The sequence below is a fragment of the Frankia sp. AgPm24 genome (genome assembly GCF_023243055.1).
Classification (GTDB): Bacteria; Actinomycetota; Actinomycetes; order Frankiales; family Frankiaceae; genus Frankia; species Frankia umida.
Genome location: NZ_JALKFW010000208.1, coordinates 1 through 57671 on the forward strand (window position 1 = coordinate 1; position 57671 = coordinate 57671).

Here is a 57671-nt window from a genome sequence, read left to right on the forward strand (position 1 = left end):
CCGGCGGCGGGGGGGGGCGCGGGGGGGGGGGGGGGGGGGGGGGGGGGGGGGGGGGGGGGGGGGGGGGGGGCGGGGTGCCAAGTGGTCCCGTGCCGCCGGAACGTGGCCAGATCGCTTCCGTGATCATGGCGTGCCGAGGGTTGTTCGGGATTTCACCCCTCCCAGGCCTAACAACCCTCGGCAGGCGGCCTCATAACCCTCGGCATCGGCCTCGGCATAACCCCCGACATCGACATAGCCCTCGGCATCGGCCTCGACGTACCCCTCGACCTCGACCTCGACATCGACGTACCCCTCGACATCGGCATCTGCTTCGGCGCCCGGCCCCGCGCCGACTCTGCTGACTTCGCCGATTCTGCTGACTTCGCCGACGCGTCGGGGAGGGGGTGGGGACGTCCACGGGGTGAACCGTGGGAGCTCGCGGGGTGGTGGGCGGTCGGGAACGATCGGCGGGCCCGTAGGATCGTTGTCGTGGTTGCAGCAGACGGATCGGACCGATCGACCCGCGGGGTGCCCGCGAAGCCCGCCCTCGACGGCATCGAGGCACGCTGGTCGGCCGTATGGCAGGACGAGGGCACCTACGCCTTCGACCGCACGGCCGAGCGTGCCCGGGTGTACTCCATTGACACCCCGCCGCCGACCGTCTCCGGGTCGCTGCACGTAGGCCATGTCTTCTCCTACACGCATACCGATGTCATCGCCCGTTTCCAGCGGATGCGGGGCCGTGAGGTCTTCTACCCGATGGGGTTCGACGACAACGGTCTGCCCACCGAGCGTCGGGTGCAGAACTACTTCGGGGTGCGCTGTGACCCGTCGCTGCCGTACGACCCGGAGTTCACCCCGCCGGCGAAGCCGGGCAAGGACCAGCTGCCGATCTCCCGGCGCAACTTCGTCGAACTGTGCGAGCGCCTCACCCTCGAGGACGAGAAGGGCTTCGAGGAACTGTGGCGTCGCCTCGGGCTCTCGGTCGACTGGTCGCGCACCTACGCGACCATCGACACGCGTTCGAGGGCCGTCGCCCAGCGGGCGTTCCTGCGTAACCTCGCCCGCGAGGAGGCCTACCTCGCCGAGGCGCCGACGCTGTGGGATGTCACGTTCCGTACCGCCGTCGCCCAGGCCGAACTGGAGGACCGGGAGCGGCCCGGCGCCTACCACACCCTCGCCTTCGCCCGGACGACCCCGCCTTCCGGCACGGCCACCCCAGCCGGCGGCAACGGCGACAGCGGCGGCGACGCGGTGATCATCGAGACGACGCGGCCGGAGCTGTTGGCGGCGTGCGTGGCGCTGGTGGCACATCCGGACGACCCGCGCTACCAGCCGCTGTTCGGCTCCACGGTGCGCACGCCCCTGTTCGAGGTCGAGGTGCCGGTGGTCGCCCACCGGCTCGCCGACCCGGAGAAGGGCTCCGGCATCGCGATGATCTGTACGTTCGGTGACCTCACCGACGTCATCTGGTGGCGTGAGCTGCGCCTGCCGACCCGGGCCGTCGTCGGCCGGGACGGGCGGCTCGTCCCCGACGCGCCCCAGGCCATCACCTCGTCCGCCGGGCAGGCGCACTACGCCGAGCTCGCCGGTAAAACGGTGCACAGCGCCCGCACCCGGATCGTCGAGCTGCTCACCGAGTCCGGCGCGCTGCGCGGCGAACCGCGGCCGATCAGCCATCCGGTGAAGTTCTACGAGAAGGGCGACCGTCCCCTCGAGATCGTCACCACCCGCCAGTGGTACATCCGCAACGGTGGACGGGACGAGTCCCTGCGCGCCCAGCTGCGCGGCCGGGGCCAGGAGCTGTCCTGGCATCCGGAGTACATGCGGGTCCGGTACGAGAACTGGGTGGACGGTCTCAACGGTGACTGGCTGATCAGCCGCCAGCGCTTCTTCGGCGTCCCGTTCCCCGTCTGGTACCCGTTGGACGAGGACGGCACCCCGCGTTACGACGCGCCGATCGCCGCCGACGAGGCGGTGCTGCCGATCGACCCGTCCAGCGACGTCCCCCCCGGTTACACCGAGGCGCAGCGGGGCGTGCCCGGCGGGTTCGCCGCCGACCCCGACGTCATGGACACCTGGGCGACGTCCTCGCTGACCCCGCTGATCGCCAGCGGTTGGGGTAGCGACCCGGACCTGTTCGCCCGGGTCTTCCCGATGGACCTGCGCCCCCAGGCCCACGAGATCATCCGGACCTGGCTGTTCTCCACCGTGGTGCGCGCGGAAGCCGAGTTCGGCGTGCTTCCCTGGTCGAACGCGGCGATCTCCGGCTGGATCCTCGACCCGGACCGCAAGAAGATGTCCAAGTCCAAGGGCAACGTGGTCACCCCGATGGCCACCTTGCAGGAACTCGGTTCGGACGCGGTCCGCTACTGGGCCGCCTCCGGGCGCCCCGGCACCGACACCGCCTACGACGTCGGCCAGATGAAGACCGGTCGCCGCCTGGCCATCAAGATCCTCAACGCCAGCCGTTTCGCCCTGGGTCTCACCACCGACCCCGCTGAGGCCGCCGTCACCGGTGCTGATGTCGCCGGTGCCGCCGTTGCGGATGCCGCTGCCGATGCCGCGACGGGTGGTGCTGCGACGGGTGGTGCCGCGACGGGTGGTGCCGCGGCCGCGGAGGTCGACGCGACCGCACCGGGGACGCAGGAGGCTCGGCTGGCGGCCGCGGTGATCGAGCCGCTGGACCGGGCGCTGCTCGCCGCACTCGCCGACGTCGTGGACGCGGCGACCGGCGCGCTCGACGGCTACGACTACGCCCGGGCGCTCGAGCTCACCGAATCGTTCTTCTGGCGCTTCTGCGACGACTACGTGGAGCTGGTCAAGGGCCGCGCCTACGGCTCGTTCGGTGCCGAAGGCGCCGCGTCCGCGCAGGCCACGCTGACGGTGGCCCTCTCGGCGCTGCTGCGGCTGTTCGCCCCGGTGCTGCCGTTCGTCACCGAGGAGGTCTGGTCCTGGTGGCAGACCGGCTCGGTGCACCGCGCCCCCTGGCCGGACGCGGCCGAGATCCGCAAGCTCGCCGACTCCGGCCGTCCCGACCTGTTGGACGCGGTCGGCACGGCCCTCGCCGGTGTCCGCAAGGCCAAGTCCACGGCGAAGGTGTCGATGAAGGCCGAGGTCGCGCAGGCCACCCTCGCCGGTGACACCGACATCATCGCCCTGGTCCAGTCCGCCGCCGCCGACCTGCGCAGTGCCGGCGGCATCCGCGAGCTCATCCTCGCCCCCACCACCGGCGACCTCACCGTCGACGTGACTCTGGCCTGATCCGGCCCCGCCCCGCGGCGGACAGCGGACCCCGTCCGGGATTCGCCTGACGCGATCGCGCGGGGCCGCGTCGGCGGGCATGTCACGTTCGCGCGGGCCCGGTCGTCCTGGGAAGGAGACTGCCAGAGCTCCGGAGGTCCCCATGGCATCGACCGACCCGCCGCCCCGCGTCCCACCCGTGCCAACCGTCCCGCCTGGGTCGGACGTGCGGTCTGGGGTGGATGTGCGGTCCATCTTGTTGGCGGAGGCGTTCGAGGGGGAGCGGGGGCATCTGCGGGCGGTGGCCTACCGGCTGCTCGGGTCGTTGGCGGACGCCGAGGATGTCGTGCAGGACGCCTGGCTGCGACTGCGACGGGTCGACGCGGACGAGATCGATGATCTGCGTGCCTGGCTGACGGTCGTGGTCTCGCGGTTGTGTCTGGACCAGTTGCGTTCGGCCCGGGTCCGGCGGGAGGGATACGTCGGGCCGTGGCTGCCGGAGCCGCTGGTCAGCTGGCCCGGCGGTGACACGGCCGGTGCCGGTGGTGGTGTCGAGGGGCCGCGGGCGGCGTCAGGCGGGTTCGGCGCGGCGGCCGCGATGGCGGGGGCCGAGCGGTTCGCGGGCAGCGGCGGCGGAGCACACGGGCAGGTCGATCCGGCGGATCGGGTGACGCTCGCCGAGTCGGTGAGCATGGCGATGATGGTGGTGCTCGAGGCGCTGAGCCCCGCCGAGCGCACGGCGTTCGTCCTGCATGACGTGTTCGGCTACGACTTCGCCGAGATCGCCGAGGCCACCGGACGCACCCCGGCGGCGGCCCGCCAGCTCGCCAGCCGGGCGCGTCGCCACGTCCGGGACAGGTCGGTGCGTTTCGAACCCGACCCGGGGCTGCGCCGGCGGGTCGCCGATGCCTTTCTCGCGGCCGCGGCCGGCGGTGACCTCGGCGGGCTCACCGCCCTGCTCGACCCGGACGTCATCGTCCGCTCCGATGGGGGTGGTCTCGCCCGGGCGGCCCGTCGTCCGATCACCGGCGCCGACCGGGCGGCCCGGTTCATCGTCGGCATCATCGAGAAGAGCCTGGCCGACGCCGGCCCGCGGGCCTGGACCCGCCCCGTCGAGGTCAACGGCGAACCCGGCTTCGCCTACCACGACGGCACCGCCCTGCGCACCGTCGCGAGCCTGCACATCGTGGACGGCCGGATCACCGAGATCAACATCGTGGTGAACCCCGACAAGCTGCGCCACCTCGCCCCCGACCCCTCCCACCGGGGGGCGGGTGGAGGTGGTGGGGCGGGTCAGTCGATGCGGCCGGGTCAGTCGATGCGGCCGGGTCAGTCGATGCGACGGAGTTCCCTGCGGTAGCGCTGGCCGTTGGCGGCGTAGATCGAGGCGCCGAGGAGCTGGGTCGACGGGTCGTGGCCGGGCACGACCTTGGCCGGGATGCCCAGCGCCCGCGACCGCTCCGGGACCTGGGTGCCGCCGACGACGACGGCACCCGCCCCGACCAGGGCGCCCCGGCCGATCCGCACCTTGTGCAGCACGATGGAACCGGAACCGATCAGGGCGCCGTCCTCGACGACGCACCCCTCCAGATGGGCCAGGTGCCCGACCGTGCAGTCGTCCCCGACAACCGTCGGATACTCGTCGGTGGCGTGGATGACCGTGCCGTCCTGGATGGAGGACCGGGCGCCGATGATGATGCGTCCGTAGTCGCCGCGCAGCACCGCCGACGGCCATACCGTCGACCCGGGTCCGATCGTCACCGAGCCGATCACGGTCGCGTCCGGATGGACGTAGGCCGACGGGTCGATGACGGGGACGGCATCCCCCAGGGCGTACACGGCCATCCGAGCTCCCGGAAACTGTAGGTATCGACCAGCCCATCCTGCCCCCGGCGCCGCCCCGGTGGTGCCGGGACGGTGCCGGGGTGGTGGGTCTGGTGCGGTCAGTCGGTGTCCAGCTCGGGACGGAGCATGCCGGGGGGCGCCGAGCCGGTGGCCCGGGCCCAGCCGCGGGCCGCGGCGCGCTCGGCCGCGAGGCGTCCAAGGCCGATGGCCAGGCCCGAGATCGCCGCCCACAGGATGGCTTCGGCCAGTGCGGTGTCCGGGTCGGCCGGGTTGACCGGTGGGTCCGACCGGCGGACCTTCTTGTACGCGAGGGTCACCCCGCGGCTGGCCGCCGTCCCGGCGAGCGCGGTCGCAGCGCCGCCCACGACCTTCCAGCCCAGTTTCGATGCCGCCTTCGCCACCCGAACATCCTTCCTCTTGCACAGCGGCCCAGATGGGCCCGTGTTGTCCATGTCCACGAATGGTGCCGGTCATGCCAGCCCCACGACCCGGGATGGCACCGAGACGGCGTCGATCCGGTGCCGGGGTGGCGCCGTACGGTCGCCGCGTCCGTGGCCGGTGCCGTACGGGACATCATCCATCCGCGGGTGGCACCGGTGGCACGGCGGGCCGAGGGACCCGCGGCGCGACATGCCGGGCGGCGGTGCAGGGGCGGGCGTGAGCGTGGGCCGAGGGTGGGCGGAGGATGGCCTAAGGTGCTGAACCGTAGTACGTCCGGCTATCCCGTACGAGGCAGGAGATCCATGACCGCCACCGAGCCGACCACTGCCGCCCCACCGGGGTGGCACCAGGGCGCGGCCCATCCGGGGCAGGTGTCACCGGATCCGGTGGACGAGCGACCGGGCTGGCAGCCGGGGCGGCCGGAGTCGCTGGGAGGGCTGCCGGGGCAGGTGGAGGTGCTGGTGCGGCGGCTGGACCCGGGGCTTGCCGGGCCGGTGTACGCGCAGCCCTGCGATGCGGGGGCGGACCTGGTCAGCGCGTCGGAGGTGACGCTGGCGCCGGGGGAGCGGGCGGTGGTGGGGACCGGGACGGCGATCGCGCTGCCCGAGGGGTACGCGGCGTTCGTGCATCCGCGCAGTGGGCTGGCCGCCCGGCACGGAGTGACAGTGGTCAACGCGCCGGGAACGGTGGACGCCGGCTACCGTGGTGAAATAAAGGTTGTTCTGATCAACACCGATCCGTCCGAACCGGTGACGTTGCGCCGCGGCGACCGGATAGCGCAGCTTGTCGTCCAGAAGGTCGAACGCGCGCTGTTCCGGGAGGTCGACGAGTTGCCCGGTTCGGTGCGGGGCGCCGGCGGCTTCGGCTCGACTGGCGGGTTCGGGGAGACAGGAAGGGAGACCGCGGGTGTTCGGCCGCCGGCGTAGAGAAGAAGAGTCAGACGACGCGCCGGAGGGTACGCCGAGGTCCGCGACGGGGGCGGCGCACGCCACCAACGGTGCGGATGGGCTCGGCCAGGCCATCCCGGACGTGCCGGACGGCCCGTACGACATCACCGAGTCGCCGCAGGACGGCGTGCACCGACTTGATCTCGGTGCGCTGCGGCTGCCGGCGTTGCCGGGCGTCCAGGTGCAGTTCCAGGTGGAGGAGGCGTCGGGGCAGCCACTGACCGTCGTCGTCACCGACGGGCGTAGTGCGATGGAACTGTCCGTGTTCGCCGCGCCGAAGAGCCGCGGGCTCTGGGACGAGGTGCGCGCCGAGATCCTCGCGGGTGTCGAGGCGTCCGGGGGGAAGGAGGCGGGCGGTTCGTTCGGGCGGGAGCTGCGGATCGCGCTGCCCACCGGGCGGCCGCAGGAGTCCGTGCCCGCCCGGATGATCGGGGTGGACGGGCCGCGCTGGTTCCTGCGGGCCGTGGTGACCGGTGCCGCGGGCAGCGATCCCGGTGCGGCGCCGCTGCTCGAGGAGACGCTGCGCCGGATCGTGGTGGCCCGTGGGGAGGAGGCGATGCCGGTGCGCGATCCGCTGCCGCTGACGTTGCCCCGTGAGGTCGCCGACCATCCGGACGGTCCCGGCGCGCCGGCCACCGCGGCCACCACCGGACGCCCGGCACTGCCCACCCCCGGCGTGCGCACCGCCGAGATCCGCTGAAGTAACCGGCTGCACGGTGGGTCACTGCCCGGCGGCGGCTCGTGGTGGTGCTGTTCGTTCGTCGGGTTTCGTCGTCGGATCACTCGATTGGGCGGCTGTGCGGGGGCACACTGTGCTTCGGTCGTTCGTTGCAACAGACGTGTCCGGGCAGACCTGCTGGCGCGGGATCGGAGGAGCGGTGGGCGAGCCACGGGGTTGGTGGGGGCGCAAGCTCCACAGGCTGACAGCGGGGGTCAACGAGCTCGACGCCGAGGATCTGCAGGCCGCCGCCGCGGCGGCCGGCGCCGCCCCGGTGAGTCGCTGTCGTGACCGGGACGAGATCTGCGTCGCGGGTACCATCCAGGCGGTGACGGTCCGGGCCGGTTCCGGGGCGCCGAACCTCGAGGTCGACCTGTATGACGGCAGTGGCACCGTGACCCTGGTGTTCCTTGGCCGGCGCAACATCCCGGGCCTGCGGGCCGGTGCGCCGGTGAAGGCATCCGGGCGGGTGACGCTCTCCGATGACCGGCCGACCATCTTCAACCCGCGGTACGAACTGCTACCGGTGTCCTCCGCCAGCGCCTGACCGCGCCGGGCGGTAGGCGTCCGACCGACCGACAGGAATCTCCACCGACGATGCCAGGACTGCCTGCTCCCGAGACCCCGCCGACGACGCTGTCCGAGGCCATCGGCGGGCCACGGGGAATCATCGACAGCTCCCTGCCCACCGTCGCGTTCGTGGCGGTCAACGCGCAGGCCGGGCTGACCGCCGGGATCGTGGTCGCCGTCGTGACCGCCGCCGCGCTGCTGGTGTTGCGGATCGTGCGGCGTGAGCCGGTGCAGCAGGCCTTCTCCGGGCTGTTCGCGGTCGGGTTCGCGGCGTTCGTCGCGTCCCGCACCGGGGACGCGAAGGGCTTCTTCCTCCCCGGCATCGCCAAGAACGCCGCGGGTGTGGTGGTGGCGCTGGCCTCGGTGGCGTTGCGCCGACCGGTCCTGGGCTACCTGATGGCCGGGCTCGACCGGCGCTACACCGGCTGGCGTGACGATCCGCGTCAGCGGCGGGCCGCTGCCCTCGCCACGCTGGTGTGGGCCGCCGTGTTCGGGGTCCGGTTCGTCGTGCAGGGCGTGCTCTACCTCGCCGATCAGGATGGCTGGCTCGCCGCGGCGAACATCGCGCTCGGCCTGCCGCTGTTCGGCGTCGCCCTGCTCGCGAGCTTCGCCATCGTGCGCCGCCTCGCACCCCTGCCACCCCAGCCGCCGTCCCCCTCCGACACGTCCGTCGTCGAAGGTGAGGTCATCGCCAGCGACCGGCTGGCCGGCGAGCCGTCCGGGCCGGTCGAGCCGGGGCACTTCAGGCGCTGATCAGCCGTTGGTGCGCGGGGGCGGGCCGAGCAGAACGGCGAGCTGGTCCTCGGCCTCGGTGCTGGTGACCACGGCCAGCACCTCGTCGCCGGCCTCGAGGGTGGCGTCGGGGGAGGGGATGACGGGGCGTCCGTCGCGCAGGATCACCACGAGGGCGCTGTCGGCGGGCAGTTCGATCTCACCGACGGCCCGTCCGGCGACGGGGGCGTCCGCGGCGAGGGTGAGCTCGACCAGCGAGGCGTCGCTCTGGCGGAACCGCATCAGCCGCACCAGGTCGCCGACGCTCACCGCCTCCTCGACCAGCGCGGTGAGCAGTCGCGGCGCCGACACCGCGACATCAACCCCCCAGGACTCGGTGAACAGCCACTCGTTCTTGGGATGGTTCACCCGCGCCACCACCCGGGGCATCCCGAACTCGGTCTTGGCCAGCAGCGACACCACCAGGTTCACCTTGTCGTCCCCGGTCGCGGCGACCAGCACGGCGTAGTCGTCCAACCCGGCGGCGTCCAGCTGCGCCAGCTCGCAGGCGTCGGCCAGCAGCCACCGGGCGCCGGGCAGCGAGTCCAGGCGGACCTTCGCCGGGTCCCGCTCGATCACGAGGACCTCGGAGCCGTTCTCCAACAGTTCGGCGGCGATCGAGCGGCCCACCTTGCCGGCCCCCGCGATCACCACCCGCCGCCCGGACGGCCGACTCGTCGGCGCCACGGCCGTCGTCGTCGCCGGCGCACCATCGGTGACCGATGGGACGGTGCTCGCCGGTGGGACGGTGCTAGCCGGTGGGACGGTGTTCGCTGATGGGACGGTGTTCGCTGATGGGACGGTGTTCGCCACAGGTCAGCCCTCCTCGGGGCCGCGGCGCGCGATCGCGTCGGCCTCGGCTGCGCGTGCCTTGACGACGGCCACGTGCAGCACGTCGCCATCCTGGACGAGGGTGCGGCCGTCGGGCAGGATGCCGTCGCCGAACCTGGTCACGCACACCACCCGCACACCGGCGGCCTCCTCGAGCTCACGCACCCGCCGCCCGACCCAGCCGGGGGCGGGGTTGACCGTGGTGAGCAGCACCGAACCGGACGGGTCCGACCAGACCGGGGTGACCGCCTCGGGCAGCAGCCGACCGAGGATCTGGTCGCGGGTCCAGCGCACGGTCGCGACGGTGGGGATACCCAGACGCTCGTACACCTCGGCGCGGCGCGGATCGTAGATGCGGGCGACGACCCGCTCGACGCCGAACATCTCCCGGGCGACCCGGGCGGCGATGATGTTCGAGTTGTCGCCGCTGGACACCGCGGCGAACGCCGCCGAGCGTTCGATGCCCGCCTCGATCAGGGTGTCCCGGTCGAACCCCATGCCGGTCACCCGCTGACCGGTGAAGTCCGCGGGGAGCCGGCCGAACGCCGCCACGTTCTGGTCGATGACGGCCACCGAATGGCCAAGACGCTCGACCCCACGGGCGAGAGCGGAGCCGACCCGGCCACAGCCGAGGATCACCACATGCACGAGGCATGACAGTAGCCGCATCCGATCCGCGTGGCGCGAATCCTCCCAGGAACGCTCCGTATGCGGAGCCGGGACGGGCGTGCGGCGGGTCCGACAGCGGGGTTCGCTCCGGCGATGTGGCTGAGCTGGAGGGCTGCCGGGGTGGTCGGTGGTGATGTGTCCCACGTCACAGTTGTGATCGGTCGCGCGTCGTGTCGGTAGCATCCCCCGCGTGGCGCTCACGGACCGGCTGAAGCGCAGCTTCGTCGGTCGACCGATTGGCAGCGACCGACTCGGCGAGACGCTGCTGCCCAAACGAGTCGCGCTGCCGGTGTTCGCCAGCGACGCGCTGTCCTCCGTCTCGTACGCGACGGAGGAGATCCTGCTGGTCCTGTCGCTGGGCGGGCTTGCCTTCTACCACATCTCGCCGTGGCTGGCGGGCGGCGTCATCATCCTCATGCTGACGGTGGTCGCGTCGTACCGGCAGAACGTGCACGCCTACCCCAGTGGCGGCGGGGACTACGAGGTCGCCTCGGTCAACCTCGGCCCGCGCGCCGGTCTGCTGGTGGCCAGCGCACTGCTGGTGGACTACGTGCTGACGGTCGCAGTGTCGGTGTCCGCGGGTGTGGCGAACCTGATCTCCGCCGTCACCGGGCTCGCCCCGTACCGCGTGGTCATCGCTGTGATCATCGTCGTGGTGCTGACGCTGATCAACCTGCGTGGGGTCCGCGAGTCCGGCACGGCCTTCGCCATCCCGACCTACGGTTTCGTCGCCGGCGTCTTCATCATGATCGTCACCGGGCTGATCCAGGCAGCCACCGGGCACACCCCGCGGGCCGAAAGCGCCGGGTACAAGGTCGTCGCCGAACACGACTACGCCGGGTTCGCGCTGGCGTTCCTTGTGCTGCGGGCGTTCGCGTCCGGCTGTACGGCGCTGACCGGCGTCGAGGCGATCAGCAACGGCGTGCCGGCGTTTCGCAAGCCCAAGAGCCGCAACGCCGCGACGACGCTGCTGATGATGGGCCTCATCGCCGTCACCATGTTCGCCGGTGTCACGGCGCTCGCCCTCATCGCGGACGTCCACGTCGCCGAGCACACCAGCGACCTCATCGGTGCCCACGGCGAGCAGCCCACCGTTATCACCCAGGTCGCCGCCGCCGTGTTCGGCGACGGCTCGGTCGGGTTCGTCTACATCGCCACGGTGACGACGCTGATCCTGATGCTCGCCGCCAACACCGCGTTCAACGGCTTCCCGGTGCTCGGCTCGATCCTCGCCCGGGACGGCTACCTGCCCCGCCAGCTGCACACCCGCGGCGACCGGCTGGCGTACTCCAACGGCATCGTGCTGCTGGCGGGCTTCGCGATCCTGCTCATCATCGTCTTCCACGCCGAGGTCACCCAGCTCATCCAGCTCTACATCCTCGGGGTGTTCATCTCGTTCACCCTGAGTCAGACCGGGATGGTCCGGCACTGGGCCCGCATCCTGCGCGCGGACTCGGGTGACCCACGGGCCGGCGACCCGCTGGCCCGGCGGCGCATCCGCCGTTCGCAGGCGATCAACTTCATCGGCGCCTGCCTGACCGGGACGGTCCTCGTCCTGGTGCTCATCACCAAGTTCACCCACGGCGCGTGGATCGTGTGCCTCGCGATCCCGATCATCTTCGTGGGGATGCGGGGCATCCGCGGCCACTACGACCGGGTGGCGATCGAGCTCACCCCCGAACCGGGCCCGCCGACCCTGCCGTCGCGGGTGCGGGGCGTCGTGCTGGTCAGCAAGATCCACGCGCCGACGCTGCGGGCCCTCGCCTACGCCAAGGCGACCCGTCCGCACAGCCTCGTCGCCCTCACCGTCGCCGTCGACCAGGCCGATGCCGACCGGCTTCGCGCCGCCTGGCAGGAGCGTGGCATCAGCATCGACCTCGTCGTGCTCGCCTCCCCGTACCGGGAGGTCACCCGCCCGGTACTGGACTACGTCGCCCGGATCCGCCGGGAGAGCCCCCGTGATGTCGTCGCGGTGTACGTGCCCGAGTACGTCGTCGGTCACTGGTGGGAGCATCTGCTGCACAACCAGAGCGCGCTGCGGCTCAAGGCCCGGCTGCTGTTCCAACCCGGAGTGATGGTCACCAGCGTGCCGTGGCAGCTCGCCTCGTCCAGCCGGGTCGAGGGTCGGGTCGAGCGCATCGGCGCCGGTGCCGTCCGCCGCGGCCAGTCCGCGCCGCAGGCACCCGCGTCCGCCACACCTGCCGCATCCGCCACACCTGCCGCGGCTGCTTCGGTGCCCGCCGCCGCGCCGCCGGCTCCTCCCGCGTCGTCCGGGGAGGGAAAGTGAGTCCCGCCCGGGGGGCGTCGGCCTCGGGGGCGCCCGCGTCCGCGTCGGCGCCGTCGTCGACCGCGCGGGCGGCACGTCCGTCCGAGGTCGGGACGCGGCGGGAGCTGACCGTGGGCCAGATCGCCCACGGTGGGTTCTGCGTCGCGCGCGACGAGGGACGGGTGGTGTTCGTCCGGCACGCGCTGCCGGGGGAGCGGGTACTCGCCAGGATCACCGACGACTCCCATGACCGTTACTGGCGGGCGGACGCGGTGGAGATCCTCGAACCGTCCCCGGACCGGGTCCCAGCGCCCTGCCCGCATGCCGGACCGGGCGCCTGCGGCGGCTGCGACTGGCAGCACGCGACACCCGCGGCGCAACGGCGCGGCAAGGCCGAGGTCGTGATCGAGGCCCTGCGCCGTTTCGGCGGTGTGGACGTGGGACCGCTCGTGGTCGAGGCCGTCGCGCCCGATCCCTCCGGTGTCGAGCCGTCCGGCGGGCCGGATGGGGTGGACGGGCTGGACTGGCGCACCCGGATGCGGTTCGCCGTCACGGCGGACGGGCAGGTCGGGCTGCGGGCCAGCCGTTCGCACGAGGTGCTGGCCACCCCGGACTGCCGCATCGCCCATCCGCTGGTCCGCGCCGCGCTCGCCGATCGCCGCTTTCCCGCGGCGGCCGTGGTGGAGGTGGCGGTGAGTCCCGCCTCCGACGCGGTGGCCGTGGAGGTACACACCGGCGGGGCGCCCGGCGGCGGGGCGCGGGTCGGGACGGCGCACGCCGGCGCGGTGCGCGGCTCAGCGGCGGGGCGCGACGGGGGCGGGGGTACCGCCTCGGGGGTGCCGGACGCGCCGGACGCGCCCATCGGTGCTGGTCGGATCGTGGAGGTTGTGGGACAGCGGAGCTTCGCGGTCGGGCCTGGGGTGTTCTGGCAGGTGCACGCGGCTGCCCCGAAGGTGCTGGTCGACGCGGTACGGACGGCGTTGCGGCCACAGCCGGGAGAGATCGCGCTTGATCTCTACGCCGGTGCGGGGCTGTTCGCGGCGTTCCTCGCCGAGGATGTCGGGCCGTCCGGGCGGGTCGTGGCGATGGAGTCGGAGGCGGCCGCCGTCGCCGCCGCCGCGGACAACCTCGCGGACCTGCCACAGGTGTCGCTACGTGCGGTGCGAGTGACGCCGGCGACCGTGCGCGGCGTGCTTGGCACCGGGCCGTCCGCCGGCAGGGTCGGGTGCGCGGTGCTCGACCCGCCGCGGGCCGGAGCGGGGGCGGAGGTGGTCGCGGCGCTGCTGGGGCACCACCCACGTGCCGTCGCCTACGTGGCCTGTGACCCGGTGGCACTCGGCCGAGACCTGGCCACGTTCAGAGCTCGTGGTTACACGATGACCGCACTGCGCGCCTTCGATCTGTTCCCGATGACGCATCATGTCGAATGCGTCGCCCTTTTTGAACCCACCGTAAGGTAACTCGGGGTATCTGATTCATCCTGAACGGTGCTGAATCAAGATGGTCGGGGAGGGATTCACTCTCCTGTGCGGCCGGCCGATGCCATGGCGTGTTGACGGGCGACCCGCCAGGTGACGACACTCGTCTACGTGCCCGAACCCGGACAAGCGGTGGGGGCAAGAGCCGGCCGATAGTACCCCGCCGGGACCTATTACCCTGCGTTCCACGAGGAACTCACATGTCGTCTGGGTGTCTGCGGGCCCCAGCTGACCTGCGTAGACTTTGCCGGACCCGGACCGATCCCCTTTCGGGAGAGGGAGTTCCCGCCGTGTCGCTTCTGTCCACGATCAGCTGTCCCCAGGACGTCAAGCGCCTCGACCACGAGGAGCTCGGCACCCTGGCGGCCGAGATCCGTGATTTCCTCATCCACGCCGTCGCGCGTACCGGGGGCCACCTCGGCCCCAACCTCGGGGCCGTCGAGCTGACGCTGGCGATCCACCGAGTGTTCGACTCACCGTTCGACCGGGTCCTTTGGGACACCGGGCACCAGTCCTACGTCCACAAGATGCTCACCGGTCGGGTGGACGACTTCGACGGTCTGCGCCAGAAGGGCGGCCTTTCGGGCTACCCCTGCCAGGCCGAGTCCGAGCACGACATCATCGAGAACTCGCACGCCTCGACGGCACTGTCGTACGCCGACGGTCTCTCCCGTGCCTACGCCCTGCGTGGCGAGGACCGGGCGGTCGTCGCCGTCGTCGGTGACGGCGCGCTGACGGGTGGCATGTGCTGGGAGGCGTTGAACAACATCGCCGCCGGCGACCGTCCCGTCGTCGTGGTCGTGAACGACAACGGCCGGTCCTACGCGCCGACGATCGGTGGTCTCGCAGACCATCTCGCCGCGCTGCGCCTGGCCCCCGAGTACGAGCAGGTCCTCGACGTCGTCAAGCAGGTCCTCGGTCGCACGCCGCTGGTCGGCGCGCCGCTGTTCGACGCGCTGCACGGCATCAAGAAGGGCATCAAGGACGTCGTCCAGCCGCAGGGGATGTTCGAGGACCTCGGGCTGAAGTACGTCGGCCCGGTCGACGGTCACGACACCGCCGCGGTCGAGTCGGCCCTGCGCCGCGCACGCGACTTCGGCGGCCCGGTGATCGTCCACTGCGTCACCCGCAAGGGCTTCGGCTACCCGCCGGCGGAGCAGGACCAGGCCGACAACTTCCACGGTGTCGGCGTCATCAACCCGATCACCGGCAAGCCGCTCTCCACCGCGAAGAGCACCAGCTGGACGAACGTCTTCTCCGACGAGATCGTCCAGATCGGTGCCGAGCGGCCGGACGTGGTCACCCTGACCGCGGCGATGCTGGCCCCGGTCGGCCTCAGCAAGTTCGCCAAGGCCTACCCCGACCGGGTCTTCGACGTCGGCATCGCCGAGCAGCACGCCGTCACCTCCGCCGCGGGCCTGGCGATGGGCGGCCTCAAGCCGGTCGTCTGCCTGTACGCGACGTTCCTCAACCGTGCCTTCGACCAGGTGCTGATGGACGTCGCCCTGCACCGTCAGCCGGTGACGTTCGTGCTCGACCGCGCCGGGGTCACCGGTGAGGACGGCGCGTCCCACAACGGCATGTGGGACATGTCCTTCCTGCAGGTCGTCCCCGACCTCGCGATCGCCGCCCCCCGCGACGCGCCGACCCTGCGCGCCGAACTGCGCGAGGCCGTCGCCACCACCGACAAGCCCACCGTGGTGCGTTTCGCCAAGGGCACGGTCGCCCCGGACATCCCCGCCATCGACACCATCGGCGGCGTGGACGTGCTTTTCCGGTCCCCGGCCGTCGCCCAGCGCCGCGAGGTGCTGCTCGTCTCGATCGGCGCGATGGCCACCACCGCGCTCGAGGTGGCCCGTCTGGTCGCCAGCCAGGGCATCGGGATCACAGTGGTCGACCCGCGTTGGGTCAAGCCACTGCCCATCGCCCTCGTCGGCCTCGCCCAGGACCACGACCTGGTCGTCACCATCGAGGACAACGGCCGGGTCGGCGGCGTCGGCTCGACGCTCGCGCAGCTCCTGCGCGACAACGACGTCGACGTGCCGCTGCGCGATTTCGGCATCGCCCAGCGCTTCCTCGAGCACGGCAAGCGCGACCAGATCCTCGCCGAGGTCGGTCTCGCCCCGCAGGACCTTGCCCGCAAGGTCGTCGAGGCGATCGCGAAGCGCCAGGCCATCCTGGACGACGACCCGACCGCGGTCGGTTCCTCGGTCACGTCGGCCGCGTCCTCGAAGCCGAAGTCCCCTGGTGTTCAGCGCAACGGCGACCACTCCGCCGCACAGCGAGTCGCCGACCAGCACTGACCTCTCACCACCTGACATCACCACCCGACGGCTACCCGACGACGCCCACCACCTGGCGGCGACGGGTAGCCGTCGGCGTCTGATCGGTGCGACGGCCGGGCGGGCAGGCGTGTCCGGCGGGCGACGCGAGCAAGTGGCTCGGCCGCGGGCCGCCGAGGGGCGGCGGGGATGTCGGGCAGAGCCCGGCCTAATCTGTTCTGGTGGGTCAGCATTCCGCGTCGGGCGCACGCGCACTCGCGAAGAACGCCCTGGATCCACGGTTGCCGTCTTCGAGCGCCGCCTCGGCCTCGGGCTCCTCGGTGGGTTCGGGTGTCATCCCGGCCCCGAACGGTTCGGTCACCCCGAGCGCGGCGTCGCGTTCGAGCGCGTCGTCCGATCCCGGCACGCCGCCGCCCGTGGGTTTCGAGGCGCCTGCGGGTTCTGAGGGGCCTGCGGGCACTGAGCCGGTCGCGGGTACTGAGCCGGTCGCGGGTTCTGAGCCGGTCGCGGGTTCTGAGGCGTCCGCCGGCTCGAAGGGCCGGGGGCCGCGCTGGTGGGTGACGCGAGGGGCGCTCGTCGTCGCGCTCGGGCTGTTGGCGTTGGCACTGGTCAGTCAGTGGAACGACGTCCGCGAGTCCTTTTCGCTGCTCACGGTGAGTGGCGTGGTCTCGTCCGGGGTGTTGACGGTGTTGGCGGTCGGGACGACGGTGCTGTCCTGGCGGGCGCTGTTGGCGGGGCTGGGGGCGAAACTGCCGCTGCGGGCGGCGGTGCGGATCTTCTTTGTCGGGCAGATCGGGAAGTACATCCCGGGCAGTGTGTGGCCGGTGCTCGCGCAGATGGAGCTTTCGCGCGACTACGGGGTGTCCCGGCCGAAGGCCGCGTCGGCGAGTCTCGTGGTGCTGGCGCTCGCGGTTCCCAGCGGTGGGCTCGCGGCCGCGGTCACGTTGCCGTTCGTGTCCGCCGACGCGTTGGCGCAGTACTGGTGGGCGCTGGTGGCGGTGCCGGTGTTCGCGGTGCTGCTGTGCCCGCCGGTGCTGTCCAGACTGTTGGAGCGGGCGTTTCGGCTGCTGCGGCGGCCGGGTCTTGATGTGCCGTTGACGTTGCGTCCGATCGCGGCGGGGGCCGGGTGGCTGCTGCTCAGCTTCGTCTGGTACGGACTGGCGACGTGGCTGCTCGTGCGCGACCTCGACCCCGAGATCGGCGGGGCGCGGCTGGTGACGCTCTCACTCGGCGCGTACGCGCTGGCCTGGACGGCCGGCTTCCTGGTGCTGGTGCTGCCGGCCGGGGCCGGGGTGCGCGAGGCCGTCCTGGTTCTCGCGCTCGCGCCCGCGGTCGCGAGTGGCCCGGCGACACTGGTGGCGCTGGTCGCGCGGCTGCTGGCCACCATCGCCGATCTGGTGTGGGCCGCGGTCGGGGTAGCGCTGCGTCCGCGTCATCCGGATGTGATCGAGACGAGTGAGCAGCCGAACCCGACCGAACCCGGCTGACAGCTGGACTGTGGGGCGGCTGGACGGCTGGACTCTGGGACGGCTGGACGGTCGGCCGTCAGCGGCGGCGGAACGCCCGGGCGGCGCTGCGTCGGAAATGCGATCGGGGCCGCCTGATTCGGGTGAGTCCGGGCAGGATAATGCCACCATCGACGGTTGACGTCCGGACAGGCGTTCGCTGGGGTGGGTCGCGGCGCGAGGGGGTCAGATGAACGGACCGGGCAACGAGAACCCGTCCGGTGAACACGAGCCTGAGCAGGGTGGCAGCGGGCTACCCGCAGCGGGATGGAACCACCCCTCGTCCGCCGAGGAGACGATGCGGGCTGTCCCCACGGATCGGGATCTGCCCCCGTTGGCCCAGCGTCCCGTCCCCCCGGCCTCCGCCTTTCGGCCCCGGCAGGCCGCTGCGGTCCCACCGGACACATCAGGATCAGCGCCCGCTTCGGCGGCTCCGGGCGGCAATGAGAGGTGGGCACCACCGATCGGTGGACCTGGCCCGGCCGGGCCATCCGCGCCGATGTCGTATCCGGCGCCGGGTCAGCCTGGGATGTCTGGTCATCCCGGCCCGTCTGGTTATCCCGGCACTGGTGGACGTCCCGGCCCCGTGGAACAGCGACCCCACCCGGGAGCGCCTGGTCAGCCGGGAGCGCCTGGTCAGGGTGGATGGTCCGGGTTCGGCGGGTCGCCAGTGCCTGGGCGACCCGCCGGTCCGTTGGGCCCCGCCGGCCCAGGTGGTGCGCCGGGTCCGGCTGGGGGACCTGTCGGTCCTGGCTGGCCAGCGCGGCCGGCTGGTCAGCCGGCTCTGGTTTCGATGGGCCCGATGGGCCCGATGGGCCCGATGGGCCCGATGGGCCCGATGGGCCCGGGGGGGCCGATGGGGCCGCCGGCATCGGGTTCCTGGGGTAGCCCGATCAGGCCAGGCGGGGTGCCACTGTCTCGGTCGGCGAGGCGTCGGCCGACGCGGTGGATCGTGCCGCTCGCGATCGTCGTCGCGCTCGCGGTCGGCGCGGGTGCCGCGGGTGTCCTGGTCCTCAGTGGGAGCGACAAGGGTCCGGCGAGTGCTGTCCGGTCCTATCTCGCGGATGTGCGGGCCGCCCGGTACGACGCGGCGTACAGCCGGCTCTGTGCGACGGTTCGCGGCACGCGGTCCCAGCGCGAGTACAGCACGATCATGCGGGCGTTCGACGGTGTCCGTGGCACGGTCGCCTCCTACGCGGTGCGCACCGTGCAGACCGTCCACCCCAGCGCCGCGGAGACGGTGCGCGAGGTCCAGGTGGACGTGCAGCGCAGCGGTGGCAGCGCCAGCCGGGAGTCGTACGACGTGGGCAAGGAACCCGGCGGCTACTGCCTGCTGACCGCCGGGTCGCCGTTCTCCCTCGGCTCGGGTGACAGTCCGCCGGACGCGGGTGGTTCCGGTGGTTCCGGCGGACCGAGCACGGGGACGGACCCCTTCGGCGGCGGTGGTAGCGGCGGTAGCGGCGGCGGTTCCGGCGGGCAGAGCGACGGCGACGCATCGGTCCACGCCGCCTGAGTCCCGCCCGTCCCGGACGGGACTCAGGCGGGGCGCGCAGCCGCGTGGTAAGCCATCAGGCCGAGGGCCGGGCGAGGACGCGAATCCCCGACCAACCCTCGGCCTGATGCCTGATGCCTGATGCCGGGCAGCGGCGGTCGGGCTAACCGGCGGCGGAGACACCCACGGTTTCGGTCGCCGGCCGGTCGGCGCGGACAGGGGTCGGCTGGTCGTCCACGAACGACGTGGGCTGGGCACCCCGGCGAGGCAGGGCGATCGCGCTGAGCAGGGCCATCGCGACGGCGATCGCGCCGAGCAGCACGGCGGGACGGGTGCCGTCGATGAAGCTGGCGGGCGAGTCGTATCCGCCGCGGGCGGCGAACACCGAGGACAGGACGGCGATGCCGAGCACCCCGCCGAGTTCGCGCAGGGCGTTGTTCGCCCCGGACGCCAACCCCTGGAACCGCTCGGGCACCACACCGAGCGCGACGGTGGCGACGGGCACGAAGAACAGGGCCATCCCGATGCCGGAGATGACGAACGGTCCGACGAGCGCGCCGTAGCTCATGTGATCGGACAGGACCAGGCCCATCCAGGCCAGGCCGATCGCGTTCAGGGCGAGCCCGGCCAGCAGCAGCGGTCGGCCACCGATGCGGTCGGAGACCGGGCCGGCGATCGGCGCGATCAGCAGCGGCATCGCCGTCCAGGGCAGGGTGCGGATACCGGCTTCCAGCGGCGAGTAGCCATAGACGTTCTGCAACGCCTGCGCCAGCAGGAAGATCGAACCGAACATGCCCATCGAGAACAGCAGGGCGGTGGCGTTCACCGCGGCGAACCCACGGATGCGGAACAGCGCCATCGGCAGCATCGGCGCCCCACCGGTCCGGGCGACCCGCAGCTCCCAGGCGACGAACGCGGCCACCCCGATCGCACCGGCGATGATGGAGGTCAGCACCGGCGTGCTCGTCCAGCCGTGTCCTTCGCCGCGGACCAGCCCGAAGACGATCCCGAACAGACCCGCGCTGATCAGCGCGACCCCGGTGAGGTCAAGACGCGATGTGCTGACGCGCGACTCGGCCAGCGCGCGCAGGCCGATCGGCAGGGCGATCAGGCCCACGGGCACGTTCACCCAGAAGATCCACTGCCAGCTGACACCCTCGGTGATGGCGCCGCCGATCAGCGGTCCGACCGCGACGGCGAGCCCGGTCATCGCGCCCCAGATCCCGAGCGCCGCTCCACGTCGTTCCGGCGGGACGGCCGACGCGAGCAGCGTGAGCGTCAGCGGCAGCACGAACGCGGCCCCGACGCCCTGCACCGCCCGGGCGGCGATCAGTGCCTCGATGGACGGCGCGAGCGCCGCGGCGGCGCTACCCGCGGTGAAGACGGCGAGGCCGCCGAGGAACACCCGGCGTCGGCCGAGTCGATCGCCGAGTGCCGCCCCGGTGAGCAGCAGCACCGCGAACGGCAGGGTGTAGGCGTTGACGGTCCATTCCAGGCCTTCGAGGCCCGCGCCGAGATCGGTGCGGATCTGCGGGAGCGCCGTGGTGACCACGAGGTTGTCCAGGGACACCATGAACGCGGCCAGGGAGGTCACGACGAGCGTCCAGGCGGTGCTGGGGCGTCGGGTCACGACCGTTCTCCTTCCAGTGTGGGGGCACTACACGAACTGTTGTGAGTACTCACTAGCCTCGGAAGGTAGTAAGCGACCACTACCTTCAAATGACGGACGTCGGGGCCTCGATGTGACAGGAAGGATCAGCGGGGAACGGCTGGGAGTTCGTCCACCGTGGAGGTCGGTCCAGGGTTGCTGGCGGGCTCGGTGTCGCCGTCGGGCTCGGTGTCGCCGTCGGGCTCGGTGTCGCCGTCGGGCTCGGGAAGGGGGTTGAGGAAGGTCGGGGAGCAGATGATCTGGGCCCACCGGTCGTCGACGGCGGAGAGATCCATCGCGACGCTCACGTTGATCAGCATCCCGTGGGCGAAGAAGACGCGCAGCTCGTCCACCGGCAGCCCGGTGATCCGCTCCACCGTCTCCCACAGTCGCCGGAACCCGCCGCGCGTCGCGAGCCGCACGTCCGGGTCGTAGCAGCCGGCGTAGGCGTGCAGCTGGGTGAGCAGGTAGGACCGGTCGGCGAGCAGCCCGGAGTAGGACTCCTTCATCGCGTCGAGGGCGGCCTTGCCGGTCCGCTCGCCCGCGGCCTGCTCGAACAGCGCGGCGGTGCGGGCGAAGCTGCTCTCGACAACCGCGATGAACAGGGCCTTCTTCGTCGGGAACAGGCGGAACAGGTAGGGCTGCGAGATGCCGGCCCGGGCCGCGATCGCCTCCGTGGACGTGCCGGTCAGCCCGCCGTTGGCGAACTCCTCGACCGCGGCCGCGAGCACGCTCTCCCGCCGCCGCTGCGCGCTCATCCGCGCTCCGGTGCCGTCCGTCCGTGTTGCCATGAGCCGTAAGGTAGTGGCCACTCACTACCTATGTCAACCCCGCCGTCGTCGACGGTTCCCGCGCCGACGGCACGGCGATCCAGGTGTACCGCGCGACCGGCGGAGGAGGCTGGTGGGAGAGGGCTCCCATTTAACGGCGAACAGAGTCGTCGTAGAACCGTATGATGCTGGCTATGGTCGGCGAAAGGTCCTCGCATGTCACGCCGCTGTCAGTGGCACGATCGCTGCGCCTGCTCGGCGAGCAGGTGTCGACCTGGCGGAAGCTGAACCGGCTGACCGCCGCGCAGGTCGCCGAGCGGGCCGGGATCTCACGGGACACCCTGCGCGCCATCGAGCAGGGCACGGGCACCGCGAGCACCGAGAACCTGTTCAGGGTGCTCCGCACCCTCGGGATCATGGAAGCCGTGGTCAGGGCCAGCGACCCGTACGAGACCGACGTCGGTCGACTACGCATGGACGAGATCCTTCCCAAGCGGGTACGACGCTGATGGCCGGGCGGGATCCTGCCGAGGTCACCGTCGAGCTCGACGGGCAGGAGAGCCGTCCGGCTGCGCCACCGTGAGCCGGCACCGACCTGCGTGAGCTTTACCGGCGGATCGTGTTCTCCATTCTGGCCGGGAACACCGACCGACCATGTGCGTCATCACGCGTTCCTGCGCGAGCGAGCTGGCTGGGTGCTCTCTCCCGCCTAAAAGCCAGGCCGACCGGATGGTGGTGGCCTACGACAGCGACCAGCGACGGATCGCGCGAGCGCTCGGCCCGGCCTGAGGCTCCGCTCTTCTCCGCTGACCCAGATCGACCTGTCTACTAAGAAGAACGAAAGTAACTGGACATGGATGGCACATTGTGATTTAATTCTTGCATGCGGGAGACGGACGGCCGGAAACTAGACCATGCCACGCTTGAATCTATCAGGATTCGCGTGGCTCGCCAGATCGTCGATGACGGGGCGAACGCTGACGAGCTGGCCGATTCGTTGGGCTTCAGTCGGGCGGCGGTGTTCTCCTGGGCGCAGCAGTACCGCGCTGGCGGTATTGAGGCATTGCACGCCAAGCCGATTCCCGGCAGGCCGAAAAAGCTGACGGAGGAACAGGCTGATCGGATCTACGCAATCCTCTACACGAAGACTCCCGATCAGATGCACTTCGACTTCCAGCTGTGGACACGTTGGATGGTCCGCGACCTCATCCAGCGGCTTCTCGGTATCAGCATCACCGAGCAGGCGGTCGGCAGGATGCTGCGGCGCTGGGGCATGTCCCCGCAACGTCCCGTCACGCAGGCGATCCAGCGCGACGAGGAGAAGGTGATGCGCTGGAAGACCGAGCAGTTCCCCAGGATCCGAGCCGAGGCGCGGAAGGTCGGAGCCACTGTCTACTTCGGAGACGAGGCCTCGGTGCGCACCGATCACCACAGCGGCACCACCTGGGCGCCCGTGGGGGAAACTCCCGTCGTCAGCCGCACAGGCGACCGGAAATCCGTTCTCATGCTCTCCGCGGTCAGCGCCCAAGGAAAGCTGCATTTCATGCTCCAGCAAGGCGGGTCGGTCGACTCCAAGGTCTTCATCGAGTTCTGCTCGAGACTGCTCCACGACGACGGCGGAAATGTTTTTCTCATCGTCGACGGCGCCAAATACCACGATTCGAAGGCCGTCCGCGAGTTCGTCGCCAGCACACAAGGGCGACTTCGCATCTTCCGCCTCCCGCCCTACGCCCCCGACACCAACCCAGACGAATGGGTCTGGAACAACGTGAAGACCGCCAAGGTCGGCCGAAAAATGATCACATCGGTCTCGGACCTGTATTCCAATGTTCTCGCCGCGCTCCGCAGGCTCCAGGAAAACCCGGGCCTCGTCATGGGATTCTTCGGTGATCCCCACCTCGCCTACATCAACTGGTAGCGAGTCCAGCTACTTTCGTTCTCCCTAGTATGTCGCAGATCACAAAGAGTTTTTGTCGGTGGCGAGCTCCGGTCTCCGGATGACCCGGACATCGCAGGCGCAACTCCACCGGGCGATCTTGCGGTAAAAGTCGAGGTCTGGGATATTTCTGCTCTACGGCTGAACGTCCCAGGGGTCGCGAGAGGGGGAATCCGGTGAAAGCGCACCCAGAAAGGATGACGCGAGGTGGATGACACCGCCTCCGCGGCGGATCTTCGGTGGTTCCTGGGGTTCATGGTGGTGCGAATGGCCTCGGAACTCCTGGCAGCCGTGGTCATCAGTCGTCGCCGGGGAGCGCGGCCCGCCAGGGTGTTCGCCGTCTGCTCCGAGTCCGTACTCGTTATCGCGTTCGGCCTCTGGACGCTGATCGCCTGGGGTGTGTGGTTTGTCCTCGCCTATCTGGTCGCCGAAGTGGTGTTGTCCGCTGTCGCGGTAGTGCGCTGGTTCCGGGACCGACAACGAGCCGGGATGGCTTTTCACCACGATGCGCGCGAGGACTGAGAACGGTGGGCAGCGCTTCGGTAGCCGGTTTCCTCTCCTGACCTGACCTTTCCGGCCGTCCTCAGTGGCGTGCCTGAGCCGGTCGGCTGATCAGAAGGTGGAGGCCTCGGCGTGGATGTGGTGGCGGCGCAGACCGGCGGCGCGCAGGGAGCGGACGGTGCTGGCGACCATGCCGGGGGGTCCGCAGACGTAGGCGTCGTGGTCGGCGAGGCGGGGGACCAGGGTGGTCAGCCGCTGGCAGGACAGGGGATCGTCCTGCTCGCCGGTGGGAGCCGGGCCGGTCAGGTAGTGGACGGTGGCATCGAGGTCGTCGGCGAGGTCGTCCAGTTCGCCGCGGAAGACGATCTGGTCGGCGCGTTCGGTGCGGTAGAGCAGGGTGATGTCGAGGTCGTCGTCGAGGGTGTCGTCGAGGTCCTCGAACAGGGCGCGCAGGGGAGCGATGCCCATCCCACCGGCGACGAGCAGGACCGGCCGGCGCGGGCGGGCCGCGGTGGTGAGCGCGCCGTAGGGGCCGGAGACCAGCAGCCACCGGCCGGGGGCGAGGCCGGCCATCGCGACGCTGTAGTCACCGACGGCCTTGACGGTGAACCGCAGCTCGTCCGACCGGGGGGCGGCGGACAGGGAGAACGGGTGGGAATGCCACCACATCGGCCAGTCCAGGGGTCGCAACCGGAAGTACTGGCCGGGCCGCGCGCCCACCGCGTCCAGCATCCGTCCGGACACGATGATCGAGACGACGCCGTGCGTCTCCGGTTCGACGGCGGCGACGGTGAACTGGTGGCGCAACGTGAGCCGGACGGGGGCGAGCAGTCGGTACCAGGCGAAGACGCCCAGCGCCGCCAGGTGCAGCGCCGTCCACAGCACCCGGGCGGGGCTGGTGAGCAGGTCAGGGCCGTAGAGCTGATGCGCGAAGCTGATCACGATGGCGGGGTGGACGACCAGGTGCAGCAGATGCCACCAGCCGTACGGCATCGCCCGGCGCACCGCGGGTACCGAGGTGACGACCGCGATCAGCAGCAGTACCAGGCCGAGCACCGCCAGCCACAGGTACGGCAGGTCGACGACCAGCCCGATCAGCGCCGAGGCGAACGGGGTCCCGACACTCGCCGCGTTCGAGGCGATCGCCAGCACCGCGTGCGCGACGATCAACGCCAGGAACGACAGCCCGCAGCCCACATGGATCAGCCGCGCCGGCCGCATCGCCACCGTCTGCTCGAACCAGGGCAGGCGCGCGGCCAGCACCACCTGGACGACCCCCAGGTAGCCCGCGACCAGCCCACACAGGCGTGCCGCGGCACCTGGTCCGCCGCCCGGGCCGGCCGGTGGTCGGTGCAGCACCCGGTAGGCCCACCAGCCGGCGACGATCAGCGCGCCACCGGTGACGAGCCCGACCACGACCGTCGACGGACGTAACGCCCGAACGGTCGACATGGCCCCAAACTAACCCGCGACCTGCGCCGCCACGACCCCGGGGCAGGGGCCCGCTCTGGTCAGACGGGGAGGGTGGCGACGCCGGGCGGGGTGAAGCGTTCGCCGGTGACGGCCTCGCTGACACCGGTGCGATCCAGGTACGGCGTGATGCCACCAAGATGGAACGGCCAACCGGCGCCGAGGATCATGCACAGGTCGATGTCGGGTGCCTCGGCGACAACCTTCTCCGCGAGCATCAGGTGGATCTCCTCGGCGAGCGCCCGCAGCGCCGCTTCACGCACCTCGGCCGCACTCGGCGCCACCGTCGACCCGCCACTGCCACCGCCACCGCCACCGTTGCTGCCGCTGCCGTTGGCGGCACTGGTGGACGTCCCACCCGCCGCGACGGCGGCGCGCAGGGCGGCGGCGGCCTCGGGATCGATGGTCTGAGTGCCATCCGGGCCAGCGGTGTAGATGCCGCCCTTGCCGGCCTCGACGAGCCGCGCGAGGCTCGACGGTTCGCGGAAACGGTCGGGGAAGGCGGTGTGCAGCGTCTCGGCCACGTGCAGGGCGACCGGCGGTCCGACCAGGGCCAGCAGCGTCAGCGGGGACATCGGCAGGCCGAGCGGGTCCAGGGCGTGGTCGACCTCGTCGAGCGGGGTGCCCTGCTCGGCGGCGGCGAGCACCTCGCCGAGGAAGCGGGTGAGCAGCCGGTTCACCACGAACGCCGGCCGATCGGCGACCAGCACCGCGTTCTTCTTCAGGGCCTTGGCCACCGCCAGCGTGGTGGCGACGGTCGCGTCGTCGGTGCGCTCGGCCCGGACGACCTCGACCAGCGGCAGCACCGCCACCGGGTTGAAGAAGTGCAGCCCGGCGACCCGCTCGGGATGCGCCAGGTGCGTCGCCATCTCGCTCACCGACAGCGCCGAGGTGTTCGTGAGCAGCACCGTCTGCGGTGAGACGACCGCCTCGAGCTCGGCGAAGACCTTCTGCTTGATGGACAGGTCCTCGAAGACGGCCTCGATGACGAGGTCGGCGTCGGCGAAGGCGTCCTTGGTCAGGGAACCGGTGACGTTCGCCTTGTACCGGCCGGCCTGGTCGGCGGTGATCCGGCGGCGTAGCAGCAGGTTGTCGATCTCCCGGTGGACGGCGGCGACCCCGGCGTCCAGCCGGGTGGCGTCCAGGTCGGTGAGCACGACCGGAACCTCGAGGCGATGCGCGAAGACCAGCGCGAGCTGGGACGCCATCAACCCGGCCCCGACCACCCCGACCTTCGTCACCGGCCGGGCGAGTGCCGGGTCGGGCCCGCCGACCGGGCGCCGGGCCCGCTTCTGCACCAGGTCGAACGCGTACAGCCCGGCGACCAGCTCCCCGGAGACGGACAGATCCGCGAGGGCCTGCGTCTCCGCCTCGAAACCGTCGGCCCGGGTGGCCGTCTCGGCGAGCGCGATCAGGTCGAGCGCCCGGTAGGGGGCGGGGGCCGCGCCGTGCAGCCGTCCGTCGGCGAGTTCGTGGCCGGCGGAGATGGCGGCAGCCCACGCGGCGCCGCGTTCCACCGGGGTGCGCGCGGCCACCGGGTCGATCTCGCCGCGCAGCACCTGTCCGACCCAGGTCAGCGCCTCCTCGAGGAAGTCGGCCGGTTCCAGCAGCACATCGCCAAGGCCGAGCTCGAACGCCTGCGGTCCCTTCAGCATCCGGTTCTGGCTGAGCGGGTTGTCCAGGATGATTTTGATCGCTCGCTGCGGCCCGACCAGGTTCGGTAGCAGCTGGCTGCCACCCCACGCCGGTACCAGACCGAGGAACACCTCCGGCAGCGCGAGCATCGGGATACCCGAGGACAGCGCCCGGTAGTCGCAGTGCAGCGCGAGCTCCAGGCCACCACCCAACACCGCCCCGTTGACCAGGGCGAACGTCGGCACTCGACGTTCGCCGAGGCGGCCAGAGCCCAACCGGACGAACGCCTCATGACCGAGGCGCCCGAGCGCCTCGAGGGCGGGTCGCACCGCGGCCGGATCGGTGATCGACGAACGGAACGCCAGATCGGCGCCGACGGCGAAGATGAACGGTTTGCCGGTCACCGCGATCGCGGCCACCGGCGGCTGGTGCGCCTCGATCTCGTCCACCGCGGTGAGGATGCCGCGCAGGCCGGCCGGGCCGAACGTGCTCGGCCGGGTGTGGTCCAGGCCGTTGTCCAGGGTGACGAGCGCGATCGGCCCCGCCACCCCGGGCAGTGTCACATAACGGACGTGGGTCGCGGTGACCACCTCGTCCGGGAACTCCAGCGTGACCTCGTCGTCGCTCATGACGCCTCTCCTGAAGGCTCGCGGGGTGCGGACTCGCGGATGCGGACTCGCGCGGTACGGACTCGCGGGTACGGACTCGCCGGCATGCGCGGTACCGGCGGCAGGCTCAGCCCGCGTCGCCGCCGGAGGTGACGGCCGGGTGGTGGGGGTTCTCCCAGATCGTGGTCGCGCCCATCCCCAGCCCGACGCACATCGCGGTCAGGCCGTAACGCACCTCGGGATGCTCGACGAAGTGGCGCGCCAGCTGCGTCATCAGCCGCACCCCACTGGACGCCAGCGGATGCCCCAGCGCGATCGCACCGCCGTACGGATTGACCCGCGGATCCTCGTCGGCGATGCCGAAATGGTCCAGGAAGGCGAGCACCTGCACGGCGAACGCCTCGTTGAGCTCGAACAACCCGATGTCGTCGATCGACAGGCCGGTGCGGGCCAGCGCCCGCTCGGTGGACGGGATCGGCCCGATCCCCATCACGTCGGGGCCGACGCCGGTGAACCCGTAGCCGACCAGGCGCATCTTCGCCGGCAGGCCGAGCTCCGCGGCGACCTCGGCGGCGGCGAGCACACAGCCGGTCGCCCCGTCGTTGATGCCCGCGGCGTTACCGGCGGTCACTCGGCCATGCGGACGAAACGGGGTCCGCAGCCCCGCCAGACCCTCAAGGGTGGTGGACGGGCGTGGCGGCTCGTCGGCGGTGACCAGATCCCAGCCGGTGTCGGTGTGGCGTGCCGCCATCGGCACCAGATCCGGCTGGATCTGGCCGTTCGCGTAGGCCTTCGCCACCTTCTCCTGGGACGCGAGGGCGTACGCGTCGGCCCGCGCCCGGGTGATCGCCGGGAACCGGTCGTGCAGGTTCTCCGCCGTCGACCCCATGATCAGTGCGGACGGGTCGACGAGCCGCTCGGCGATGAACCGCGGGTTGATGTCGGCGCCCTCACCCATCGGATGGCGACCCATGTGCTCGACCCCGCCGGCGATCGCCACGTCGTAGGCGCCCACGGCGATGGACGACGCGGTCGTGGTCACCGCGGTGACGGCCCCGGCACACATCCGGTCGACGGCGTAGCCGGGCACCGACTCGGGCAGGCCGGCGAGGATCGCGGCCGTACGCCCGATGGTCAGGCCCTGGTCACCGATCTGCGTGGTGGCGGCGATCGCCACCTCGTCGACCCGCGCCGCCGGCAGCGACGGATTACGCCGCAGCAGCTCCCGGATCACCCGGACGATCAGATCGTCCGCCCGGGTCTCGGCATACACACCCTTGGCCTTGCCGAACGGCGTGCGAACACCGTCGACGAAGACCACATCACGCACCTGGCCGCGGGCTGAACCGAACACGCTGGCCTCCCTGCCGGCAGCGCCCAGCCGCCGACTGCTCGCCGAGGAAGCCGACCGGCCACGATCGGCACCGGCGTGGACGCTGTGCCGGCACGGGCCATCCTACGCCCGAGGTTACCCATGGGTAGGAAGTTGCCCGCTATGCCCCGGGCGAGGTTCCCGCCGCCCCCGACGACCCACCGGGCGGCCCGGTCTCGTGCGCGGGCGGAGCCCCATGTGCCGCCGTTCCGCGCCCGCCACGCCCACCGCGCCCGCCACCGCGGGTGCGCGTACGTTCGGAGCCCCCGCCCGCACCCCGGCTGGACGAACGGACACCCGTGCGATCCACCGGCCGACCCGCGGCCTCGGCCGCGGCCTCGGCGCCTCCGGTGTCGGTGCCGGCCGCCACGGTCGCCCCACCCCGACCGCCAGCCCCAGCCTCAGCGCCGGCCACCGCACCAACAGCACCAGCGCCGCCAGCCGCGCCACGGGCGGGCCTGGCCTCGGGGGGTGGGTCGACCAGGGCTGCCAGCAGGACCTCGGCGGTGAGTTCACACTGCCAGGGACGGGCCCCACCGGCGACCAGCGCGCCACGCACCGTGGGGCCGGCCAACGGGCGCGGTGGCGACCAGGCCAGCCGCCGGGACAGCGCGGGTTCGAGCAGGTTCTCCACCGGCATGGTGTGCGCGGCCGCGACCGCCGCCAGCGCGGCCCGCACCCGGGCCAGCCGGGCCGCGGCCACCGGATCCCGTTCGGCCCAGCGGTTGGCCGGGGGAAGCCCGTCGCCACTGGGACCAGCCGGCGCCGGCAGCGCGTCGTCGGGCAGGGCGGCGGCACCGCGCAGCGCGTCCATCCAGGTGCTGGCGGTGCGCCGGATGCGGGGGCCGGAGAAGATCGGCAGCCGGATCAGGGCCGTGGCGTCGGTGGGGGCGTTGAGGACCGCGTCCATGATGGCGCTGTCGGGCAGGACCCGGCCGGGGGCGACGTCACGGGTGCGGGCGAGCCTGTCCCGCGCGGTCCACATGGCGCGCACGGCGGCGAGCTGACGGCGGGTACGGGCGCGGTGGATGCCGCTGGTGCGCCGCCAGGGTTCGGCCCGCGGTTCGCGTGGGGGCGCGGCCGCGATCGCGGCGAACTCCTGGTGGGCGAACTCGATCTTGCCCTGTTCGTGCAGCTCGGCCTCGAGCGCGTCGCGCAGTTCGACGAGCAGTTCCACGTCGAGAGCCGCGTACCGCAGCCATGGCTCGGGCAGCGGGCGGGTCGACCAGTCGGCGGCCGAATGCCCCTTCTCCAACCCGAAGCCGAGCACCCGCTCGACCATCATGCCCAGGCCCACCCGCTCGTAGCCGAGCAGTCGGCCGGCGAGCTCGGTGTCGAACAGCACCGTCGGACGCAACCCCAGCTCGGCCAGGCAGGGCAGGTCCTGGCTGGCGGCGTGCAGCACCCACTCGGCGTCGCCCACCGCCGCCTGGATGATCGACAGCTCACCCAGGGCGATCGGGTCGAGCAGCAGTGAACCCGTGCCGCGGCGGCGGATCTGGATCAGGTACGCCCGCTGGCTGTAGCGGTAGCCGGACGCGCGTTCGGCGTCGAAGGCGACCGGACCGGTGCCGGCGGCGAGCCGGTCGGCCGCCGCGGCGAGCTCCGCGGCCTCGGTGAGCACGGGAGGGACACCGTCGGCGGGCACGAGCAGCGGGATGGTCTCGCGGGCGCTGCTGTTGGGCTCACCCTCCACGTTTGCGCTTACACCCCCGCTGACCTGCTCTGTTGGATCTGGAACCGTCGCCGTCACGATCGGCGATCGTACGTCTGAATGCTCGCGGAGGCAGCTGCGCTGTTCAGCGAATCGCGCTGATTATACGCATGGTGGCGAGTCTGCCTGTTACAATGGCCAGATCGATTCACCCCGCGCGACGGGCCCGTTCGGGCCGGTGGCCGGGTTCACGGTGGCCGGTTCGTCGAACGTCTGGGCTTACGTCTCAGGCCCTTCGCTGCGGCAGCGGCACCACACCGGACAACGCCGGCGGCAGTCCGGCCATCGCGGCGAGCAGATCACCGAACGCCAGCACCTGGGCGATGGCGTCGGCCGGGTTCCACGGCGGCGCCGGTCCGTCGGTGCCGGGGCGGGTTCCTTCGGGGGGCAGCGTGCCCTCCAACGCCCAGCCGGGCGACCAGGAGCAGCGCAGCTCCACATCGAAGGTGTCACCCTCGGCTCGCAGCACCCCCATCCGCCGCGACGAGGTCGTCGTCACCGTGCCGCCCAGCACCCGCGCCTGGGCCCCGTGGGCGGCCAGCGCCTCACCCAGCCACGACCAGGTCACCTCGGCCAGCAGCGGGTCGGCGGCGATCTCCGCGTCGATCCCGGCCCGGGCATAGCAGACGATCCGCGAGGTGCCCTGCCAGGCGGGCTGCCCGTCCGGATCCATGAGGACGACCAGCCGGCCGGTCGCGACATCGGCGCTGTCGCCGGTCAGGCCGCCGGCCAACGCGAAGGCGAAGGGAGCGAGCCGGGTCGGCGCGCTCACCTCATGCACGGTGATCTCCGGGCGCAGCCGCCCGATACCGGTGCGCATGGCGTCGACGACCGCGTGAAAGAGCTGTGGGCTCGGCGTGTACGACTGCGCGGCCCCCATGACGGCAACGGTAGGACGTCGACCTTGATCGCGCTGTGCGGACGTCGGAGCGTGTGGGTTCGACCCCGTTGTGTGTGGCCGGTTGCCGCGGCGTAGCGGGGTGGCCGTGCGGTCACAGGTCGGGTGCGCAACGGGGCTGTGCAGGCTCGCGCCGGAATCCGCCGGACTGTGCAGACTCACGCCGGAATCCGCGGGGCGGACCGCTCCCGCCCACGCGCCGCCGTCTCCCGGGCCCCTGTCTCCCGGGTCGCCGTCTCCCGGGTCGCCGTCTCCCGCACGGACGGCTCACGGACGAGGAGCCCGTCGCGCCCGGCGTCGCCGCGCCTGTGGCCGCGGGTACTCGGCGTCGGTCCGATCAGCACGGCCGATCCGCATCCGGTGCAGGCCCACTCCGGACAGTCCGCGCCGTGCCCGTCCAGGCAGGGCGGCCGCTCGAACGACCGCTCGTCGCCGCAGACCACACAGTCGAGCACGATCTGATCGTCGAGGTCCACCCGGATCCGTTCCACCTGCGTCTCACTCCCCGCTCGCCGGCCCGTCGCGGTCATCGGAAATCCACCGGCGCAGGAACCAGGAACACGGATCAACGTGCACCTCTGTCCACTTTCCGACCGGACAGACGGTGCCACGGCAGACGTAAATGTCCGCGCATTCCTCGCGGCGTGTCGCGTGAGCCCGTCTCGGTCGGGTGTGGGCGTGACGTCCCTGCTCGGGCGACTCGCGACGTTCGTACCCCGACGTCGTCCGTCGGCGGCGGGCCCGGTCGTCTCCGACCAGGCTGACTCTCGGTAGTGGCCTTGCGGGGGGCTGCCCCCATCGTCTGGACGGGTGACCGGCGGATGGGTCGCCGTGGTCGCCTTCGAGGCCGAGGCGCCATCGCTGGTCCGGCCGGGTACAGCCGGGTCGTCGTGGTCAGGTCCGGGGTCGATGGGCCGACCGTGACGACCCGGGTGGGCGATTCTGTGCACCGGACCGTTCGGCCACGGTCACTTCGGAGCGTGATCGAAGGTCCGGTCCACGTGGAGCGGGTCGAGGCTGGGGGAGGGGGTCAGGGCCGGCCGGCGGCGGATGCGGGGCGAGGGGAGGAGCCGGCGGTGAACGCGGGACCGCCGGGGGTACCCGGTGCGCCGGGGTGCAGCCAGCGCCGTTCGACGAAGAACGGTGCCACCGGCAGCACCGACGCCACGAGGGCGAGGACGGTGCGTCGGCGGGGCCAGCGCCCGGCGAAGGCGAGATAGCCGACGAGGGCGCAGTAGGTCAGGAAGAGAACGCCGTGGATCGGCCCGAGCACGCGGACGCCGCCGGGGTGGTCCGCCGCGTACTTGATCACGGTGGCGACGAGCAGGAGCAGGAAGGACGTCGCCTCGGCGAGGGAGACCGCTCGGGCGGCGGTCAGGATCGAGGAGCCGCTGGGGGGTGCCTGACCGGTCATCGGTGACCTCTCCGTCGTGGTGCGTGGAATCGCGTCGTGGGCTGGGTCGTGGGCTGGGTGGTGATGCGTGGCGGTCGGCCTGGGCGGAGAGCCGATTGCGTCACATTCGGTCATTCGAGGTTCGCGCGGCCCGCGCAGCTCCCGGCCGTGGGTCGGGCGGAGGGAAACGGCGCAGAGCAGCGCGTTCTTCTACTGAGAGTAGAAGATAGTCGACGTCCAGAGGGCGGCCGGGACGCCATCGTGAGCATGCCGACGCCACGGCTCACCCGCGCGGGCCAGCCCGCCTGAGCCCGGTCGCACCCGCACTGTCGCGGCGGGCATGCAACGATCGAGGCATGTCTGTCGTCCACATCGACGCCGGCGCCGCTGTCGGTGCGCGGCGGCCGGATCTCGCAGCCACGGCTGCGTTCCTGCGCGCCTGCCGCGGTGAGCGGCCCGCGACCACACCCGTGTGGTTCATGCGCCAGGCCGGCCGGGTGCTGCCCGAGTACCGCAGGCTACGGGCCGGTATCCCGATGCTTGACTCCTGCCGCGACCCGGAGCTGATCACCGAGATCACCATGCAGCCGGTGCGGCGGTTCCGCCCGGACGCCGCGATCTTCTTCTCCGACATCGTCGTGCCACTGGTCGCCCTCGGGCTCGACATCGACATCGTGGCCGGTGTCGGGCCGGTCGTCGCCGAGCCGGTGCGGGACGCGGCCGGTGTGGCGCGGCTGCGCGAGCTGGTGGCCGACGACGTCCCCTACATCGCCGACGGCGTCCGCTCGCTGCTGCGCGAGCTGGGCGACACACCGCTGATCGGTTTCGCCGGAGCACCGTTCACCCTGGCCAGCTACCTGGTCGAGGGCGGGCCGAGCCGCAACCATCTGCGCACCAAGGAACTGATGTACAGCGAGCCGAAGCTCTGGCACGATCTGCTCGACCGGCTGGCCGGGATCACCACGGCGTTCCTGCGGGTCCAGGTCGACGCCGGGGTGGACGCGATCCAGCTGTTCGACTCCTGGGCGGGCGCGCTCAGCGAGGCGGACTACCGTCGTTACGTGGCCCCACACAGTGCGAAGGTGCTCGGCGCGTTCGCCGGGCAGGTGCCCCGTATCCACTTCGGGGTCAACACCGGTGAACTGCTCGCTGCGATGGGCGAGGTCGGTGCGGACGTGGTCGGCGTCGACTGGCGGGTCCCGCTGGACGCGGCGGCCCGCCGGGTCGGCCCGCACCGCGCGGTGCAGGGCAACCTGGACCCGGCGGCCGTCTTCGCCCCGCACGACGTGCTGGACGCGAAGATCCGGGACGTGCTGGCGCGTGGCACGGCGGCACCGGGGCACGTGTTCAACCTCGGGCACGGTGTGCTGCCCGAGACGGACCCGGGTGTGCTCGCGCACATCGTGGACGTCGTCCACGCGGGTTGATCCAGGTGCTCCCGCGAGCCCGGGTAACCGGGGCGCGCGGGGCGAAAGTGCGAAGCGGTTCGTGAGTTCGAAGTTCGTGGCTCTGCGAGAGGGCGGCAGGAACGTGCGGGTTGTCATCGTCGGTGCGGGCGTTTCCGGGCTCGCCGCCGCCCACGCGCTGGCCGGTCAGGCCGAGGTCACCGTCCTGGACGCGGCCGAGCGGGTCGGCGGCAAGCTGCACACGACGCCGATCGAGGGGATGGACGTCGAGGAGGGCGCCGAGTCGTTTCTTGCCCGGGTCCCCGACGGCCTGCGGCTGGCCCGCCAGATCGGGCTCGGCCATGACGTGGTGCATCCGGCCACGACGTCGGCGTCGCTGTGGATTCGCGGCCGGCTGCGGCCCATCCCGCCGAACACCATGCTCGGGGTGCCCACCGACGCGTTCGGCCTGATCCGTTCGGGTGTGCTCTCGCCGTGGGGGATGCTGCGGGCCGCCGCCGACCTCGCCCTGCCGCGTTCGCAGTTCCCCGAGGATCCGACCGTCGGCGCCTTCGTCGGCGCGCGGGTCGGCCGAGAGGTCGTCGACCTGCTCGTCGACCCGCTGCTCGGTGGTGTGTACGCCGGCCGGGCCGACGCGCTGTCACTGCGGGCCACCGTGCCCCAGCTCGTCCCCATCCTCGCCGAGGACCGTTCGCTGCTGCTCGGCGCGCACCGGGTGCGGGCCCGCACCGGTCCCGCGCCCAGCGCCGCCGCCACACCGGTGTTCGCCAGCGTGCGCGGCGGCCTCGGCGGGTTCGCCCGGCGGCTGGCCGAGCGCTGCGGCGCCACCGTGCGCACCGGCGTGTCCGTGCGGGCGCTGGAACGCACCGCGTCCGGATGGCGGGTGGTGTGCGGGCGTGACCGCACCGGGGTGACCCCCGAGCCGCTGCTGGCCGACGCGGTGATCCTCGCCGTGCCCACGGGAGTGGCCCGCTCGCTGCTGCGCCCGATCGTTCCGCACGCCGCGGCGCCGCTGGCCGGCGTCCCGTACGCCTCCGTCGGGCTGGTGACGCTCATCTACCGGGACGTCACCCCGCCGCCCGGCAGCGGCTTCCTGGTGCCGGCCAGGGCGGGAACCGCGGTGAAGGCGGCGACGTTCCTCACCACGAAGTGGCCGCATGTCGGCGCGGCGGGTCTCACGGTGGTACGCGCCAGTCTCGGGCGGGCCGGCGCCGAGGGCGACCTGACCCGTGGTGACACGGAGCTCGCGGGGATCGCGGCCGCCGAGATCGCGCAGATCACCGGGTTGCTGGCGCGTCCGATCGCGTCCCGGGTGAGCCGTTGGGAGGGTGGGCTGCCGCAGTACCTGCCGGGCCATCTGAACCGGGTCGCCGCCGTGCGCCGGTCCCTGCCCGCCGGCCTCGCCCTGGCCGGCGCGGGCTACGACGGGATCGGCATCCCCGCCTGCATCCGCTCGGGTGAGGCCGCCGCCGCCGCGGTGCTGCGGGGGGCCGTCCGCGCCACGCATGGTGGCCCGACCCAGCCGGCGGCCCCCGGAGTCTGACCGCGATTCCGGCCGGGTGGGCCCGGCCGGCCGACCATGGAGACCGCTGAATGCCGGAGTCCACGAAGTCCGCCAACGAGCTCAACGCCGAGCTGCTCTACACCGGGTGGTCGGTCTTCGCCGCCGACCGTCGGCTGCCCGCCGAACGGGGCGCCCTGACCGACGAGGTCGAGGCGCTGCTCGAGGGTGCCCTCGCCAAGGACGTCTACACCCGCGGGCTCTACGAGCTGTCCGGCTACCGGGCTGACGCCGACCTGATGCTGTGGTGGACCAGCCCCGACCCGGATCTGCTGCAGGAGACCTACCAGCGGTTCCGCCAGACCACACTCGGTGGGCATCTGCGTCCGGTGTGGTCGTCGGTCGGGCTGCACCGCCCGGCCGAGTTCAACCGCAACCACATCCCGGCCTTCGTGCGCCGGGAGGACCCCCGTACGTATGTCTGCGTGTACCCGTTCAACCGTTCCCTGGAGTGGTATCTGCTACCCGATTACGAGCGACGGGGGATGCTCGCCGAGCACGGCATGATGGGGCGCGAGTTCGAGGACGTCCGGGCGAACACCGTGGCGTCGTTCGGTCTCAACGACTACGAGTGGCTGCTCGCGTTCGAGGCCGACGAGCTGCACCGGATCGTCGACTGCCTGCGCCACCTGCGCGCGAGTTCCGCCCGGCGACACACCCGGCTGGAGACCCCCTTCTACACCGGCGCCCGCAAGCCCGTCGCCGACATCATCGCCGCCCTGCCGTAACAGGGCCGCTGACCTGCGAGAACAGTCGGTCGCCGCGCGCGGGTGCGGGGCTGCCCGCCCCCTGACGCAGTCGGCGTCTGCCTGGGCGCCCCCACCCGTCCGGCAGACGCCGACCGTTCTGTGGCCGTGCTCGTGGTGCGCCGTCGTGCGGGTCGGACCACGGTCCACGGCAGGTGTTGCGTCCGCGCTCCCACAGAGGTCAGGAGCCCGGAAGCTCCCCGGCCACACCCAGGAGCATGACGCACAGTAGCACTATCGTCGCTTGTTGTATACACAGCGTGTCGCTCGGGTTCCTGGTCCCCGCATGTCGTGACCAGAGTGCAATCACGGAAATCCGGTTGCGTCGAGTCATCGGATCGTGGCGCCATCTCTGTTACCTTGAGTCGCCGCAAACGGACGGATGACGCCGTGGCAACGGGCGATCCATGTGCCTCGAATGGGTGGGTGCCCCATCCGCCCGCTGGTGGTTCGGCCTGAGAGGGCCGGTAACGTTGCCCATGAGCAGGGCGCCGGTCATGCCAGGTGTTCGGTCTGGTCCGCCGTGGCGGCCCAGACACGATCACGGGCGTGCGGCCCAGGTCCGCGAGCGGGTGCGAGTCGTCCTCGTGCCGTCCGTGGGGCTCATTCAGTGGCGGGGGAAGAGCGCTGGAGGTCCGGTCGATGCATCACCGAAAGATGAGCTCGCCGCCGCCGGAGCGACCCCCGGCCAGAGGCGGTCGGAACAGGTTCTCGCGTCGATCGAACGGGATAGACCGACCGCGCCAGGCCGGGCGGTCGATGCGGTACGGGCGATCGGCGGGGGAGTCACACGTTAACGCGAACTACTGCGAGCCGGCGCAAACCGGACTAGTCCAGAGGTGACCGACACCATGTCGGGTAATCGGCGCTCGGGCGGCCCCAACGTCGTCGCCCGGCCGCGCGACGACCAGGGTGCCGGCGTGCAGTATCCGCCGGTACGGCCGCAGTACGGGCCGGACGGCGCACATCCCAGCGGTCCCATGAGCCCGGGTGGGCCCGCCGATCCTGGCGGGTTCGGCGGTCCCGGTGGCTATGGCGGCTCCGGCGGACCGGAGCCGCCCGACGGGGCCGGCGGGGTACCGGGTCAGGGGCGCGGTGGCCGCTCCCGGCGCGGGTCGAACGCCGGGTCGCTGGGCTCGTCGGTCGGGCGGCACAGCGCCGCCCGGGCGGGCGGCGACCCGTCGCTGGCCTACCGGGCCCAGGTCAACTGGGAACGTCGCTACGTGCGGATGCTGCTCGGGTTCGACGCGGCGGCGTGTGTGCTCGCCGCCGCCCTGGCCTTCTTCGTCCGGTTCGGCAACCTGGTCAGCTTCGACACCGAACCGATCTCGATCAAGCCGTACATCCTGATGACGGTGCTGCTGCCGCTGGCCTGGGTGCTGGCGATGTCACTCAACCGGGCCTACGAGAGCCGGTTCCTCGGCGGCGGCTCGGAGGAGTTCCGCCGGGTGGTCAACTCCGCCGCCCGGCTCACCGCCGCGGTGGCCATCGCCTCCTACGCCACCAAGGCCGAGATCGCCCGAAGCTACGTGCTCATCGCCTTCCCGGCGGCCACCGTCTTCTCGGTGGCCGGGCGGGTGATCGGCCGCGGCATCCTGCACCGGATGCGCCGCTCCGGGCGCTGCCTGCACCGGGTTCTGGTCGTCGGGGCCGGCGAGTCGGCGGCCACCCTCGTGCGACTGGCCCAACGAGACCCGACATCCGGCTGGGCCGTCGTCGGTGTCGTGCTGGACCGCTCACCCGGCCGGCACAGCCACGACCGTCCCGAACGCAGCGGCTTCGACCTGCTGGGCGTGCCGATCGTGGGCACCTCCGACACCCTGCACACCGCGATCAGCGCCACCCACGCCACCACGGTGGCGATCTGCCCGCAGATGGACGGCGAGACGCTGCGCCGGGTGCTGTGGACGCTGGAGGGCAGCGACGTCGACGTGCTGGTCTCCTCGGCACTCACCGATGTGACCGGCCCGCGGATCTCGATCCGGCCGGTGGCCGGGCTGCCGCTGCTGCACATCGAGGAACCGGAACTGTCCGGCACCCGGCGGGTGATGAAGGGCGTGTTCGACCGCTTCGTCGCCATAACGGTGATCCTGCTGTTCTCGCCGCTGCTGCTCGGCCTCGGCCTCGCGGTGCGCCTCACCAGCCGCGGTCCGGCGCTGTTCAAGCAGATCCGGGTCGGCCGCGGCGGCGAGCACTTCACGATGTTCAAGTTCCGCTCGATGTACATCGACGCCGAGGCCCGCAAGGCCGACCTCGAGTCGCACAACGAGCGGGGCGAGGGACTGCTGTTCAAGATGCGTGACGACCCGCGCATCACCCGGGCCGGCAAGTTCCTGCGCAAGTGGTCGCTGGACGAGCTGCCGCAGCTGTTCAACGTGCTCAACGGCACCATGTCGCTGGTCGGTCCGCGCCCACCGCTGCCCAGCGAGGTCGCCCGCTACGAGGACGACGTGCACCGCCGCCTCATGGTCAAACCGGGTCTGACCGGCCTGTGGCAGATCAGTGGCCGCTCCGACCTCGAATGGGACGAGTCGGTGCGCCTGGACCTGCGCTACGTGGAGAACTGGTCGCTGGCGATGGACTTCGTCATCCTGTGGCGCACCGTCTTCGCCGTGCTGCGCCGCGAGGGCGCCTACTGATCCGCCGGCTCGCAGCCCGGGCGCCGGCCACCTCTCGGGTGGGTCGGCGCCCGAGCTCAGTCGGCGGCGAGCCAACCGGCCAGACGCAGATGGTCGAGCACCCGGTCGACGGACTCCTCGGGCGAGAGCCGGGCGGTGTCGACGGTGACGTCGGCGTCCTGCGGCACCTCGTACGGGTCCGAGACACCGGTGAACGCGGGGATCACCCCGGCCCGGGCCTTGGCGTACAGACCCTTGCGGTCACGGGCCTCGCACACCTCGACCGGCGTCGCCACATGGACGAGCACGAAGCCCCCGCCGGCCGCGCGGACCATCGCCCGTACCTCGGCGCGCACCTCGGCGTAGGGGGCGATCGGCGCGCACACCGCGGTGCCTCCCGCCCCGGCGACCTGCGCCGCGACGAACCCGATCCGGCGCACGTTGGTGTCCCGGTCGGCGCGGTCGAAGCCGAGGCCCTTCGACAGATGGGTGCGCACCACATCCCCGTCCAACAGGGTCACCCGGCGCCCACCCTCCTCGAGCAACCGGCAGACCAGCAGACCGGCCAGCGTCGACTTGCCGGAGCCGGACAGCCCGGTGAACAGGACCGTCAGCCCCCGCCGCAGCCGCGGCGGCACCGCCCGGGTCAGTTCGGCGGCCACCGTCGGCGGGGTGAGCTCGGCGGGAATCGGCCCACCGCTGTCGAGCAGCGAGGCGAGCTCGTCGCGCCCCGGGGCACCGATCGCCGGACCGGTCAGGCTGCCGGTCAGACCGTAGGCGCTGGCCAGTTGGGCCCGCTCGGCGGTGAGCCGGGACAGTGCGGCCGCCTCCAGGCCAAGGTCGACCGGTGTGCCACGGTTGACCGGGGTGCCGAGATCGCGGGCCGCGCCGGGTTCGGCGTCGACACCGGCGCCATCCTGGCCCGGTGTCGGGACGCCGTCCCCGTTGCCGCCAGCGGTGGCAGCGCCGGCAGTGGCTCCGGCGGTGGCCCCGGTGCTGGTCGGCCCGCTCAGGACCGTCGCGCTCAGGCCCGGCTCACGCGGCGTCACCAGCAGCGGCGAGGGCAGTGCGGGGACGAGCACGAGCAGGCTGCGCCGGCCGCGCGTCGCATCACCGGGCGCGGGACGACGGTAGGGGTCGGGCGTCGGCTCACGGTGGCGCCCCGATCCCCCGGTGCCCAGGGCGTCGGAGGCCACCGCCTCGGAGGCGAGCGTCGCCTCGGAGGGGCGCAGCGGCGCGTCGACGGCGTCCAGCGCCGCCAGCAGGCAGCGCACCCGCAGATGGTGGCGGGCGTCCGCCGGGTCGGCCCCACCGACCGGGGCGAGCACGACGCAGCGTTTGCCCTGCCGGGTCAGCGCCCGGATGCGTCCGACGTCCGCGGTGTGCAGCAGACCGTCGGCCCACACCGCCCACGCGGCACCCTCACCGACCTGGGGGCCGATCCAGCCGCGGGCCCGTAGTTCCGCGCGCAGCTGGTCCGGGGTGAGCCGCAGGTCCGGATGGTCGGGGTGATGCGGCAGCCGGATGCCCTCGAGCTCACCGACGAGGCGTACCGGCCCCGCCCCACCCTGCCCCGCCCCACCCTGCCCCGCCCCGCCCTGCCCCGTACCCGGCACCGGGATCGTCGCCCCCACGTGCAGGGCGGCGATCATCACGCCCTCGGCGTCGCGCAGCGCGACGCTCGACCCGGGCGCCGGCACCTGCGGTGTCGGGTCGAGACCGGTCGGGACGATCAGGGTCGGCACCGGGACCCCGGCCACCTCGTCCTGCGCCGGGTAGCCGGGATGCGGGCCGTAGGCGCCCACGAGCAGCAGCTCGAGCCCGGCGAGCTGCGCCGGCGTGAGGGTCAGTGACGACCAGTCCCGCGAGGCCGAGGTCAGCTCGGCCGCCCGGGCCGGACCGACCAGCGTCAGCAGCGGATCACCGCCGGCGGACGCCGCGGGATGGCCCGCGGACCCGGTCGAGCCCGCGGCGGGGTCCGTCGGGGAGACGACGTGACGATCAGGATTCGGAGCAGAGGTGGCACTCACACTCGCGACCGTAGCGGGTGACAGACTCCCCTTCGATGAACACCGACGACACCAGCCAGCCGGCTCGCGTTCCCGTCGACATCGCGAGCGACGAACTCGACGACAATGACCTGGCCCGGCGTTTGGCCACGGATGCCGGCAAACTTCTGCTCAGGATCCGCGACGAGGTGGGGTTCGCCGAACCCGCCACGCTGCGCGACGCCGGGGACGCCCGCTCGCACCAGCTGCTGGCCCGGGCCCTGGCCCGCCACCGGCCGCTGGACGCGGTGCTGTCCGAGGAGGGTGTGGACGACCCGGCGCGGCTGGCCGCCGAACGCGTGTGGATCGTCGATCCGCTTGACGGCACCCGCGAGTTCGCCGAGCCCGGCCGCGCGGACTGGGCTGTCCACGTCGCGTTGTGGGAACGCGGTGAGCTCGTCTGCGGCGCGGTCGCGCTGCCGGCGCTGGGCGTCACGCTGCCGGCTGCCGCCGCCGCGCCGCAGACCCGGCCGGTGGTGAGCCCGCCGCGGATCGTGGCCAGTCGCACCCGAGCCCCACTGCTGGTCACCCAGGTCGCCGAGGCGCTGGGGGCGACGATCGTGCCGATGGGGTCGGCGGGCGCGAAGGCCGGCGCGGTCATCCGCGGTCAGGCCGAGATCTACCTGCACGCCGGGGGCCAGTACGAATGGGACTCCGCCGCGCCCGTGGCCGTGGCGAGGGCGGCCGGCCTGCACACCAGCCGCCTCGACGGCTCGGCGCTGCGCTACAACCAGCCCGACCCGCTGCTACCGGACCTGGTCATCTGTACGGCGCCGCTGGCCACGGCCGTGCTCGCGGCCATCGCCGCCGCCGGATGAGCTCCCGGGCGAGTCGCCGGGTGATCAGAGTGCGCCCGGTGGGCGTCTGGTGACAGCCGTGTGACGTGGGTGAGCTGCTTAACGGTGGCGAAACCAGCCTACGGACGCTGGGGTCGGCTAGTTTGGACGGATACACCGGCTCGACGAGGGGTATCCGCGTGCCTGTCAGGGGTTACGAGCTCACCCACCTGCAGATGCTCGAGGCCGAAGCGATCCACATCTTCCGTGAGGTCGCGGCCGAGTTCGAGCGTCCCGCGTTGCTGTTCAGCGGCGGCAAGGACTCGATCGTCATGCTGCGGGTGGCGGAGAAGGCGTTCTGGCCCGCGAAGCTGCCGTTCCCGCTGCTGCACATCGACACCGGGCACAACTTCGACGAGGTGCTCGCGTTCCGCGACCATCGCGCCAAGGAGCTCGGCGCCCGCCTGGTCGTCGCGTCGGTGCAGGCCGCGATCGACGCCGGCACGCTGACCGAGGACACCCGCCCGGGCGCGTCCCGCAACCAGTTGCAGACCCCGGTGCTGCTCGACGCGATCGCCGACAACCGGTTCGACGCGGTCTTCGGTGGCGCGCGCCGCGACGAGGAGAAGGCCCGGGCCAAGGAGCGGGTGTACTCCTTCCGCGACGAGTTCGGCCAGTGGGACCCGAAGAACCAGCGTCCCGAGCTGTGGTCGCTGTACAACGGCCGGCACCGGCCCGGTGAGCACATCCGGGTGTTCCCGCTGTCGAACTGGACCGAGCTCGACATCTGGCGTTACATCGCCCAGGAACGGCTCGAGATCCCCTCGATCTACTACGCGCACAGCCGCGACGTCGTCGAGCGCGACGGCATGCTGCTCGCGGTCACGCCGCTGACGCTGCCCCGCCCCGGCGAGACCCCGGTGCCCCGCCGCATCCGCTACCGGACGGTCGGTGACATCACCTGCACCGGTGCGGTCGAGTCGACGGCGCGCACGCCCGAGGAGGTCATCGCCGAGGTCGCGGCGACCAGGATCACCGAACGTGGTGCCACCCGCGCCGACGACCGGGTCAGCGAGGCCGCCATGGAGGACCGCAAGCGGGAGGGGTACTTCTGATGGCCGAGCTGCTGCGCGTGGCGACCGCCGGGTCCGTCGACGACGGCAAGTCGACGCTGATCGGCCGGCTGCTCTACGACACGAAGTCCCTGTTCACCGACCAGCTGGCGGCGGTCGAGCGGACCAGTCGGGAACGCGGCGACGGCTACGTCGACCTGGCGCTGCTCACCGACGGCCTGCGCGCCGAACGTGAGCAGGGCATCACCATCGACGTCGCCTACCGCTACTTCGCGACCCCCCGGCGGTCGTTCATCCTCGCCGACACGCCCGGGCACGTGCAGTACACCCGCAACATGGTCACCGGCGCCTCGACCGCGGACCTCGCGCTGCTGCTCGTCGACGCCCGCAAGGGTGTGGTCGAGCAGACCCGCCGGCACGCCTTCCTCGCCTCCCTGCTGCAGGTTCCGCACCTGGTGCTGTGCGTGAACAAGATGGACCTCGTCGACTTCGACCGGGAGATCTTCGAGAAGATCAAGGAGGAGTTCCGGCATTTCGCGGCGAAGCTCGAGATCGTCGACGTCACCGCGATCCCGGTCTCGGCGCTCAGTGGCGACAACGTCGTCTCGCGTTCGCCCAGCACCCCCTGGTACGACGGCAGTTCGCTGCTGCACCATCTGGAGGAGCTGCACATCGCCTCCGACCGCAACCTCATCGACGTCCGGTTCCCGGTGCAGTGGGTGGTGCGTCCCCGCAGCGAGGAACTACCCGACTACCGCGGCTACGCGGGGCAGGTCGCCGGCGGTGTGCTCAAGCCCGGCGACGACGTCATCGTGCTGCCCTCGGGTCTGACCACGCGGGTCGCCGGGATCGACAGCTTCGATGGCCCGGTCGACGAGGCGTTCCCGCCCATGTCGGTGACCGTGCGCCTCGAGGACGACCTGGATGTCTCCCGCGGCGACCTGATCGCCCGCCCGAACAACCAGCCCACGGTCGGCCAGGACATCAACCTGATGGTGTCCTGGATGGTGGACGCGCCGCTGCGTCGCCGGGCCCGGATCGGCGTCAAGCACACCACCCGCTCGGTGCGGGCGATGGTCACCGACATCTCCTACCGCGTCGACATCGACACCCTGCACCGGGACGAGACCATCGACACCCTGGGCCTCAACGACATCGGACGGATCGCGCTGCGCACGACGTCCCCGTTGTGCTACGACCCCTACCGCCGCAACCGCACGACGGGCAGCGTGCTGCTCATCGACGAGGTCACCGGCACCACCCTCGGCGCCGGCATGATCCTCTGACCGTCGGCCATCCGGCGTAGGTCGCCGTCCGCGCCCTGCTCTTCCGTGACGGCGAGCAGGCGGAGATCACCTTATTCGTCGGGCCGAAGGGCACGGTCGGGTGGGACGCGGGTATCGCCCGCGGCGGCGAATCCGGCCAGCATGGGCAGCCGGTCGTTGTTGGCGACCATGGCCGGCGACTCCAACCAGGCCCGGTAGGCGCCGCGCTGACGCGGGGTCATCGCCGCGACCGCCAGGGGTGCCCCGGTGGCGTCGAGAAAATCGGTCCGCGCTCCGGTGATGAAGCCATCCTGATGCGGATCGCCGGTGTAGGTGCGGCGCCGCCCGGCGTCATCGGTCACCGTGACGGGCCGAAGCGGATCGCTGGCGCGCCGCGCCCACAGCAGCCGGGCGCTCGACTCGTAGACCCCGACCCAGTCAGGCAGATCGCGGGCGGCCGCCCGCAGACCGGCCAGGACACGGCGGGGGCCGGCGGTGCTGGTGTCCCGGTATCGCTGGCGGATCGCGATCTCGAGCGCGTCGACGGTCAGCCCGACCGTCATCCTGGTGATGGTTCCCGAGGGGTTCGACGGTTCGATGGACGTCGCGACCGTGGCCAGCAGCTCCAGGATCGCGCCCTGGCGACGCCGATGGGCGGCACCGGACGCCGCATGGTCACGCACGACATCATCGGCCGCGTCGACCAGCACCTGGGCGAAGAACGTCTGCGCTCGGACGGCCCGCAGGTAGCCCAGCGCGCGGGGACTCGAGGGATAGCCACCGGCAGGCTGGTTCCAGCCCCGGGTTCGGGCCGCCAGCCGAGCCTCGAGATCGACGCCGTAACCGGCGGCGTCACGGGCCAGCGAACCGGCCAGCGCACCACCGCGCAGACACTCCCGCAGCAGCGCCCGCCAGGCGGCGGCGGGCACGTCCGCCAACCCGTCGGCCGGGTCCCCGCTGTCGGCCCGACCCGGTACCACCGCTGTCACCGTCGCGTAGAGCTCGTCACGGTAGGTGTGCAGCACCGGGACGAACGCCGCCCGCAGCCGCGGCGGCAGCGTCGGTTGGTCGGTCGCGGCCATCGTCCGGACGAGCCGCCCGACGAAGGACGCGCTGCCGGCCGGATCGGCGGCCCGCGCCGCCGGCGAGCCAGCCGCGGCGATCACCCGTGACCAGGCGGCAAGCGTCGCCGCCGGCAGGGTGGCGACCCGCACCGGCAGCCGCAGCGCGCCGATCATCGACGCCCCGACGGCCAGCTCGACGTGACGTGCGGCGACCTGCGCCACCAGCGCGGGCTCAAGCCGAATCGCGTCGAGCAACGCCACCTGGTAGGCACCGGCCCGCGGCCCGTCGTCGACCGCCTGCGCACGGATACCGGCACCGGTCACACGCGGGTCGGTGATGCCGTCGCCGGCGCCGAAGGTCAGCCGGGCGAGCCGGTCAAGCAGCGTGCGGTCGAACCGCCCGGCGCCGAGCAGGGGAGTGAGCAGCACCGCGTCAACCCGGTCGGTGCGCCCGGTGACGTTGAAGCGGCCCAGCCAGGCATCGTCGAGACCACGGAACCGACTGTAGGCGGCGAAGGTGCGCCCCAGCAGCGCGTGCGCCTGCGGTTGGTCCACGCTCGAGGTCGGCGGCGGCCGGTGACCCAGCGGCCCCGGGACGTACCCGGCCAGCCGGGTGAGCAGCGCCGCGAGCCCGGCCGGACCGAGCGTGTCGTAGAAACCGGCGACGAACTCCGGATCGTTCGCCCGCGCGCCCAGCAGCCGCAGCGCCGCCGGCCGGGCCCCGCCACCCTCGCTGGCGCCGCCGGTACCCCCCGGGCCGCCGACGCCAGACGCGCCGGGCGACCCCAGCCGCCGGCCTGCCCGAGCATCATGGCCGCTGCCGCTGCCGCTGCCGCTGCCGCTGCCGCTGCCGCTGCCGCTGCCGCCGGAACCGCCCGTCAGTAATGTCGCCGCCGCCCGCCCCGCCACCCACGCGGCCGTGTGCGCCGACGCCGTGCGCGCCATCACGGGCAGCACGTGAAGGTCCCTCGCCGCGAGCGACACCCGTGGCAGGACGACGTCGGCCCGCTCGGCGGCGCCACCGCGGTCGGTCAGGGCACCCGCCTCGGTGTCGAACGCAGCCGCCAGGCGCAGGAGCTGCTCGGCGAACCCGGCGAGCCCGGCCAGCCCCGCGGCGAGGGACGCCGCTCGCTCCAGCGCCCGGGCACCGGCGCGAAGTGCCTGCGCCGCCGCTCCCACCGCCCTCGCGAGACCGCGTAGCCGCACCGGATCGACGAGCACCCGGCCAGGCTCCGTCCCGGCCGCCGTGCGGATCGTCAGGCCGTGGGCCGTCACGACGCCGGACCCGCCTGCCGCCCGGACGGCGACGACAGCGGGGACGGCGGGGACGGCGGTGGAGGTTGGGGTGGACCGGTGGCGAGCCCGGCCTGCTCGCACAAGCGCACGCAGCTCGCCAGCACCGCCGCGGCCTCGACGGCCAACCGGCGCAGCCGCTGCGTGGCCTGCTCGGCCGCGGCGCCCTCCCAGGCCGCGACGCCGGCAGCGTTGACCTGATCAAGGGCCTGCTCCACCTCGGCCTGCACCCGTCGGGCCACCGCCAGGGCATCCGCCGTAGCCGCCCGGGCCGCATCGACATCCGTCATCGCACACCACCGTCAGGATCAGGGTCGGGGTGCGGTGACCGTAACAACGACAGGCGGGGCCTCGCCGGCCGCGCACCGGCGCTGTGGACGACGACACCCGGCGACCACCGCCGACCCGCCCCTGTGGACAACGCCCGCCGGACTGACGCGAGGGGTTCGTGTCAGGGACCGCGCTGGCCTCGCTGGTAGCGCAGGAACAGGCTGCCGTCCTCGGTGAGAACCTGGGTCAGCCGCAGGGGGACGGGCCGCGCCCAGTCATCGCCCATCGTGATGCTCTTGTGGCCGGGGCCGGCGAGCAGGGGGGCGACGGTCAGGCACAGTTCGTCGAGCAGGCCGGCCGCGGCGAGCTGGGCGTGCAGGGTCGGGCCGCCCTCGAGCAGCACCCGGGTCAGGCCCCGTTCGGCCAGCGCGGCCAGCGCGGCGCCCGGCTCGACCGTGCTGTCGCCACACAGCACGACCTCGGCGACCCGCGCCAACGCCGCGCGCCGGTCGGCGGGGGCGTCGGCACAGGTCAGGATGATGGGGCGTACCTCGGTGTCGAACAGCCGGGCGGTCGGTTCCAACGCCGCCGACGCGGTGACGACCGCCACCGGCGGCGCGGCCGCGAGCCCGGCGGCGACCCGCTGCTCCCGACGCTGTGGCGGGATGACCACCGGGCCGTAGTTCTCATGCCGGACGGTGCCGGCGCCGACGAGCACCACGTCACACAACCAGCGCAGCATCCGGAACACCTGCCGGTCGCCCTCCCCGCCCAGCGGGCCGGAGCGGCCGTCGACCTCGGCGGCGCCGTCCGCGGCGCTGACGAAGTTCGACCGCACGTAACTGTGTGTGGTGGCCTTCTCCGGATAGGCGTACGCCTGGTCGAGATCGACCTCCCCCCGCGGGGGGACGGCCGGTGCCGGTTCGGTCTCGGAGAACAGGTAGCGCACGGCGCCGACTGTATCCGTCGGCGGCCCCGCGCCACCTGTCTGTCGCCGACGAGGCGGGGCCCTGCGACGATGCGGGTATGGGAACCTACGTCGTCCTGCTCGTCATGGTGCTGCTGGTGGGACTGGCCGTGCTGGGTGGGCTCTACGCCTACCTGATGCGCGACCGCACCCGCCGCTGACACCCGGCCGGCAGGGTGCTCAGCCGGCAGGGTGCTCAGCCGGCAGGGTGCTCAGCCGGCAGGGTGCTCAGCCGGCCGGGTGCCCAGGCGGTGCGGCGGTCAGCCGGCGGGGTGTTCGGTGGGGAGCAGGCGGGTGATGACGACCGACTCGCCGTCGAGTTCCACCCGTCCGGGCATGTAGGTGAAACCGGGGGTGGAGGCGGCCGGCGCGTCGAACGGGACGCCGTCGAGCGGCACCGCCTGACGTTCGCCGGCGAAGTTGACGACTATCGCGACATCCCCGCGGCGCACGACCAGCCAGCGAGCCTGCTCGTCGAAGGTGCAGGCGACCGACGACCAGGCCGGATCGGTGAGCGCGGGCAGCCGGCGACGCAGGCCGATCAGCCGGCGATGCCAGTCGAGCAGGCTGCCGTGGCCGGGGCGGGTCGGCTCGGACCAGTCCAGCCGTGACCGCTCGAAGGTGGCCGGGTCCTGCGGGTCGGGGACCTGTTCGGGGCCCCAGCCGTGGGCGGCGAACTCGGCGCGGCGGCCGTTGCGGACCGCGTCGCCCAGGTCCGGATCGGTGTGGTCGGTGAAGTACTGCCAGGGTGTGTGCGCACCCCACTCCTCACCCATGAACAGCATCGGGGTGAGCGCCGAGGTGAGCAGCAGCGCGGCTCCGATACGCAGCAGACCATCGCTGAGCTGCGTGGACGAGCGGTCGCCGAGCGCCCGGTTGCCGATCTGGTCGTGGTTCTGCAGGAACGTGACGAACCGGTAGGCCGGGGTGGTCGCCGGCATCGGCCGGCCATGGGAGCGGGCCCGAAACGTCGAGTAGCCGCCTTCATGCACGAAACCCCTGGTCAGGGCATGGGCGAGGGTGGCGAGTGAACCGAAGTCGATGTAGTAGCCCTGCCGCTCGCCGGACAGCGTCGCCCACAGCGCGTGGTGGGCGTCGTCGCACCACTGGCCGTCCAGCCCGTAACCGCCGGCTTCGGGGGCGACGACGAGACGCGGGTCGTTCAGGTCGGACTCGGCGACGGCGAACAGTGGACGGCGCTGCTGGGCGCCGAGCCGGTGCACCGACTCGGCGATCTCCTCGAGCAGGTGCAGCGCCCGACTGTCCTGGAAGGCGTGCACCGCGTCCAGCCGCAGGCCGTCGCAGTGGTACTCACGCAGCCAGGACAGGGCGCTGCCCAGGATGAACGCGCGTACCTCGTCGGAGCCGGGCGCGTCCAGGTTGACCGCCGGGCCCCACGGGGTGATGTAACGGTCGGTGAAGTACGGGCCGAACCGGCTGAGGTAGTTGCCGTCCGGCCCGAGATGGTTGTAGACCACATCCATGATCACGCCGATGCCGTGGGCATGCGCGGCGTCGACGAACCGTTTGAGCCCGTCCGGCCCGCCGTACGGCTCGTGCACGGCGAACAGGCCCACCCCGTCATAACCCCAGCCGTGCCGACCCGGGAAGGCGTTGACGGGCAGCAGTTCGACCGCGTCGATGCCGAGTTCGGCCAGGTGCGGCAGCTTCTCGATCGCCGCGTCGAAGGTGCCCTCGGGGGTGAACGTCCCGATGTGCAGTTCGTAGAGCACGCTGCCGGCCAGGGCGATGCCCCGCCAGCTCGCGTCCGTCCAGGTGAAGGTGGAGTGCTCGACGAGCCGGGAGCGCCCGTGCACGCCGTGGGGCTGCCAGGCCGAACGCGGATCGGGCAGTTCCTGGTCGTCGCCGTCGAGCACGTAGGCGTAGTCCGCGCCGTGCCTGGCCGACGGCACGTTGATCCACCACCAGCCCCCGCGCCCGGCGGACATCTCATGGGTGGCATCGCCGGTGGCCCCCGCCACGACGAGGCTGACCGTCTTGGCGTCCGGGGCCCACAGGCGGAAGGTGCTCATAGGCTCCTGTCTACCGTCCACCGAGGTCCGACATGCCGTGACAGTGACAATCGGCCCCAACCGAAGGTGCCCGTTCAGCGCGCTCGCCACCGTCGCGCCGAACTCGACGACATGGCTGACGAACTCCTCCGTCCAGGAGGCCCGTTGCGGGGGAGAGGTCGGTCGGGCGGCTGTGCCGGCTGCGATCACCCAACGTGAATATCTGCTACCTTCTGCTGTCGCTAGTGGTCCTGGGTGGCGCGTGGCTCCCTGAGCTTGTCCAAGATGGCACTATCGGGGCAGGCCGATGGGTACGGTCTGGGGCGTGGGGAGAGGTGACGGAGCTGCGTGCCGGGCTGCGAGGTGGGGTGTCACGTGAGCGCCGCACGATGTAGCGGGGCGGGTGGGCCGTGGGCGCGTGGCCGGGTGACACGCCCCCGCGTGTCGAGTCGGAGCCGACGCCGTACGCCGTGACCTGACCGTCCTTTCGACGGCAGGGTCGCGGGTGGCGTGGGTCCGCCCCGCCCGCGGCGTGTTCCCGCCGCACGGCCTGTGGGTCGGGTCGGGTCGAGCCCTGCGCCCTGTGTGCCGGGGCGCGGTCCATCCCGTCCGTCGGGCGGCCACCACCACCACCTGACCCCATCGCAGGACTGACCTCGCCCGCGGTACCTGGGCCCGCGGTACCCAGCGAGTGACAACTCAAGGAGAGAGACAACGATGACTCTGACGATTGGCGACACCGCGCCGGACTTCACGGCGCAGACGACCGAGGGCCCGATCAGCTTCCACGAGTGGATCGGCGACTCGTGGGCGGTGCTGTTCTCACACCCGAAGAACTTCACCCCGATCTGCACCACCGAACTCGGCTACGTGGCCAGCATCAAGGGTGAGTTCGACAAGCGCGACACGAAGATCATCGGCCTGTCCGTCGACCCGGTGGAAAAGCACGAGGGCTGGGCGAAGGACATCGAGGAGACCCAGGGCACCGCGCCGAACTACCCGCTGATCGGCGACTCCGACTTCGCGGTCTCCAAGGCGTACGGGATGCTCGGCGCCAACGTCAGCGGTGACCCGGCCGACCGCACGGCCGCGGACAACCAGACCGTCCGCAACGTGTTCGTCATCGGCCCGGACAAGAAGATCAAGCTGATCCTGGTCTACCCGATGACCACCGGCCGCAACTTCGACGAGGTCCTGCGGGTCATCGACTCGCTGCAGCTGACCGCCAAGCACAAGGTCGCCACCCCGGTGAACTGGAAGCAGGGCGAGGACGTCGTCATCGCCGGCTCGGTCAACAACGACCAGGCCAAGGAGATCTTCGGCAGCTGGAACGAGCCGAAGCCCTACCTGCGGATCGTCCCGCAGCCCAAGTAGTCCGCTCGCCGGCCGATCGGTTCGGCCGGTGGCGCCGGTGCGGTGCCGCCGGCACCATCAGCGGTACCGCACCAGCGATACGACCGGCCCTCGGCCGAGGTGGAGACACTTCGGCCCGAGGGCCGGCGGCGTTTCCGTGCCGGACGCAGGCGCTGGTAGGCCGGCAGCCGGCCCGCCGCCGTGGCCCTCAGGAGCGGACGAGCAGGCTGACCGGGAAGTCGCGCAGCAGGCGCAGGACGTAGGCCGTCCCGCCGTCGTGGCGGCGCCCGGTCAGCACGTCGGTCCAGCGGCCCTCCGGCAGCGGCAGGGTGGTGTCCCGCCAGCCACCGCCGCGGCGCAGACCCAGCACCAGACGCGGGACCACGGTCACCATCGCCTCGGAGCGGGCGAACGCCACGACGTTCTCCGCCGCCGAGCCGGATGCCCACAGCGGGCGGTAGGTGGCGTGGGCACCGAACCAGTCCGGGTTGTCCCGGCGCACCCGCAGGGCGCGGGCGACCACCAGCAGTTTCGCGGCGCCCGCGTCGTCGAGCAGCGGGGGACGTCGCGGCGGGGAGTCGTCGGCGGGGATGTCGGCGCCGAGTTCGGCGAGCAGCTTCGTGCGGTCGCCGAAGTTCACCGGACGACGGTTGTCCGGGTCCACCAGGGACAGATCCCACAGCTCCTGGCCCTGATAGACATCGGGCACCCCGGGCATGGTGAGCTGCAGCAGCTTCTGGGCCAGCGAGTTGTGCCGGCCCAGTTCCACCAGAGCGCCGACGTAGCCGGTCAGCACCGCGAGGAACTCCTCGTCCTCGAGCACCGACTCGACGTAGTTCACCAGGGCCGCCTCATAGGCGGGGTCCTGGTCGGTCCAGCTCGTGTACAGCTTGGCCTCGCGGGCGACCTTGAGCATGTACTGGGTGGCCCGCTCGGCGGGCAGCGGCCAGGCCCCGACGAGGGTCTGCAACAGGAAGTAGATCGTCGGGCGGTCGGGCCAGCCCTGTTCGGTGTCACGGTGGCGTTCGCCGAGGCGGACCAGCCGTCCGGCGGCCTCCGCCCAGCCACGCGGGTCCTCGGAGAGCACCGCGAGGCGGGCGCGGACGTCCTCGGAGCGTTTGGTGTCATGGGTGGACAGGGTCGTCATCGTCAGCGGCCAGTCCCGCTGGGTGGCCACCGCCGCCTCGTGGAACTCGTTGACGGCGCTACGCGGATGGCCGGTGGTGAACGCGGGGAAGCGGGACGGGTCGCCGCCGACCTCGTTGAGCGCGATCATCCGGGCGTAGCGGTAGAACGTGGTGTCCTCGATGCCCTTGGCCATCACCGGGCCGCAGGTCTGCTGGAAGCGGGTGACGAACTCCGGCGGGCCGCCCAGGGCGAGGTCCTCGATCAGGTCGACCTCGGTGGCCCGGCCCGGCAGGTACGACCGGGCCTGCTCACAGGCCCGCACGATGTGGCCGCGGGCCTCCAGGCTCGGGGTGCCGTCCGGGCGGATGTAGGCACGGTAGACGTCGAAGGCGGCCAGTACCTCGCACAGCGCCTCGCGCAGCCCGCTGCGGGTCAGGTCGGCGCGGGCTCGGCGCGATTCGACCAGGGCCAGGGCGGTGAGCCGGTCGACCTCGGGTTGCAGGACCCCGGCGAGCACGTCCAGCTTCGCGGCTCGCGCCTCGGTCTCGTAGGTCGGATCGGCCCGGGTGATCTCCTCGTAGAGCACCGACAGCGGATGACCGGCGAGCGGGTCGAGGAACAACCGGGTGATCCGGCCGATGCCGTCGTAGCCGGTGGTGCCGTCGCACGCCCAGGTCCGGGGCAGCGTCTCATCGTCCTCGAGGATCTTCTCGACGACCGTCCACACCCCGCCGGCGGCGTCGGAGAGCCGGCGCAGGTAGCCCTCCGGGTCGGCGAGGCCGTCCGGATGGTCGATGCGCAGACCCTCGAACGTGCCGGCGCGGACCTGCTCGATGAGCAGGCGGTGGGTCGCCGCGAACACGTCCGGTTCCTCCTGGCGCAGGCCCGCCAGGGTGGTGATGTCGAAGAAGCGCCGGTAGTTCAGTTCGGTGGCCCCGACCCGCCACCAGCACAGCCGGTAGTACTGGGCGTCCAGGGTGCCGGCGATGTCGTGGGGGTCGGCGGTGCCCGGCGCCGTCGGCAGCACGTGGTCGTAGTAGGCGACCACCCAGGCGCCGTCCTCGTCCTGGCGCACGCTGATCTCACCGGCGGCCAGGCAGTCGGCCAGGCCCGCGCCGAGGATCGGCACGACGACCCGGCCCGGGTTGTCCGGGCTGGCCCAGTCGATGTCGAACCAGCTCGCGTACGGCGAGTCCGGCCCCTCGCGCAGCACCGACCACCAGGCCGCGTTCGCGGCCTGCGGGGCGACGGCCATGTGGTTGGGCACGACGTCGACGACCAGGCCGAGACCCGCGCGTCGGCAGGCGGCGACCAGACGGCGCAGCCCCCCGCTACCCCCGAGTTCCGGGTTGATCTGGCCGTGCTCGACGACGTCGTAGCCGTGGGTGGAACCGGGCGCGGCCTCCAGCACCGGCGACAGGTACAGGTGCGACACCCCGAGGGAGGCCAGGTAGGGGACGATGACGGTCGCGTCGGTCAGCGAGAAGTCGAGGTTGAGCTGCAGCCGGTAGGTCGCGGTCGGAACCGCCCGCTCGTCACCGGAGCCGGCCCGTCCCCCGATCATGGCACCCGGCCCGCCGGAGCCCATGGTCGCGTCAGGGGACACGGCGCAGCACGACCGTCGAGCGAGCGTCGATCTCGAGCGGATCACCGGCCTTGACCAGACGACCGCTGTCGCTGGGGTCGAAGGCGGTCGTGGCCAGGGGAATCGCCTCCAGATCGGCGTCGACGAGGGTGACGGAAAGTCGCGTGTCCACCACTGTCTCCCAGGAGCCACCGAAGTTCGTGGCCGGCACGCGGAAGCCGACCGGTTCGAAGTGGGCGTTGAAGAACAGCAGGAAGGACGAGTCCTTGATCGGCTGGCCGAGCGCGTCCGGGTCCCGGATGGCGTCGCCGTTGAGGTAGACGCCGAGGGTGCGGGCGGTGCCGGACTCCCAGTCGGCGCTGGTCATCTCGGTGCCGTCCGGGCGCAGCCAGACGATGTCCTTGCTGGCGGGGTCCAGGTCGGTGTCCGTCGCCGGGTCACCGGTGGCCGGGCCGCCACCGGCCGGGCCACTCTGGCCGCTCAGCACGTTGCCCTTGAAGTACTTGCGGCGGCGGAAGATCGCATGGTCGCGGCGCAGTTTCGACACCTGGCTGACGAACTCGACCAGGTCGGCGTTGCGCTCGGCGTCGGACCAGTCCAGCCAGGAGATCGGGCTGTCCTGGCAGTAGGCGTTGTTGTTACCGCGTTGGGTGCGACCCATCTCGTCTCCGGCGACCAGCATGGGCACCCCCTGGGACAGCAGCAGCGTCGTCAGCAGGTTACGGGTCTGCGCGCCGCGAAGCGCGGTCACCACGGGATCGTCGGTGGGTCCTTCCACGCCGCAGTTCCACGAACGGTTGTCGTCGGAGCCGTCCCGGTTGTCCTCGCCGTTGGCCTCGTTGTGCTTGTCGTTGTACGAGACGAGGTCGCGCAGGGTGAAACCGTCATGGGCGGTGATGAAGTTGATCGACGCCCAGGGGCGACGCCCGGAGTTCTCGTACAGGTCGCTGGAGCCGGTCAGCCGGGAGGCGAACTCGGCGATCCCGTGGTCCTGCCCCCGCCAGAAGTCACGGACGGTGTCGCGGTACTTGCCGTTCCACTCCGTCCACAGGGGCGGGAAGTTGCCGACCTGGTAGCCGCCCTCGCCGAGGTCCCACGGCTCGGCGATCAGCTTGACCTGGGAGACCACCGGATCCTGCTGGACGAGGTCGAAGAACGACGACAGCCGGTCGACGTCGTAGAACTCGCGGGCCAGGGTCGCGGCGAGGTCGAAGCGGAACCCGTCGACGTGCATCTCGGTCACCCAGTAGCGCAGCGAGTCCATGATGAGCTGCAGGACGTGGGGGTGGCGCACCCGCATGCTGTTGCCGGTGCCCGTGTAGTCCATGTAGTAGCGCGGGTCCTCGTCGACCAGCCGGTAGTAGGCGGCGTTGTCGATGCCGCGGAAACACAGCATCGGGCCCATGTGGTTGCCCTCGGCCGTGTGGTTGTAGACGACGTCGAGGATCACCTCGATCCCGGCCTCGTGCAGGTTGCGGACCATCCCCTTGAACTCCTGCACCTGCCGGCCCTGCCCGCCGGAGGCGGAGTAGCCGTTGTGCGGTGCGAGGAAGGCCACCGAGTTGTAGCCCCAGTAGTTGCGCAGGTTGCGGCTGACCAGATGCTCGTCATGGACGAACTGGTGCACCGGAAGCAGCTCGATCGCGGTGATGCCGATCCTGCGGTAGTGCTCGATCATGATGGGGTGGGCGATGCCCGCGTACGTTCCGCGGTACTCGTCCGGCAGGTCCGGGTGGTTCTTGGTCAGCCCGCGGACGTGGGCCTCGTAGATCAGCGACTCGTTGTAGGGCGTGCGCGGTGGCCGATCGCCGTTCCAGTCGAAGAACGGGCTGATCACCACCGACTTCATCATGTGCGGGCCGGAGTCGGCGTCGTTGACGCTGTCCGGGTCGCCGAAGGTGTACGGGAAGACCGCCTGGTCCCAGGCGATCTCGCCGTCGACGGCCTTGGCGTACGGGTCGAGCAGGAGCTTCGCCGGGTTGCAGCGGTTGCCGGCGGCCGGATCGTAGGGCCCGTCGATGCGGTAGCCGTAGCGCTGACCGGGACCGACCGAGGGCAGGTAGGCGTGCCAGACGAAGGCGTCGACCTCTTTGAGTTCGACCTTCTCCTCATGCCCGGCATCGTCGAACAGGCAGAGCATGACCTGTTGCGCGACCTCCGAGAAGATCGCGAAGTTGGTCCCCGTACCGTCATACGTGGCGCCAAGGGGATATGGGTGACCCGGCCAAACCTGCGACATAGGCCCGAAGCCTACGGCCACCGAGCCTGCCCTGATTCGTCGGCGCGGGAACCGACTCGTCACACGTGCGGCGATCCGGGCGATCGCGCGCACCGTCAGCCCCGGCCATTGACGTTTCATTGATCGGTTCCGACCTGGTCAGGCCTAGCATGACCACATGGCCGACTGGGCGATCTGGGTCGTCGTCGCTGGCGCTCTGTTCGTCGGCGAGCTGATGACGCTGGACCTGATTCTCGTGATGCTGGGCCTCGGCGCGCTGGTGGGGGCGGTGCTCGCCCTGCTCGGCGTGGACGTGGTCTGGCAGATCGTCGCCGCCACCGTGGCGGCCGGCGGGTTCGGGCTGGGCCTGCGCCCGGTGGCCCGCCGGCATCTGCAACGCGGCCCGCAGCTGGTGACCGGGGTGGCGGCGCTGGTCGGCGAGCAGGCACTGGTCGTCGAGCGGGTGGACGGGCTCGGCGGGCGGGTGAAGGTCCGCGGCGAGATCTGGTCGGCACGGTCCTACCCCAGTTCGCTCGTGCTGGACGCGGGCGAGCAGGCACGAGTGCTGCGCATCGACGGGGCCACCGCGATCGTGCACAGGTTCGAGCTCTGAGCACCGAGCCGAGCGGACGGGTCCGGGCGGCTGACGCCCGAGGCAGGGAGGGAACAGCTCATGGCAGGTGTCATCGTGGCCGCGGTGATCGCGGCGGTCCTGTTGGTCGTCCTCGTGCGGGCCGTGCGGATCGTGCCGCAGGCCCGGGCGATGGTCGTCGAACGGCTCGGTCGCTATCACCGCACACTCACCCCGGGGCTGGCGATCGTGGTCCCGTTCGTCGACCGCATCCGCGATCGCATCGATCTGCGTGAACAGGTCGTCAGCTTTCCACCGCAACCGGTGATCACCGAGGACAACCTCGTCGTCGGCATCGACACCGTCATCTACTTCCAGGTCACCGATCCGCGGGCGGCCACCTACGAGATCGCCAACGTCATCCGGGCGATCGAGCAGCTCACGGTGACCACCCTGCGCAACGTCATCGGTGGGCTGAACCTCGAGGCCACCCTCACCTCGCGCGACCAGATCAACGGCCAGCTCCGGGGCGTGCTCGACGAGGCCACCGGCAGGTGGGGCATCCGGGTCAACCGGGTCGAGCTCAAGGCGATCGACCCGCCCCGCTCCATCCAGGACTCGATGGAGAAGCAGATGCGGGCCGAGCGGGACCGGCGGGCCGCCATCCTGACCGCGGAGGGTGTGAAGCAGAGCGAGATCCTGCGGGCCGAGGGTGCGAAGCAGGCCGCGATC

The 57671-nt window shown here is 71.9% G+C and carries 45 protein-coding genes (1 of these 45 running past the window's edge); 24 read left to right on the forward strand and 21 right to left on the reverse strand.

What is annotated here, in order from left to right; genetic code table 11:
• The first annotated feature begins 471 nt into the window (after positions 1-471).
• Positions 472-3246, forward strand: a complete 2775-nt coding sequence (valS, locus tag MXD61_RS20910; protein ID WP_248815164.1) for a valine--tRNA ligase — start codon at positions 472-474, stop codon at positions 3244-3246.
• A gap of 223 nt (positions 3247-3469) precedes the next feature.
• The gene (locus MXD61_RS20915; protein WP_308222805.1) at positions 3470-4585 is read left to right on the forward strand and encodes a sigma-70 family RNA polymerase sigma factor; all 1116 of its coding nucleotides are present in this window, start codon (positions 3470-3472) and stop codon (positions 4583-4585) included.
• Here MXD61_RS20915 and MXD61_RS20920 read toward each other — a convergent pair.
• Both MXD61_RS20920 and MXD61_RS20925 read right to left on the reverse strand, forming a co-directional pair.
• Positions 4555-5070: a gamma carbonic anhydrase family protein gene (locus MXD61_RS20920; protein ID WP_248815165.1), complete on the reverse strand. Its 516-nt coding sequence runs from the start codon at positions 5068-5070 to the stop codon at positions 4555-4557. The two genes, MXD61_RS20915 and MXD61_RS20920, sit on opposite strands and share 31 nt — an antisense overlap.
• A gap of 98 nt (positions 5071-5168) precedes the next feature.
• Positions 5169-5471 (reverse strand): DUF4235 domain-containing protein, encoded by a 303-nt coding sequence (locus tag MXD61_RS20925; RefSeq protein ID WP_163548315.1) that lies wholly within the window; start codon positions 5469-5471, stop codon positions 5169-5171.
• Positions 5472-5813: 342 nt separating this feature from the next.
• On the opposite strand from MXD61_RS20925, the gene dut reads away from it, so the two are divergent.
• The 4 genes from dut to MXD61_RS20945 all read left to right on the forward strand — a co-directional run bounded on the left by dut (position 5814) and on the right by MXD61_RS20945 (position 8499).
• Positions 5814-6437 (forward strand): dUTP diphosphatase, encoded by a 624-nt coding sequence (dut, locus tag MXD61_RS20930; RefSeq protein WP_248815166.1) that lies wholly within the window; start codon positions 5814-5816, stop codon positions 6435-6437.
• A gap of 94 nt (positions 6438-6531) precedes the next feature.
• Complete coding sequence (locus MXD61_RS20935; RefSeq protein ID WP_372512151.1) at positions 6532-7158, forward strand: DUF3710 domain-containing protein; 627 nt, start codon at positions 6532-6534, stop codon at positions 7156-7158.
• A 178-nt stretch (positions 7159-7336) separates the two neighbouring features.
• A complete protein-coding gene (locus tag MXD61_RS20940) occupies positions 7337-7723 on the forward strand; it encodes an OB-fold nucleic acid binding domain-containing protein (RefSeq protein ID WP_163548312.1) in 387 nt (128 codons plus the stop codon).
• Between the two features lie 50 nt (positions 7724-7773).
• Positions 7774-8499, forward strand: coding sequence for a DUF3159 domain-containing protein (locus MXD61_RS20945; RefSeq protein WP_248815167.1), 726 nt, complete (start codon positions 7774-7776; stop codon positions 8497-8499).
• Here MXD61_RS20945 and MXD61_RS20950 read toward each other — a convergent pair whose 3' ends face one another.
• Complete coding sequence (locus MXD61_RS20950; RefSeq protein WP_248815168.1) at positions 8500-9204, reverse strand: TrkA family potassium uptake protein; 705 nt, start codon at positions 9202-9204, stop codon at positions 8500-8502.
• Between the two features lie 129 nt (positions 9205-9333).
• Complete coding sequence (locus MXD61_RS20955; protein WP_251080341.1) at positions 9334-10017, reverse strand: TrkA family potassium uptake protein; 684 nt, start codon at positions 10015-10017, stop codon at positions 9334-9336.
• A gap of 190 nt (positions 10018-10207) precedes the next feature.
• On the opposite strand from MXD61_RS20955, the gene MXD61_RS20960 reads away from it, so the two are divergent.
• From MXD61_RS20960 to dxs, 3 genes are all read left to right on the forward strand, one after another.
• Positions 10208-12304, forward strand: coding sequence for an APC family permease (locus tag MXD61_RS20960; protein WP_248815169.1), 2097 nt, complete (start codon positions 10208-10210; stop codon positions 12302-12304).
• Complete coding sequence (locus MXD61_RS20965) at positions 12301-13743, forward strand: TRAM domain-containing protein (protein ID WP_308222806.1); 1443 nt, start codon at positions 12301-12303, stop codon at positions 13741-13743. The genes MXD61_RS20960 and MXD61_RS20965 overlap by 4 nt, the downstream gene beginning before the upstream one ends.
• Positions 13744-14051: 308 nt before the next feature.
• On the forward strand, positions 14052-16064 hold the full coding sequence (dxs, locus tag MXD61_RS20970) for a 1-deoxy-D-xylulose-5-phosphate synthase (protein WP_248815170.1): 2013 nt from the start codon (positions 14052-14054) through the stop codon (positions 16062-16064).
• A 205-nt stretch (positions 16065-16269) separates the two neighbouring features.
• On the opposite strand, the gene MXD61_RS20975 is transcribed toward dxs, so the two are convergent.
• A complete protein-coding gene (locus MXD61_RS20975) occupies positions 16270-16449 on the reverse strand; it encodes a hypothetical protein (RefSeq protein WP_248815171.1) in 180 nt (59 codons plus the stop codon).
• 151 nt (positions 16450-16600) lie between these two features.
• On the opposite strand from MXD61_RS20975, the gene MXD61_RS20980 reads away from it, so the two are divergent.
• Both MXD61_RS20980 and MXD61_RS20985 read left to right on the forward strand, forming a co-directional pair.
• Positions 16601-17530 carry a lysylphosphatidylglycerol synthase transmembrane domain-containing protein gene (locus MXD61_RS20980; protein WP_248815172.1) on the forward strand — a complete coding sequence of 310 codons (930 nt, stop codon included), beginning with the start codon at positions 16601-16603 and terminating at the stop codon, positions 17528-17530.
• A 970-nt stretch (positions 17531-18500) separates the two neighbouring features.
• A complete protein-coding gene (locus MXD61_RS20985; protein WP_248815173.1) occupies positions 18501-19061 on the forward strand; it encodes a hypothetical protein in 561 nt (186 codons plus the stop codon).
• Positions 19062-19203: 142 nt separating this feature from the next.
• Here MXD61_RS20985 and MXD61_RS20990 read toward each other — a convergent pair whose 3' ends face one another.
• Positions 19204-20613 carry a DHA2 family efflux MFS transporter permease subunit gene (locus MXD61_RS20990; protein ID WP_248815237.1) on the reverse strand — a complete coding sequence of 470 codons (1410 nt, stop codon included), beginning with the start codon at positions 20611-20613 and terminating at the stop codon, positions 19204-19206.
• 182 nt (positions 20614-20795) lie between these two features.
• A complete protein-coding gene (locus MXD61_RS20995; RefSeq protein WP_248815174.1) occupies positions 20796-21479 on the reverse strand; it encodes a TetR/AcrR family transcriptional regulator in 684 nt (227 codons plus the stop codon).
• A 173-nt stretch (positions 21480-21652) separates the two neighbouring features.
• Here MXD61_RS20995 and MXD61_RS21000 point away from each other — a divergent pair, with 173 nt between their 5' ends.
• The 3 genes from MXD61_RS21000 (at position 21653) to MXD61_RS21010 (ending at position 23916) form a co-directional block, all read left to right on the forward strand.
• Positions 21653-21967 (forward strand): helix-turn-helix domain-containing protein, encoded by a 315-nt coding sequence (locus MXD61_RS21000; RefSeq protein WP_248815175.1) that lies wholly within the window; start codon positions 21653-21655, stop codon positions 21965-21967.
• 374 nt (positions 21968-22341) lie between these two features.
• Complete coding sequence (locus tag MXD61_RS21005) at positions 22342-23376, forward strand: IS630 family transposase (protein WP_251080342.1); 1035 nt, start codon at positions 22342-22344, stop codon at positions 23374-23376.
• A gap of 225 nt (positions 23377-23601) precedes the next feature.
• Positions 23602-23916: a hypothetical protein gene (locus MXD61_RS21010; protein ID WP_248815177.1), complete on the forward strand. Its 315-nt coding sequence runs from the start codon at positions 23602-23604 to the stop codon at positions 23914-23916.
• A gap of 90 nt (positions 23917-24006) precedes the next feature.
• Here MXD61_RS21010 and MXD61_RS21015 read toward each other — a convergent pair whose 3' ends face one another.
• The 7 genes from MXD61_RS21015 to MXD61_RS21045 all read right to left on the reverse strand — a co-directional run bounded on the left by MXD61_RS21015 (position 24007) and on the right by MXD61_RS21045 (position 33006).
• Complete coding sequence (locus MXD61_RS21015) at positions 24007-25347, reverse strand: ferric reductase-like transmembrane domain-containing protein (protein ID WP_248815178.1); 1341 nt, start codon at positions 25345-25347, stop codon at positions 24007-24009.
• A gap of 59 nt (positions 25348-25406) precedes the next feature.
• Entirely contained in the window at positions 25407-27629 is a 2223-nt protein-coding gene (locus MXD61_RS21020; RefSeq protein WP_248815179.1) for a 3-hydroxyacyl-CoA dehydrogenase NAD-binding domain-containing protein, read from the reverse strand.
• 106 nt (positions 27630-27735) lie between these two features.
• A complete protein-coding gene (locus MXD61_RS21025; RefSeq protein ID WP_248815180.1) occupies positions 27736-28962 on the reverse strand; it encodes a thiolase family protein in 1227 nt (408 codons plus the stop codon).
• Positions 28963-29101: 139 nt separating this feature from the next.
• Complete coding sequence (locus tag MXD61_RS21030; protein ID WP_248815181.1) at positions 29102-30676, reverse strand: ribonuclease D; 1575 nt, start codon at positions 30674-30676, stop codon at positions 29102-29104.
• A gap of 244 nt (positions 30677-30920) precedes the next feature.
• On the reverse strand, positions 30921-31574 hold the full coding sequence (locus MXD61_RS21035; RefSeq protein WP_248815182.1) for a DUF3000 domain-containing protein: 654 nt from the start codon (positions 31572-31574) through the stop codon (positions 30921-30923).
• Between the two features lie 176 nt (positions 31575-31750).
• A complete protein-coding gene (locus MXD61_RS21040; protein ID WP_248815183.1) occupies positions 31751-32122 on the reverse strand; it encodes a hypothetical protein in 372 nt (123 codons plus the stop codon).
• A gap of 500 nt (positions 32123-32622) precedes the next feature.
• Positions 32623-33006, reverse strand: a complete 384-nt coding sequence (locus tag MXD61_RS21045) for a DUF3817 domain-containing protein (RefSeq protein ID WP_248815184.1) — start codon at positions 33004-33006, stop codon at positions 32623-32625.
• Positions 33007-33341: 335 nt separating this feature from the next.
• On the opposite strand from MXD61_RS21045, the gene hemE reads away from it, so the two are divergent.
• From hemE to MXD61_RS21065, 4 genes are all read left to right on the forward strand, one after another.
• Entirely contained in the window at positions 33342-34412 is a 1071-nt protein-coding gene (gene hemE / locus MXD61_RS21050) for a uroporphyrinogen decarboxylase (RefSeq protein ID WP_248815185.1), read from the forward strand.
• 103 nt (positions 34413-34515) lie between these two features.
• Positions 34516-35934 (forward strand): protoporphyrinogen oxidase, encoded by a 1419-nt coding sequence (hemG, locus tag MXD61_RS21055; RefSeq protein ID WP_163547841.1) that lies wholly within the window; start codon positions 34516-34518, stop codon positions 35932-35934.
• A 50-nt stretch (positions 35935-35984) separates the two neighbouring features.
• On the forward strand, positions 35985-36680 hold the full coding sequence (gene hemQ, locus MXD61_RS21060; protein ID WP_163547830.1) for a hydrogen peroxide-dependent heme synthase: 696 nt from the start codon (positions 35985-35987) through the stop codon (positions 36678-36680).
• A gap of 857 nt (positions 36681-37537) precedes the next feature.
• A complete protein-coding gene (locus tag MXD61_RS21065) occupies positions 37538-39337 on the forward strand; it encodes a sugar transferase (RefSeq protein WP_372512150.1) in 1800 nt (599 codons plus the stop codon).
• A gap of 56 nt (positions 39338-39393) precedes the next feature.
• Here the strand turns inward: MXD61_RS21065 and cysC are convergent, their stop codons facing one another.
• A complete protein-coding gene (gene cysC, locus MXD61_RS21070) occupies positions 39394-41346 on the reverse strand; it encodes an adenylyl-sulfate kinase (RefSeq protein WP_248815186.1) in 1953 nt (650 codons plus the stop codon).
• A 35-nt stretch (positions 41347-41381) separates the two neighbouring features.
• On the opposite strand from cysC, the gene MXD61_RS21075 reads away from it, so the two are divergent.
• From MXD61_RS21075 to MXD61_RS21085, 3 genes are all read left to right on the forward strand, one after another.
• Positions 41382-42182 carry a 3'(2'),5'-bisphosphate nucleotidase CysQ gene (locus MXD61_RS21075; protein ID WP_248815239.1) on the forward strand — a complete coding sequence of 267 codons (801 nt, stop codon included), beginning with the start codon at positions 41382-41384 and terminating at the stop codon, positions 42180-42182.
• Positions 42183-42376: 194 nt separating this feature from the next.
• A complete protein-coding gene (gene cysD, locus MXD61_RS21080; protein ID WP_251080357.1) occupies positions 42377-43255 on the forward strand; it encodes a sulfate adenylyltransferase subunit CysD in 879 nt (292 codons plus the stop codon).
• Positions 43255-44499, forward strand: coding sequence for a sulfate adenylyltransferase subunit 1 (locus MXD61_RS21085; protein ID WP_248815188.1), 1245 nt, complete (start codon positions 43255-43257; stop codon positions 44497-44499). The genes cysD and MXD61_RS21085 overlap by 1 nt, the downstream gene beginning before the upstream one ends.
• A 2074-nt stretch (positions 44500-46573) precedes the next feature.
• On the opposite strand, the gene MXD61_RS29000 is transcribed toward MXD61_RS21085, so the two are convergent.
• From MXD61_RS29000 to treZ, 4 genes are all read right to left on the reverse strand, one after another.
• On the reverse strand, positions 46574-46771 hold the full coding sequence (locus MXD61_RS29000) for a hypothetical protein (RefSeq protein WP_374629334.1): 198 nt from the start codon (positions 46769-46771) through the stop codon (positions 46574-46576).
• Between the two features lie 42 nt (positions 46772-46813).
• Positions 46814-47125 (reverse strand): hypothetical protein, encoded by a 312-nt coding sequence (locus MXD61_RS21095; protein ID WP_248815189.1) that lies wholly within the window; start codon positions 47123-47125, stop codon positions 46814-46816.
• Positions 47126-47286: 161 nt separating this feature from the next.
• On the reverse strand, positions 47287-48054 hold the full coding sequence (locus MXD61_RS21100) for a pyrimidine reductase family protein (protein ID WP_248815190.1): 768 nt from the start codon (positions 48052-48054) through the stop codon (positions 47287-47289).
• 278 nt (positions 48055-48332) lie between these two features.
• On the reverse strand, positions 48333-50105 hold the full coding sequence (gene treZ / locus MXD61_RS21105) for a malto-oligosyltrehalose trehalohydrolase (RefSeq protein ID WP_248815191.1): 1773 nt from the start codon (positions 50103-50105) through the stop codon (positions 48333-48335).
• Positions 50106-50801: 696 nt separating this feature from the next.
• Between treZ and MXD61_RS21110 the strand changes: the two genes are divergently transcribed.
• Positions 50802-51458, forward strand: a complete 657-nt coding sequence (locus tag MXD61_RS21110) for a peroxiredoxin (RefSeq protein ID WP_248815192.1) — start codon at positions 50802-50804, stop codon at positions 51456-51458.
• Between the two features lie 187 nt (positions 51459-51645).
• Here the strand turns inward: MXD61_RS21110 and treY are convergent, their stop codons facing one another.
• Together treY and glgX are read right to left on the reverse strand one after the other, a co-directional pair.
• Positions 51646-54129, reverse strand: a complete 2484-nt coding sequence (gene treY, locus MXD61_RS21115) for a malto-oligosyltrehalose synthase (RefSeq protein WP_175087850.1) — start codon at positions 54127-54129, stop codon at positions 51646-51648.
• A gap of 31 nt (positions 54130-54160) precedes the next feature.
• On the reverse strand, positions 54161-56389 hold the full coding sequence (gene glgX, locus MXD61_RS21120; RefSeq protein ID WP_248815193.1) for a glycogen debranching protein GlgX: 2229 nt from the start codon (positions 56387-56389) through the stop codon (positions 54161-54163).
• Positions 56390-56546: 157 nt separating this feature from the next.
• Between glgX and MXD61_RS21125 the strand changes: the two genes are divergently transcribed.
• Together MXD61_RS21125 and MXD61_RS21130 are read left to right on the forward strand one after the other, a co-directional pair.
• Positions 56547-56981, forward strand: coding sequence for an NfeD family protein (locus MXD61_RS21125; RefSeq protein WP_248815194.1), 435 nt, complete (start codon positions 56547-56549; stop codon positions 56979-56981).
• A gap of 60 nt (positions 56982-57041) precedes the next feature.
• Positions 57042-57671, forward strand: the 5' portion of a protein-coding gene (locus MXD61_RS21130; protein WP_163549756.1) for an SPFH domain-containing protein. The gene runs 285 nt beyond the window's last position; 630 of the gene's 915 nt are visible here — the first part of the coding sequence; its start codon is at positions 57042-57044; the stop codon falls past the right edge of the window.

Bases quoted from the DNA above. Each gene is read 5' to 3' on its own strand.
- MXD61_RS20920 (WP_248815165.1), bottom strand. From the start codon at position 5,070: ATGGCCGTGTACGCCCTGGGGGATGCCGTCCCCGTCATCGACCCGTCG.
- dut (WP_248815166.1), top strand. From the start codon at position 5,814: ATGACCGCCACCGAGCCGACCACTGCCGCCCCACCGGGGTGGCACCAG.
- MXD61_RS20945 (WP_248815167.1), top strand. From the start codon at position 7,774: ATGCCAGGACTGCCTGCTCCCGAGACCCCGCCGACGACGCTGTCCGAG.
- MXD61_RS20955 (WP_251080341.1), bottom strand. From the start codon at position 10,017: ATGCGGCTACTGTCATGCCTCGTGCATGTGGTGATCCTCGGCTGTGGC.
- MXD61_RS20990 (WP_248815237.1), bottom strand. From the start codon at position 20,613: ATGGTGTCCCTGGACAACCTCGTGGTCACCACGGCGCTCCCGCAGATC.
- MXD61_RS20995 (WP_248815174.1), bottom strand. From the start codon at position 21,479: ATGGCAACACGGACGGACGGCACCGGAGCGCGGATGAGCGCGCAGCGG.
- MXD61_RS21000 (WP_248815175.1), top strand. From the start codon at position 21,653: ATGGTCGGCGAAAGGTCCTCGCATGTCACGCCGCTGTCAGTGGCACGA.
- MXD61_RS21005 (WP_251080342.1), top strand. From the start codon at position 22,342: ATGCGGGAGACGGACGGCCGGAAACTAGACCATGCCACGCTTGAATCT.
- MXD61_RS21015 (WP_248815178.1), bottom strand. From the start codon at position 25,347: ATGTCGACCGTTCGGGCGTTACGTCCGTCGACGGTCGTGGTCGGGCTC.
- MXD61_RS21020 (WP_248815179.1), bottom strand. From the start codon at position 27,629: ATGAGCGACGACGAGGTCACGCTGGAGTTCCCGGACGAGGTGGTCACC.
- MXD61_RS21035 (WP_248815182.1), bottom strand. From the start codon at position 31,574: ATGGGGGCCGCGCAGTCGTACACGCCGAGCCCACAGCTCTTTCACGCG.
- MXD61_RS21040 (WP_248815183.1), bottom strand. From the start codon at position 32,122: ATGACCGCGACGGGCCGGCGAGCGGGGAGTGAGACGCAGGTGGAACGG.
- MXD61_RS21045 (WP_248815184.1), bottom strand. From the start codon at position 33,006: ATGACCGGTCAGGCACCCCCCAGCGGCTCCTCGATCCTGACCGCCGCC.
- hemE (WP_248815185.1), top strand. From the start codon at position 33,342: ATGTCTGTCGTCCACATCGACGCCGGCGCCGCTGTCGGTGCGCGGCGG.
- hemQ (WP_163547830.1), top strand. From the start codon at position 35,985: ATGCCGGAGTCCACGAAGTCCGCCAACGAGCTCAACGCCGAGCTGCTC.
- MXD61_RS21075 (WP_248815239.1), top strand. From the start codon at position 41,382: ATGAACACCGACGACACCAGCCAGCCGGCTCGCGTTCCCGTCGACATC.
- cysD (WP_251080357.1), top strand. From the start codon at position 42,377: ATGCTCGAGGCCGAAGCGATCCACATCTTCCGTGAGGTCGCGGCCGAG.
- MXD61_RS21085 (WP_248815188.1), top strand. From the start codon at position 43,255: ATGGCCGAGCTGCTGCGCGTGGCGACCGCCGGGTCCGTCGACGACGGC.
- MXD61_RS21095 (WP_248815189.1), bottom strand. From the start codon at position 47,125: ATGACGGATGTCGATGCGGCCCGGGCGGCTACGGCGGATGCCCTGGCG.
- treZ (WP_248815191.1), bottom strand. From the start codon at position 50,105: ATGAGCACCTTCCGCCTGTGGGCCCCGGACGCCAAGACGGTCAGCCTC.
- MXD61_RS21110 (WP_248815192.1), top strand. From the start codon at position 50,802: ATGACTCTGACGATTGGCGACACCGCGCCGGACTTCACGGCGCAGACG.
- treY (WP_175087850.1), bottom strand. From the start codon at position 54,129: ATGATCGGGGGACGGGCCGGCTCCGGTGACGAGCGGGCGGTTCCGACC.
- glgX (WP_248815193.1), bottom strand. From the start codon at position 56,389: ATGTCGCAGGTTTGGCCGGGTCACCCATATCCCCTTGGCGCCACGTAT.
- MXD61_RS21125 (WP_248815194.1), top strand. From the start codon at position 56,547: ATGGCCGACTGGGCGATCTGGGTCGTCGTCGCTGGCGCTCTGTTCGTC.